Here is a 46,457-nt window from a genome sequence, read left to right on the forward strand (position 1 = left end):
TGGCGGAATGCGAGGTCGGCTCGGAGCCCGATGCGCCGCTGCTGAGCGCCGAGGCTTTCGAAAGCTGGTGCCGCGAGCGGCAGGGCCGCTTTCCGCTGGCGATGACGCTTGGCTCGTCGCACGACAGCAAGCGGGGCGAGGATGCGCGGGCGCGGCTTGTGGCGCTGAGCCATGATCCGCTGGCGCTGCGCGAGCTTTGGCAGGGGGCGGCGCCGCTGGCGACGGCGGGCGCGCCGCGCGCCGATGTGCGCTGGTACATCCTGCAAAGCGCCGTGGCCATGTGGGAACCGGGCCGCGACGATCTGGAAGCCCGGCTGGGTGAGCACATGGAAAAGGCGCTGCGCGAGGCGCGCCAGCTGTCGAGCTGGACCAACCCCGACGAGGCCATCGAGGCGGCGGCGGCGGAATTCGGCGCGGCGCTGCTGAGCGACTGGCGGCGACAGCCCCCCGAGGCGCTGAGCCGCCTTGTGCAGCGCGGCGAGGCGCTGTCGCTGGCGGCGCATGCGCTGCGGCTGGTGATGCCGGGGGTGCCCGACATTTATCAGGGCAGCGAATATGGCAGCTATGCGCTGACCGACCCCGACAATCGCGCGGTGTTCGCCCCGCACGAGCCAGGCAGCCGTTTCGGCCATGACAAGCTGGCGCTGACCCGGCGGCTGCTGGGGTTGCGGGCGCGGGCGCCGGGGCTGTTCCTGCACGGCAGTTTCGAGGCGCGCGAGGATCGCGGCGGCCTGCTGGTGACACGGCGGCAGGGCGAACAGGTGCTGTCGCTTTACGTGACGCTGGATGGCAGCTCGGCGCCGGTACTGGTCGAGGTCAACGGCATCGCGTCTCTCGATCCGGTCTGGGTCTGAGGCCGCCAATGGCGCTTGCGACAAGTGTCTTGGTTCCGGCCTTGCCCGGCTTTGGCTATTCTTCAGGCCTTGGGCAGCCGAGGAAGGGAATGCGCCGTGAAACGCCATCGGTCGGGGGAAGGGCAATGACGGCGGCGCTGGATGTGCCGGGGGCCGCGCCGCGCACGCGGGACCTGCTGGCGCTGCAGGCGCTGGCGGTGCCGATGCCCGCCGTTGCCCGGATGCTGTTTGTCGTCGATTTCCGACCCTCGATGCTGTGCGGGCGCACGCGGGCCTTCCGCTCTGTCGCGGCGGCTGAAGCCGTGGTGCTGCTAGGGGCGGCGGCCTGCGCGGCGGGGGCAGAGGTGGGGCTGTTGACGCTGGGCTGCGGCACGGCGGTGACGCTGAGCGCGCGCCCGCGCCCTATCCGCGAAATCGTCGCCGGGCTGGTACGGGCCCATGAGGCCGCCTCTGCCCATGCGCTGGCCGGGCGGCTCGATGATCCGCCATTGGCGCGGGCATTGTCGGGGCTAGGGCGGCTGGCGGCGCCGGGCAGTGCGGTGATCATCGTGTCGGGGTTCGAAACCCCCGGCGCCGGGCTGGGGGCCTGCCTTGCGCGGCTGGCCGAGGAGCATCGCTTGCAGCTGTTCCAGATCGCCGACGGCGCCGCTGCGGGCGAGGCGCGCAGCGACATCGCCGGTCTGCCTGCCGAGGTGCTCAATGCCTCGCACCCGCCCGAGGCAATCGCCGCCCGGCTGGCCGCGCTGGTGCAGCGCGCGCATTAGGGGCGCGGGGCGATAGGCAGCATTGTCGTGAAAAAGACTGCGGCCAGACGGCGGGAATTTGCAATTTCGGGCGCATTCGGATGGCTCTGATCCGCCTATCCGAATGCGCCCGTGGACAATACCATTGCGCGAGTCGGCGCAACCGGGATAGCTTTCCGTTAGGGAGGACATTGCTATGAAAGACTTGATGGACGTGCCGCGCGCCGGCGCGATCAGTTCTGTTGTCATTGTCGACGACCATCCGCTTTACAGCGACGCCTTGGGGGCTGCGATCTGCCTCGCATTCCCGGGCGCCCGCCTAGACAAGGTGCAGACCCTGCGCGCCGCGCTGGATCTGATGGCGGAAGGCCTTGCGCCGGACCTTGTCATGTTCGATCTCAAGCTGCCCGACGTGACCGGCATCTCGGGGTTTCAGGCGCTGCGCCGGGTGCTGCCCGACACGCCGATCCTGGTGATCTCGTCGCTGACATCGGTGCAGATCGTGCAGGCGCTGATGGAGGACGGCGCCTCGGGGTTTCTGCCCAAGGACGCATCGGCCCCGGTCCTGCGCCATGCGCTGGCCGAGATCGCGGCGGGGCGCAAATACGTGCATCCGTCCTATTGCGGCAATGTGTGTGACGAGATCGCCAACCACCCCAAGCTGTCGGAGCTGACCCCGCAACAGCAGAAGATCATGAAGCTGATCTGCGCCGGTATGCCCAACAAGCAGATCGCCTACGAGCTGTCGCTGGCAGAAGCCACGGTCAAGGCCCATATCACCGCGCTGCTGCGCCGTCTTGGCGTGCGCAACCGCACGCAGGCGGCGGTGCTGGTCGAGAACGCCCAGCCCGCGACCAGTATCGGCGCGGGCGAAGCCGACGCCCGGGTCTTTCTGAGCCGCTGAATGCCGCGCGACATCGTCGCTCCGCGCTATGTCACGGTCGCCGTCTCGCGCAAGGCGGCGGCCGAGGATGCCGTCGCCGAGGCGCTGCGCGGCCTCGATCTGAGCGAAACCTGTTTCCTGTTCGCTTTCGTGCCGGGGCGGCTGGACCTGCCGCGCCTTGCGACGGCGCTTGAAACCGGCGCGGGCGGGCTGCCGGTGTTCGGCTGCACCACCGCCGGCACCATCACCCCCGAAGGCTACGAGACCGAGGCGCTGCTGATCCTTGCCTTTCCGCGCGACCATTTCCGCTGCGCCTCGCTGCTGATCTCGCCGCTCAAGCCGTTGCAGATGAAACCCATCGCCAGCGCGGTGCGCGGCCATGCGCAGGCGTTCCGCCGCACGCCCGGCTGGAACCGGCTGGCGCTGATCTTTGCCGACGGGCTGGCCAAGCAGGAAGACATGCTGGCCGCCACGCTTGAGGCGGCGCTTGGCGAGGTGCCGGTGTTCGGCGGCTCGGCCGGGGACGAGCTGGCGTTTCGCGAGACCTTTGTCTTGCAGGACGGCCAGTTGCACAGCAACGCCGCCTTGCTGCTGTTGCTGGAAACCGATCTGGAATTCGCCGGGCTGGGGTTCGACCATTTCCTGCCCACCGACACGCAGGTCGTGGTCACCCATGCCCTGCCCGAAGACCGACTGGTGCTGGAGCTGAACGGCGCGCCCGCCGCGCTGGAATATGCCCGCATCACCGGCGTCGATCCCGATGCGCTGGGGCCACGGGTGTTTGCCGAGAACCCGATGCTGGTGCGCCAGAACATGAATTACCACGTGCGCGCCATCCACGACGCCCCCGGCGCCCATGCGCTGAGCTTTCTGGGCGCCATCGACGACGGGCTGATCCTGACGCTGGGACGCGGCAAGGAGATCCTTGAAACGCTGGACTCGGGGCTTGGCGTCACCGATGCGCGCGGCAACGTGCCCGATTTCGTGCTGGGCTTCGACTGCGTGCTGCGCAAGCTCGAGATCCAGAAAAAGGGGCTGGTGGCGCAGGTGTCGGAGATCCTGTCGCGCCACCGGGTGCTGGGCTTCAACACCTATGGCGAACAGCATTGCGGCGTGCATGTGAACCAGACCTTCGTCGGCGTCGCGTTCTTTGAACCGGGCCGGAGGGCGCTGGAATGATCGACCCCGACGCGCCGCTCGAAGAGCAGCTCGCCCGGCAGACCCGGATCATCGACGCGCTGATGCGCCGCGCCGAGCGCCAGCACGAGGTCGGCGGATCGGCCTATGGCGCCTTCCAGTCGGCGATCTCGCTTCAGGCGCAGGTCTGGGCCAAGACCCGCGATCTGGAACGCACCACCGACGAGCTGCGCCATGCCCGCGATGACAGCGAACGCATGCGCCGCAATCTGGCCGAGGCGCTGTCGGCGCTTGATGGCGGGGTGGCGGTGTTCACCGGCGGCTTGCTTGAGGTCTGCAACGACATTTTCCTCAAGCTGCTGCCGGACGTGTCGGGCCGGTTTCAGCCGGGCATGGACATCGAGCAATGCCTGACCACCATCGAAAGCTCGCGCCACCTGGTGACGGTCGAGGGCAGCTTTGACGCAGCGCTGGCGCAGGCGCGGCGCGAGGGCGCTTCGGTTGCCAGTCTGGTGATCGAGTTGCAGGGAGATCGCTGGTATCAGGTCAACCTTCAGGGCACCTCGGGGCAGGCGGTGGTGCTGCTGCTGACCGAGATCACCGCCATCGTGCGCCGCAACCGGTCGGAAAAGGAACAGCTCGTCGAAGGGCACGCCGATTACCTTCAGGCGGTGTTCGAAAACATGACTTCGGGGGTGTGCACGTTTTCGGCGACCGGCGTCGTGCGCATGTACAACATGCAGTTCCGCGCGCTGCTGGGCCTGCCCTATACGATGCTGCAAAAGGGCACCGATCTGGCGCAGGTGCTGGATTACGTGGCGCAGCACGGGCTGATTGTCGATGCGAGTGTGTTCGAGATCGCGCAATGGCTTGACCGGCTGGAACGGCAGGGGCGGCTGCGGCGGCGGATGCGGCATCTGTCGGGGCGGATGCTCGATCTGCACGCGTATCAGCTGCCCGATGGCGGCGTGCTGCTGGAGCTCAAGGACGTGACGCTGGAAAGCCGCGCCACCGAGATGCTGGAAAACCGCGTGGCCGAGCGCACCGAAGAGCTGACCCATGCCAACGCCCAGCTGCGCGAGCAGTTCGACGAGATGGCCCGTGTCGAGGAAGAGCTGCGCGTTGCCAAGGAGCGCGCCGAGGCGGCGGTGTCGTCCAAGACGCGGTTCCTTGCGGCCGCCTCGCATGATCTGTTGCAGCCGGTGAATGCCGCCAAGCTGCTGATCGCGATGCTGGTGGACAGCGTATCGGGCACGCGCTTTGCCCCGACGGTGGAGCGGCTGGACGGCTCGTTCAATTCCATCGAACAGCTGCTGCATTCGCTGCTGGATATCTCCCGGCTGGATTCGCTGGATCGCGGGCTGCTGCCCTCCGAGGTCTGTCTTGGCACGCTGATGCGCTCGGTCTGGGAGGATCAGATGCCGTTGGCGCAGCGCAAGGGGGTGACGCTGGACATGGTGCCGAGCATGATCGTGGTGAAATCCGACCCGGTCTATCTGCTGCGCTCGATTCAGAACCTCGTGGTGAACGCGATCCAGTATACGCCGGACGGCGGGCGGGTGCTGGTCGGCTGTCGGCGGCGCGGCGCCGTGGTGGACTTGCAGGTCTGGGACACCGGGGTCGGCATCAGCCGCAAGGACCAGACGCGCATTTTCGAGGAATTTACCCGGGCCGACAACGTGCCGCCCGGCTCGGGCGTGGGGCTGGGGTTGTCGATTGTCGATCGCACCTGCCGCCATCTGGGGCACAAGGTGCGGGTGCGCTCCAAGCCGGGGGCCGGATCGGTGTTTTCCATCGAGATGGAAGCGCTGCAGCGGCGGGCGGCGGCAGAGGATCGCGGGCAGGCCCCCGAGGCCGCATCGCAGGATATGGATCACATCGTTCTGCTGATCGAGAACGATCCGGATGTGCTGTACGCCTTCACCGGCAAGCTGGAGCAATGGGGGGCGAGCGTGTTCGCGGCGCGCAGCATCGACGAGGCGTTGGGGCATGTGCGCGACATGGGGATGGCGCCAGACATCGTGCTGGCGGATTACCAGCTGGATGATGGCGAGACCGGGGACCGGGCGATCGCGGCGGTGCGGGCGCTGAGCGGGGTGCGGGTTCCGGCGATCATGATCACCGCCGATCGTGGCAACGCGCTGCTCAGGAAGGGCGCGGCCGAGGGGTTTTCTGTGCTGACCAAGCCGGTGCAGCTGTCGCGGCTGCGGCCCCTGATCGACTGGAAGCTGCGCTGGCAGGCCCCTGAGGACGCGGCGGAGTAGGCGGGATGGGCAGAGGGGGCGCTGCCCCCCGTCTCCTTGCGGAGCCTCCCCCCGGGATATTTTTTGCCAGAAGAAACACCGGGCGCCGGGCACAGACGAAGGTCTGCGCTGACAGTGCGGATGGGGGCGCTAGGCTGCGCGGCAGGGAGGATTATGACCATGCGCAAGAGTTTGACGGTGCTGGCCGCATTGGCCTGTCTTGCCGGGCCGGCGGCGGCGGCGGTGAGCGAGACCTATGATCTGCTGTTCCGCGAGGGCACGCTGGATGAGATCGGCGCCGACGAGGTGCTGCGCTATGGTCGCGCCGTCAGCAATGCCGCCAATCCCGAGGCGGCGGCGCGCGATACCGGCACTGTCGAGATCTCGTTCGATGCGGCGATGGCGAACCTTCGGTTCGAGCAGGGTGGCAGGCATCGTGGGCTTGGTACGTTTCCGGCCAGCGGTGGCAACCCGATGATCATGTATTTCTATGAAAGCGTGGTGCGGGACATGGCCGTGACGGCGGGCGGCTCGCCGTTCTACATTCGCAACCGGGTGAAGGAGGCGCTGACCCGCCCAGCCGAGGTGGTGAGCGGCGAGGCCGAGGTGAATGGTGAGACGGTGCCGGTGCAGACGGTGACGCTGCGGCCCTTCGAGAGCGATCCCAACCGGGCGCGGATGCGGGGGTTTGGCGATCTTGAGCTGCGGGTGACCATGTCGGACAGGGTGCCGGGCTGGTATCTGAGCCTTGTGGCCGAGGCGCCGGGCGAGGCGGGCTACCTGTCGGAGCTGCGTCTCGAGGGGGTGCAATGATCCGGGCGCTGGTCTTGCTGCTGGCGCTGCCTTGCGCCGCCGGAGCGCAGAGCGTCGCCGAGCGGCTGAACGATTACCCCACCGAGGCGCGGGCGGATTACGTTTTCGGCTGCATGGCCGCGAACGGGCAGAGCCGCGACAGCCTGCGGCGCTGCGCCTGTTCGATCGACGAGATCGCGGCGATCCTGCCTTATGATGCCTATGTCGAGGCCGAGACCGTGCTGTCGATGCGGCTGACCGGCGGTGAGCGCATGGCGATTTTCAACAGCGCGGTCGCTGCCAACACGCTTGTCGCCGAGCTGCGCCGTGCCCAGGCCGAAGCCGAGGTGATCTGTTTCTTCTGAGGCCGGTCAGCCGTCGGCCTTTTGCAGAAGCTGCTCGAAGCGGTTGCCATCGGTGTCGGTGGCGATCACCCTGAGATCCGGCGCGCCGTTGTCGGTATAGGCAAAGCGGAATGCCGGGTTTTCCGAGATCGAGATGCCGCCATCCATGGCGAACAGCTGCTCTGCGCCTTGCCAGACCTCGATGTGATCGAGGAAATGCGCCGGGATGAACAGGTGGGTGAGCGGATCCTGTTGCAGCCCGGAATAATTCGGGTGGCGGATCATCACCTGAGCTTCGCGCCGGGCACCGGAAATCTGCGGCGCATCGGCAAACAGCCGCAGCTTCATCTGGCCGAGCCCGGCAAGCGCCTGCGCCGGGTCTTTGGTGGCCGGGGCCGAGCAGCCGCCCGATGCCTTGACGAAACGTCCATCCATGCGCAGCCCGTCGGCGTAGCCCGCGATGACGCGGACATCGGAGTACTGGTTGACCCGCACGCGCAGTTCGAAATCCAGCGGGGCCATGGCCGGACCAAAGCGGAAGGTTCCGGCGACGGGCGCGGGGTTTTCATCGATCACCAGCGTCAGGCTGTCGATGGCTGGGCCGTCGCTGGCGCGGATGCGGATCGGCACCGTCGCGGCGTCTTCGGCGCGGTAGGGGGCCTCCACGGTGAAGCGCCCGTCGGCGGCGGCGATCGGGGCATCGCCAATGATATCGCCGCGCAGCGAGTCCCATGTGGGGCTGTCTTGCAGCGGGTTGCCGGTGTCTGCGGCCAGCGCAGGAAAGGCCAGACAGGCCGCCAGGGCGGCGGGGATCAGGGTAGGGGCCATGCTCTCCTCCTCGCATGATCCGTCTAGCCTGCCATGAAGCGCGGCCTCGCGATACCGAGCGCATGGTCGGTATCGCGCGCTGCCCGCCAAGGCGCGATAAAGCCGCATGTTCGAAGCCGTCCTGACCATTTGCGCGCTGTCCGGCGCGCCTTGCCGCGAGGCGCTGTTGCCCGGGTTCGAGGCCGAGGCCTGCGGCGCCGCGCTGCCGCAGGGCGCGCGCTGTGTGCCGCTTGGCCCGGCGCTGGAGGTCAGCGAGATCGCCCCCGGTGTTTTTGTGCATCGCGGGCAGGTGGCCGAGGCCGATGCGCAAAACGCCGGGGATATCGCCAACCTTGGCTTTGTGCTGGGGCAGCGCTCGGTGGCGGTGATCGACAGCGGCGGCTCGGCGCAGGTGGGCGAGGCGCTCTGGCGGGCGATCCGGGCGCAAACCGACCTGCCGGTCAGCCATGTCATCCTGACCCATGTGCACCCCGATCACGTGCTGGGGGCCACGGTGTTCGACGGGGCGCAGGTGGTGGGCCGCGCGGGGCTGGCGCGGGCGCTTGCGGATCGCGGCGCGAGCTATCTGCAAAGCGCGGCGCGGCTGATGGGGGCGGCGGGCCTTGGCACGGCGCTGCCCGAGGTCACCGCCGAAGTCGCGGACAGCCGTGTCATCGACCTTGGCGGGCGGCGCCTGTTGCTGCGGGCATGGCCGCTGGCCCATAGCGGCACCGATCTGACGGTGCTTGACGAGGCGAGCGGCACGTTCTTTGCCGGAGACCTCGTGTTCGACGGGCATATCCCGGCGCTGGATGGCAGCCTGACTGGCTGGCAGGCGGTGCAGGCCGAGATGGCGACGCTGGAGGTCTCGCGGCTGGTGCCGGGCCATGGCGGCCCGGTGCTGGACTGGCCCGAAGGCGGCTTTGCGCAGGCAGAGTATCTGCGGGTGCTGGCGGACGAAACTCGCGCCGCCATCGACGCGGGCGAGCGCATCGGCGCGGCGGCGGGCCATGTCGCGGCGGGGCAGGCGCCGCTGTGGCAGCTGTTCGACGCCTTCAACCGGCGCAACGTCACCGCCGCCTTTTCCGAGCTGGAATGGGATTAGCCGCCGTCGGGGCGGGCCGCCTCCTGCAGGATCTGTGACAGGGCATAGAGCCGTTTTTCCAGCAGGGTCGGGGTTTCGCACAAGTAGGTGATGGTCTTTTGCCGGTCGTTGAAGATGCGGCTGTCCCAATCCACCTGCTCTTCGAGCGCATCGACCCGGTCGTAATCGGGCGTGTCGCTGGCCATGATGCTGTCCATTTCGGCGCGGGCTGTCTCGATGCGTTGCGACAGCCTTTCCTGACTTTGCGCGACCTCGCCGATGCCCTTGATAATCCGGGTGCGGCGCTGCGCCAGCGCGTTGAAGGTTTGTGCAAACACCGCGCCCATCAGATCCATGTCATGACCATGTTCGCTGGCGACGCCTTGGCTGGCCGCGCGCGCCGCATCCAGATCGACGCGGCGCAGCGCCAGCGTTGCCGCCAGCTCGTGGATTGCCGCCTTGTCGGCATCGGGCGTGGTTTCGGGCAGGGCCGCAGGCCACATCAGCCCCATCGAGAGCGTTTCCACCTTGCGCTGAATGCAGGGCCATGTCGGGTCGGAGAAATCCGCCGCAAGCGCCGGGGTTGCCCAACCGGTGATCAATAGCGCCAGCATGCGGAATTTATGTGTATACATGCACTTTCCTCCCTTTTGGAACTATGTGACAGGGTGGGCGCGAAGTCCATTTCGGCAAATACACACCTATGGATGTATTGTTCGGTATGCGACCGCGCACCCATACTCCGGCCAAGCGCCGAAATGCGTCAGATATGTTCAGTTGAAGGGAGTCTGCATGAGAACCCGTGCAGCCGTGGCTCTGGAAGCCGGCAAACCGCTCGAAATCATGGAAGTCGAACTCGAAGGCCCGAAGGCCGGAGAGGTTCTTGTGGAGATCAAGGCAACCGGCCTGTGCCACACCGACGAATTCACCCGCTCGGGGGCCGACCCCGAAGGCCTGTTCCCCTGCATCCTCGGCCATGAAGGCGCGGGCATCGTGATGGAAGTGGGCGAGGGCGTCACCACGCTCAAGCCGGGCGATCACGTCATCCCGCTCTACACGCCGGAATGCCGCGAATGCTATTCCTGCCTGTCGGGCAAGACCAACATGTGCACCGCGATCCGCAACACCCAGGGTCAGGGCCTGATGCCCGACGGCACCACCCGGTTCAAGATGCTCGATGGCACGCCGATCTATCATTACATGGGCTGCTCGACCTTCGCGAACCACACGGTGATGCCGGAAATCGCGCTGGCCAAGGTGCGCGAGGACGCGCCCTTCGACAAGATCTGCTACATCGGCTGCGGCGTCACCACCGGCATCGGCGCGGTGATCAACACCGCTGGCGTCGAAATCGGCTCGACGGCGGCGGTCTTTGGTCTTGGCGGCATCGGTCTGAACGTCATTCAGGGCCTGCGCATGGCCGGGGCCGACATGATCATCGGCATCGATCTGAACGACAGCAAGGAAGAGATGGGCCGCAAGTTCGGCATGACCCACTTCATCAACCCGTCCAAGGTCGACAGCACGGTTCAGGCGATCATCGATCTGACCAAGAAGGGCGCGGACCAGATCGGCGGCGTGGATTATTCCTTTGACGCCACTGGCAACGTCAAGGTGATGCGCGATGCGCTGGAATGCTCGCACCGCGGCTGGGGCGTGTCGGTGATCATCGGCGTGGCACCGGCGGGGGCAGAGATTTCCACCCGTCCGTTCCAGCTGGTCACCGGCCGGGTCTGGAAGGGCACCGCGTTCGGCGGCGCCAAGGGCCGCACCGATGTGCCCAAGTTCGTCGACTGGTACATGGACGGCAAGATCGAGATCGATTCCATGATCACCCACAAGCTGACGCTGGACGAGATCAACCACGGGTTCGACCTTATGCATGAGGGCAAATCGATCCGGGCCGTGGTCGAATACTGATGCAGACCGTCGCGGAAAACAGAAGCTTCGGAGGCGTGCAGGGCGTGTACAAGCACGCCTCCGAGACCTGCGGTTGCGACATGACCTTCGCGGTCTACATGCCGCCGCAGGCCGCCAAGGGGCCGGTGCCGGTGCTGTGGTACCTGTCGGGTCTGACCTGCACCCATGAAAACGCGATGACCAAGGGCGGCTTTCAGGAACACGCGGCAAGGCATGGCCTTGCCGTGGTGTTCCCCGATACCTCGCCGCGCGGCGAGGGGGTGGCCAATGACGATGCCTATGATCTGGGGCAGGGCGCGGGGTTTTACGTCAACGCCCGGCGCGACCCGTGGAAGCCGCATTTCCGGATGTATGATTACATCACCCAGGAGCTGCGCGGCATCGTCGAGGGCATGGACGGCATTGGCGCCGCCCATGGCATCACCGGCCATTCCATGGGCGGGCACGGGGCGCTGACCATCGCCATGCGTAACCCCGAGATGTTCGACAGCCTGTCGGCCTTTGCGCCCATCGCCAACCCGACCGCGTCGGATTGGGGGCGCAAGCAGTTCAGCGCCTATCTTGGCGATGACGAGGGCTGCTGGGCCGGTCACGATTCCACGCTGCTGCTGGAGGAGCGCGGCTGGAAGGGGGACCTGCTGATCGATCAGGGCGCATCGGACCAGTTCCTCGATCTGCTCAAGCCGGAAAGCCTTGCAAAGGCGATGGCGGCAAAGCGCCAGCCGGGCACGTTCCGGATGCAGGAAGGCTACGATCACTCGTATTTCTTCGTGAACAGCTTTGCCGGCGATCACGTGGCCTGGCACGCGGCGCGGCTGAAATAAGGAAGACCCTGAAAGGGAGGAGACCCATATGCTCGACAAACTGCTCGCCACGGCCTGCCTGACCCTTCTGAGCGCCGGTGCGGCCATCGCCGAAGGCGATGCCGCCAAGGGCGAGAAGGTGTTCCGAAAATGCATGGCCTGCCACGCTGTTGGAGAGGATGCCAAGACCAAGACCGGGCCGATCCTGAACGGCATCGTGGGGCGCGCGATCGCCTCTCAGGAGGATTTCGCCTATTCCGACGTGCTCATGGATCTGGCCGCCGAGGGCGGCACATGGACGCCCGAGGAACTCGGCCATTTCCTTGAAAAGCCGCGGGATTACGCCAAGGGCACCAAGATGTCCTTTGCCGGCCTGCGCAAGGAACAGGAGCGCGCCGATGTGATCGCGTTTCTCGCGACACATCCGTGAGGGGCCGCAGGGCAGGGCCCTGCACAGCGAAATTCCGGATACGGCGGGAGGAGAAGAGGCGCCGTATCCGGATGTACCGTTCGACCCGATGCGATGGGTGGGCGGCATAAGCGAGGCGACGCTGTCGCCGCTTGACCAAGGGAGAAGGACATGAAGAACCTGACGCTTCTGACGTCGGGGCTGGCGCTGTGCGCCGCCTCGATGGCATTTGCCAACCAAGATCTGCAGACGCAGATCGACAATCCGGCGCAATGGGCGATCCAGACCGGCGATTACGCCAACCAGCGCTATTCCGAACTCAACCAGATCACCGCCGACAACGTGGGCGACCTTCAGGTCGCGTGGACCTTCTCGACCGGTGTGCTGCGTGGTCACGAGGGCTCGCCGCTGGTGATCGGCGACATGATGTATGTGCACACGCCCTTCCCCAACACGGTCTACGCGCTGGACCTGAACGAGGATGGCAAGATCAAGTGGAAATACGCGCCCAAGCAGGACCCGGATGTCATCCCGGTGATGTGCTGCGACACGGTGAACCGCGGCGTCGCCTATGCCGATGGCAAGATCTTCCTGCATCAGGCCGACACCAAGGTCGTGGCGCTGGATGCCGACAGCGGCGAAGTGCTGTGGGACGTGGTCAATGGCGATCCGTCCAAGGGCGAGACCAACACCGCCACCGTGCTGCCGGTCAAGGATAAGATCATCGTCGGCATCTCGGGCGGTGAATTCGGGGTGCGCGGCCATGTGACCGCCTACAATATGGACACCGGCGAACAGGAATGGCGCGCCTATTCCATGGGGCCGGATTCCGACATCCTGATGGATCCCGAAAACACCACGCATCTTGGCAAGCCGGTGGGGGCCGACAGCGGCACCAACACATGGGAAGGCGATCAGTGGATGATCGGCGGCGGCACCACATGGGGCTGGTATTCCTATGACGCCGAGGCCGACCTGATCTATTACGGCACCGGCAACCCGTCGACATGGAACCCCTCGCAGCGCCCGGGCGACAACCGCTGGTCGATGACCATCATGGCCCGCGACCCCGACGATGGCATGGCCAAGTGGGTCTACCAGATGACCCCCCACGACGAATGGGATTATGACGGCGTCAACGAGATGATCCTCACCGATCAGACCATCGACGGCACCGAGCGCAAGCTGCTCACCCATTTCGACCGCAACGGGCTTGGCTATACGCTGGACCGGATCACCGGCGAATTGCTGGTGGCCGAAAAGTTCGATCCGGCGGTAAACTGGACCAGCGGCGTCGACATGGACCCGGAGTCCGAAACCTACGGTCGCCCGACCGTGGTGGCGGAATACTCGACCGCGCAGAACGGCGAAGACGTCAACTCCACCGGCATCTGCCCCGCGGCGCTCGGGTCCAAGGACCAGCAGCCGGCGGCCTATTCGCCCAAGACCGAACTGTTCTACGTGCCGACCAACCACGTCTGCATGGATTATGAACCGTTCCGGGTCAGCTATACGGCGGGCCAGCCCTATGTGGGCGCAACCCTTGCCATGTATCCGGCGCCCGACAGCCATGGCGGCATGGGCAACTTCATCGCCTGGGACAACATCGCGGGCGAGATCAAGTGGTCGCTGCCCGAGCAGTTCTCGGTCTGGTCCGGCCCGCTGGCCACCGCGGGCGACGTGGTGTTCTACGGCACGCTCGAAGGCTATCTCAAGGCGATCTCGGCCGAGACCGGCGAAGAGCTTTACCGCTTCAAGACCCCGTCGGGCATCATCGGCAACGTGATGAGCTACGAACAGGACGGCAAACAATACATCGCCGTGCTGTCGGGGGTTGGCGGCTGGGCGGGCATTGGCCTTGCCGCTGGTCTGACCAATCCGAACGACGGTCTTGGAGCCGTGGGCGGCTATTCGGCCCTGTCGGATTACACCGCGCTTGGCGGCCAGCTGACGGTCTTTACCCTGCCCGACTGATCCGCAGCCATCAGCCGGACCGGCGGGGCACATGGCCCCGCCGGTTCACCTTTCATGATATTCGCAGGACAGCTGACACCATGACCCGACCCCACATCCTGATCGCGGCAGCCGCCCTTGTGGCTGGCTCTGCCCTGTCCGCCGCCGAGGGCGTCTCGATGGACGATCCCAACATCAAGGTGGATTACCAAGAGGATGGCCGCTATTTCACCGAGGATGGCGTGCCCACCTTCAACGTCGCCGAAGACGGCACGGTCGACTGGCCGACCTTTTCCGGCTTCCGCCGTTATCACGCCGAATGCCATGTCTGCCACGGCCCCGACGGCGAGGGGTCGACCTATGCTCCGGCGCTGAAGGAGTCCGCCGTCGAGATGGATTACTACGATTTCCTCGACGTGGTGACCAATGGGCGGCGCAAGGTCGGCGCGGCGGAAAATTCGGTGATGCCCGCCTTCGGGGTCAACCCGAACGTGATGTGCTACCTCGATGACATCTACACCTATCTCAAGGCGCATGGCTCTGGCGCGATCGACCGTGGCCGCCCCGCCAAGAAGGAAGCCAAATCCGACGTCTATGCCGAGACCGAAAATGCCTGCATGGGCTGAGGCGCTGCGTTCGGCCTGCCGACAGCGGCGCTTGGTGCTGGCGCTGACCGCTCTGCTGGCCTGCCATGGTGCGCCGGGCGGGGCGCAGACCTCGGATCTTGTCTCGCGCACGGCGTTGCGGGTTTGCGCCGATCCGGCCAATGATCCGATGTCGATGCAGGATGGATCAGGCTATGAGAACCGTCTTGCCGAGTTGATCGCATCGAAGCTGGATCTGCCGGTCACATATGAATGGTATCCGATGGCCACCGGGTTCATCCGCAACACGCTCAAGGCGGGCAAGTGCGACGTGGTGATGGGCTATGCCCAAGGCCACGAGCTGGTGCTGAATTCGAACCATTACATGACCTCGGCCTTTGTGCTGATCGTGCCCGCGAGCGGCGATCTGGCGGCGGTGCGCAAGCTCGATGATCCGGCGTTGCAGGGGCACCGCATCGGGGTCATCGCCGGGTCTCCGCCTGCGAACCATCTGGCGCGCAACGGGCTGATCGGCAAGGCGAAGCCCTATCAGCTGGTCGTCGACCGGCGCCATGACTCTCCGTCCGGGCAGATGCTCGATGATCTGGCGGCGGGCCGCATCGACGCCGCCGTGATGTGGGGGCCGATTGCCGGGCCGCTGGTCAAGCGGCGCGGTATGGATGTGGCGGTGATCCCGCTGTTGCGCGAGGATCATTTCCCCAAGCTGTTCTACCGCATCACCATGGGCGTGCGGCAGGGCGAAAAGGTCTGGCAGCGCAAGCTCAACTCGCTGATTCGACGCCATCAGGGCGAAATCGACGCCATTCTTGCCGAGGCCGGGGTGCCTCTGGTCTCCGACATGGGCGACAAGATGATCGAGCTGGGCCAATGAGGCTGGCGTTGGCGCTGATGTTGCTGCCGGCGCTGGCCGTGGCGCAAGAGCCGGACGGCTTTCGCATGGCGCAGTATCGCGCCCCGGTGCCCGAAACCCTGTCTGGCGCGACGGTGATCAGCGCACAGGACGCCCACGCGCTCTGGCAACAGGGCGCCGCGTTCATCGACGTGCTGCCGCGCCCGCCAAAGCCCGACGCCCTGCCCGAGGGCACGATCTGGCGTGAAAAGCCGCGCCAGTCGATCCCCGGCGCGATTTGGCTGCCCAACGTCGGTTATGGCGAGATCGCCGAGGTCATCGACGCCTATTTCCGCGCCGGGCTTGACCACGCCACTGGCGGCGATTCCGCCCGCCAGCTGGTGATCTTTTGCCTTGATGACTGCTGGATGAGCTGGAACGCCGCGAAGCGGGCGCTTGGCTATGGCTATTCCGCCGTGGCATGGATGCCGACCGGCAGCGATGGCTGGAGCGCCGAGGATTACCCCACCGAACAGCTGCACCCCTGGCATCCGGGCTGACGCTGGGTCCGCCCATTCGCTGGGCGGCTTTCCGGGCGATGGATTTTTTTGATCAAATTATTCGGATAGGGGCTTTACCGAGCACGTGAAATATTTTGTCATCTGTCCCGGAGCAGTTGAAAGGATCCCGCCGGATGCGCGACTCTAGCGATATGGGCGAAGGCAAGGTATTGAGCGCGGTCACGCTGGCCGGCGTGGCGAAATTCTTCGGCACTTTCAAGGCGATCGAGGGCATAGACCTGACGATCCGGCAGAACGAGTTCTTCACGCTGCTTGGCCCATCGGGCTGCGGCAAGACCACGATCCTGCGGATGCTCGCCGGGTTCGAGACCCCGAGTAGCGGCGAAATCCTGCTTGATGGGCGCGACATTTCACGACTTGGGCCGAACCAGCGCCCGGTCAACACGGTGTTCCAGAATTACGCACTGTTTCCGCATCTGAGCGTGGCGCAGAACATCGGCTTTGCGCTGAAGATGCTGGGCAGGCCGCGCCCCGAGATCCGCGATACCGTCGAAGACATGCTGGCACTGGTGCAGCTGTCGGGCCGGGGCGATCAGCTGGTGACGCAGCTGTCGGGCGGGCAGCAGCAGCGCGTCGCACTGGCGCGGGCGCTGGCACCGCGCCCCAAGGTGCTGCTGCTGGACGAGCCGCTGTCGGCGCTGGATCAGAAGCTGCGCAAGACCATGCAGATCGAACTGAAGCGGATGCAGCGCGAGACCGGCATCACCTTTGTCTTTGTCACCCACGATCAGGAAGAAGCCCTGACCATGTCCGACCGCATCGCCGTGCTGTCGAACGGCGCGCTACGGCAGGTCGGCAGCCCGCACGAGATCTACAACCACCCGGTCGACCGCTTCGTGGCGGATTTCATCGGTGAAACCAACCTGCTGACCGGGAGTGTCATCCGGCAGGACGGCGATTGCGCCCATGTCGTGCTGCCCGGCGGCGTGACCATCGAGGCGCAATGCCCCCATGCCGTCAGCGCGGGCAGCGAGGTGACGCTGGCAGTGCGCCCCGAACATTGCACCCTTGCCGGGCCGGAGGCACCGCTGAGCGGGTTCATCGAACAGGTGGTCTATTTCGGCACCGACACGCATTTCCACCTGCGCCTGCCGGGCGGCGCGGCGCTGGTGCTGCGCCGCCAGAACGCCGCCGATGGCAGGGCGCTGCCGCAGCAGGGCGAGACGGTCGGCGTTGCGCTGGCCCCGTCGGCCACCCGCGTGCTGAGGGACTGAGCGATGCAGAGCCTTACCGATCTGGAAGTCTCGCTGCGCCGCGCCGATGTGCGGCGGCGCTGGTGGCTGAGCCTGCCCGCGATGCTCGTGGTGATCCTTGGCGGGGTCGGGCCGCTGCTGATCGTGGTGGTCTATTCCTTTCTCGAGGCCGGGCCCTATGGCGACGTGGTCTGGAAGTTCTCGGGGGAGGGCTGGTTCAACGTCCTGTTCGAACGGGATATCTTCGACGATACCGTGTCCATCGCCGATGCGCATCTGACGATCCTGTGGCGCAGCGTCAAGCTGTCGGGGATCACCACGCTGCTGTGTCTGATCGTCGGCTTTCCGACGGCCTATTACATGGCCAGCCGGGGGCCAAAGGCGCGCGGGCTGCTGCTGTTGCTGATCACCGTGCCGTTCTGGACCAACCTGTTGATCCGCACCTTTGCCATCCAGCAACTGCTGCGCGCCGAAGGGCTGGTCAACGTGGTGCTGATGAAGCTGCGGCTGACCGACGCGCCGGTGCAGCTGCTCTATTCGGATTTCGCCATCCTGACGGGGATGACCTATGTCTACCTGCCGCTGATGGTGCTGCCGCTGTATTCCACCATGGAGAAATTCGATTTCCGCCTGATGGAGGCGGCCTATGATCTTTATGCCAGCCGCCGCAAGGCGCTGACCGGGGTGCTGATCCCGCTGGTGAAACCGGGGATGATCGCGGGCTGTACGCTGGTCTTTATTCCCTGCCTTGGAAGCTATGTCATCCCGCGCGTGCTCGGCGGTGGCACCAACCTGATGATCGGCAACCTGATCGAGCTGCAATTCGGCGCGGGCCGCAACTGGCCGCTGGGGGCGGCGCTGTCGATCGCGCTGGTGGCGCTGGTGATGATCGGCCTTGTGATCTTTCAGAAGAACGACCGCAGCGGGGGCGACAATGCGTAAGGGTTTCGACACGCGCTCGCTGCCGGGCTTTGGCATCATGGCCTTGCTGTGCTTTGCGGCGCTGTACCTGCCGATTGCGGTGCTGGTGGTGTTCTCGTTCAACGCGGGCGACTCCATTGCGGTGATGCAGGGGCTGAGCCTGCGCTGGTTCGTCGCCGCCGCGCAGAACGAGCAGGTGATCGACGCCTCGATCCGCTCGTTGCAGGTGGCGGTGGCGGCGGCGGGGCTGGCGACATTCGTGGCGACGCTGGCGGCGGTGGCGACCACGCGCACCCACCGCTACCGGGGCCGCGATGCCAAGATCATGCTGTTCACCGTGCCGCTGATGGTGCCCGAGATCGTCACCGCCGTGGCGCTGCTTATCCTTGTGAGCAAGCTCAAGGTCTGGACCGGTTACACCGGGCTGGGCTACCTGATCCTCAGCCACGCGGCGTTTTGCGTGCCCTTCGCCTATATGCCGATCCGGGCGCGGCTGTCGGGGATGGACACCACGCTGGAGGCCGCCGCGGCCGATCTTTACGCCAGCCGCTGGCAGGCCTTTGCCCATGTCACCTTGCCGCTGCTGCTGCCGGGGATCATCGCGGGGTTCATGCTGGGATTTGTCATCTCTCTGGACGATGTGGTGATCACCGAATTCGTCAAATCCGCCGGGCAGGACACGCTGCCCACCTATATGCTCGGCCAGTTGCGCCGCAACATCACCCCCGAGATCAACGCCATCTCGACAGCCTTCCTGATGCTGTCCATCGTGCTGATCGTGCTGTTCTATCTGCTGAGCAACCGCAAGAAGACCTGAAGACGGGCGCACAGACGCCCGCGATCCCAACATGGAGAACCAACATGAAAAAACTGCTGTTCACCACCGCCGCGCTGGCTGTGGCAAGCGCCGCCCATGCCGAGGGCGAGCTCAACATCTTCAACTGGGGCAATTACACCAGCCCCGAGCTGATCGAGAAGTTCGAACAGGAATTCGACGTCAAGGTGACCATCACCGACTATGATTCCAACGACACCGCGCTGGCCAAGGTGCGCCAAGGCGGGCATGGATTCGATATCGTCGTGCCGACCAATTCGTCGATGCCGATCTTCATCAGCGAGGGGCTGCTGATGGAAAGCCGCCCCGACCAGATGGAGAATTTCAAGAACGTCGATCCGAAATGGGTCGATGTGGCATTCGATCCGGGTCGGCATTATTCGGTGCCATGGCAATGGGGAACGACGGGCATCACCGTCAATACCTCGGTCTATGACGGCGATATCAACACCAGCGACATCTTCCTCGATCCGCCCGAGGAACTGGTCGGCAAGATCAACGTCGTGCCGGAAATGTCGGACGTGATGTCTATGACGATCTACAACGTCGGCGGCGAGGCCTGCACCGAGGATCTGACGGTGCTCAAGCAGGTGCGTGACAAGCTGGTCGCGGCCAAGCCCAAATGGCTGTCGATGGATTACGGCAACATCGACAACTTCGCGGCCGGCGACATCGCCGCCGGGGTCAACTGGAACGGCGCCTCCTTCCGCGCGCGGGCCAAGAACCCTGACATCGCCTATGGCTACCCCGCCGAAGGCTACCCGGTGTGGATGGACAACGCCGCCATCCTTGCCGATGCCACCAATGTCGAGAACGCCAAGCTGTTCCTGAACTTCATCATGGAGCCGGAGAACGCCGCGATGCTGTCGTCTTTCGCGCGCTATGCCAACGGTATCATGGGCTCCGAGGCGTTCATGCCCGAGGACATGGGCGAGGCGCCCGAGATCGTCATCCCCGAGGAGCTGAAAGCCGCCGGTCATTTCCTGCCGCCCTGCGCGCCCGAGGTGAACCAGCTTTACACAAGGATCTGGACCGAACTGATGAAGTAAGGCGGCCTTGCTGCACTGATCGCGGGTCGCCTTGTCGGGCGGCCCGTTTGCCTAGACGAAAGAGATCTTGATGAGCGTGCCTTCGATCCTGATTCACAATGCCTCTGTCTTGACCATGGACGACGACTGCCCCCGCGCCAGCGCGGTGGCGTTGGCGGGCAACAGCGTTCTGGCGGTGGGCGGCGAAGACCTGCTGTCACTGGCGAGCACGGGCACCAGGATCATCGACGCACAGGGTCGCACGGTGCTGCCGGGGTTCAACGACAGCCATCTGCATCTTTTCATCGGCGCGGTCGGTCTGGCGCATCTGGACCTTACCCATATCAAGGGCGTCGATGCGCTGCGCGATGCGGTGCGCAGCTATGCCGCCGAGCACCCGGACGAATTCCTGCTCTGCGCCGAGTTTACCGATTATTCGATTCTGGGCGAGGGGGTGGCGATCACCCGCCACGTGCTTGACGAGATCCTGCCGGACCGGCCCTTCGTGATGACCGCCTTTGACAACCATACCTCGTGGTGCAACACGGCGGCGCTGAAGGCGGGGGGTATTCTGCAGGGGCGGGCGCTGCCCGTGGGCAACGAGATCGTCATGGGCGAGGACGGGCAGGCAACCGGCGAGCTGCGCGAGGCCGATGCGATGGCGCCGGTACGCTCGCTCTCTGCAACCGGCTGGCGCGAGGGGCTGGGCATGGCCACGGGGGGCGATCCAGAAAGCGTGACGGAGGCCGAGCGGGCGAGCGATCGCGAGATCCTCAGGCGCGGGCTGGCCTATTGTGCGCAGAACGGCGTGACCTCGATCCAGAACATGGACGGGACCCTTTACACGCTGGAGCTTCTTGAAGAGATCGACCGCGAGATCGGCTTGCCGGTACGGGTCCGCGTGCCGTTCCATTGCAAGAATTTCACCGAGTTGAGCGAATTCACCAGCCGCGCGGCACGCTGGCGTGAACGGTTCACCGGCTCGAAGCTGCGTTCGGATTTCGTCAAGATGTTCATCGACGGTGTGACCGAAAGCGGCACGGCGGTGTTCCTTGGTGGGTATGGTGATGCGCCGGAAGAAAACGGTGATCCGCTGTTCAGCCAGGACGCGCTGAACGCGGCGGTGGCCGAGGCCGACCGGCTGGGTTTTCAGGTGGCGATCCATGCCATCGGCGATGGCGGCATCCGCATGGTTCTGGATGCCTATGAGAACGCGGCTTGCGTGAACGGGCGGCGCGACAGCCGCCACCGCATCGAGCATATCGAGGTGCTGCACCCCGCGGATCTGCCGCGGTTCGCAGCGCTTGGTGTGGTGGCCTCGATGCAGCCCGTCCACGTTCCGGGGGCGGGGCTGTTCGGCTCCGAGCTGTACCTGTCGCGGATTGGGCGCGAACGCTGGCCGGGCGGCTTTCCGGTGCGCTCGCTGAAGGAGAGCGGCGCGCGGGTGGTCTATTCCACCGATTGGCCGGTGGTGCCGCTCGCGCCGATGCTGACGGTGAAATGCGCGGTCTGCCGCAAGCCTTGGGCCGAGGGGCTCAAGGACGAGGCACTGGATCTGCACGAGACGCTGGAGGCCTATACGCGCGCCGGGGCATGGGTTGAATTCTGCGAGGACGAGAAGGGGATGTTGCGGCCGGGAATGCTGGCCGATCTGGTGATGCTGGACGGGGATATCGAAGCGGTTGCGCCCGATGCAATCGAGAGCATCGCGCCGGGTCTGACGATCTGCGACGGGGTGGTGACGTTTTCGCGCGCGCCCTGAGGGCAGAGGGGGGCCAGCCCCCCGCGCTATCGCGCCCCCCCCCGGAGTTTATCTGGCAAGATGAAGGGGGGCGCGGCGCGTTATTCTGTGAGCGCGGCTACTGGATGGTGATTTCGACGCGCTGGCTTTCGCCGGTGGAGCCGGGGATCTTGAGTTCATAACGGCCGGGCTTGATGGCGAGGAATTCGATCTCCATCGTGCCGGCTTCGTCGAATTCTACCGATTCAAGGCCGAAGGGGCGGATTTCAAGCCCGTTGATCACCACCTCGTTGATCCAGATCGCCCGGAAGAAGCCCGAGCCTTCGAGGCCCAGCTCGCCCGAGCCATCGGCGGTGATTTCGACTTCGTAGAGCGTGCCGGATTTCAGTGTGATCGGAGCGTCTGCAAGGGGTTTGCCAACCGACAGGGTGATCTCGGGCATGTCTTCCTTGTTGGAGTTCGACAGCACGCCGGCGAAGCCGAAATCATGGGCGGCGGCGGGCAGGGCAGCGAGTGCCAGAGCGGCGGCGAGAAGGGCTGATTTCATGGCTGGGATCCTTCAGACGAGGTGGGGAACGAGCGTGGCAGGGCTGCCGCGCAGTTCGAGAACCCTGGCGCCGAGGCGGGTGGCCTCGGATCTGGCGTGGGTGACGAAGAGGGTGGCGGGGCGGTGCTCGGCGATCAGCTCTTGCGTCAGTTGCAACATCTGGTCGGCGAGGTCTTGATCGAGCGAGACGAAGGGTTCGTCCATGATCAGCAATTCGGGGGCACCGGCAAAGGCGCGGGCCAGCGCGAGGCGGCGTTGCTGGCCAAGCGACAGCGCGCGGGGGAAAGCATCACCGCGCCCCGCGAGGCCGACACGGGCCAGCATGTCGTTCGCCGCGCGCCCGGTCAGGGCGGGGTGGATCAGCGTCAGGTTTTGGGCCGCGCTGCGCCATGGCAGCAGGGTTGGTTCCTGAAACACCATGGCGATGCGCTTGGGGCGGCGGATGCTGCCATCGAAGTCGCGATCGAGCCCGGCGACGATGCGCAGCACCGTCGACTTGCCGATGCCCGAGGGCCCGACCAGCGCCACGGTCTCGCCGCGGGCGACGGTGAAGACGATGTCGCGCAGCACCTGCACCGGCCCGAAACCTTTGGCGCGGATCTCAGCCTGTAGCGGCGGTCTGTCCATATGCAGGCTGCGGGGGGGCGTCATCGCCTGAGGGTGGTGCGGATCGGGGGTCATTGTACCTCTGCGAACAGGCCAGCGGGGACGTGATATGCCTTGCCGACCAGCTCTGTGCCGCCAAGTTCCCCCATCAGCGCCAGCAGCCTATCTGCGGCCGCCGCGTCGACCGGCCCGCGCGCGGGGACACCGGCCAGCCAGTCGCCGCGCAGCTGGTCGAACTGGGCCTCATTGGCCGCGTTCATCTGTGGGCGGATCGCATCCCATGCGGCGGCATCGGCGAGCATGTCCTTGGCGTCGCGGCTGGCCTCGTAGAAGGCCTGCGCAAGGCCGGAATGGGCGTCGAGGAAGCCTTGCTTGAAGTAGTAGCCCAGCAGCGGCACGTCGGGATCGAGGCCAAGCGCCGTGGCGGCGGTCTCGACCGAGATCAGCTCGCGCATCCCGGCGGCTTTCATCTTGGCGAGGAAATGCCAGAAGTTGATCGCGCCCGCGTAATCGCCGCCAAGCGCCGATTTGAAGATCAGCGGCGGCGCGCCAAAGACCTGTTCCGTGTCGGCCTTGAGATCGAAACCCTCTTCCTGCCGGGCATAGGCGCGCAGGATCAGCCAGGATTTGTCGAGCGGGCCACCTGCGATACCGATCTTGCCGCCCTGAAGGTCCTTGAGGGTCTGGGCGGGCGAGTCCTGCGCCACCACCACGGCGCCGACGGCGCGGGAATAGGGGATCACCACGTAGTCCTTGCCCTCGGCACGCTGGCGGGCGACCCAGATCCAGTCGGCAACGGCCATGTCGGCAGCGTCGCCTTCAACCGCGATGCGGGTGGCGCCATTGTCGGCATAGGGCTGCATCGCCAGCTTGAAGCCGTGCTTTTCATCGAGCCCGTTGTCGATGATCGTCGAGAGTTCCCAGTTCACCGTGCCGATCTGAAGCGTGGCGGCGCGGATCACCGGAAGATCCTGCGCAAGGGCGCTGCCCGCAAGGCACAGCGCGGCTATACTCAAAGCGAGTCGGTTCAGCATTTGTCTGTTTCCTCCCACCGGCTTGCGCCGTCCCGCCTGCATCTTGCCGACAGCGCGGCGGCTGTCCACCCGACCAAAGGCGCAGACGGATGCCCGGTCGAAACGCACTTGGGGGCCCTCAGTCCGGGGTGACCACCACGCCCCAGGGTTGCTGGCCCACCGGGATCGACTTTATGGCCTTTTCTTTCGCCACGTCGATCACCGTGATGTCGTTGGAATTGCCGTTGGTGGTCAGCAGGTAATCTTCGCCCGGGGTAAAGGCCATCTGCCAGACCCGTTGGCCGACCATGATGTAATCTTCAACCTCGAGGCTTTGGCCGTTAATCACCGCGACGCGGTTGGCCGGACCCAGCGCCACGAAGATGCGGCTGCCATCGCGGGTGATGCGCACGCCGACCGGTTGCAGCCATTCCGGCAGCACTCCGGGCACGTCGAAGCTGATCTTTTGCGACAGGGTCGGGGTGCCGTCTTGTGCGATGTCGATCACGCTCACCGTGCCGCCGATTTCCGAGGACACGAACAGCCGCGTGCCGTCGGCGCTGTATTCGGCGTAGCGTGGGCGCTGATCGACCAGCACATTGTGCTTGATCTGGTAATCCGCCGTCCAGATGAAATGCGCCATGTTGGTGGTTTCCGACGTGTTCACCACCCATTGCTGGTCGGGCGAGATCGCCATGCCTTCGGGTTCCACGCCCACCGGGACCTCGGCCAGGATACGATGGGTCTGCGTGTCGGTCACCGTGACGAGGTTATCGTCTTCGTTGGCGATATAGAGCGGCGAGCCGGTCGGGTGGATCACGAACAGCTCGGGGTCTGGCCCCGAGGGCAGGGTATACAGCTCTTCGTAGCTGAGCGTGTCGAACACCCGCACCGTGTCGTCATCCGAGGCGCAGACATACAGCAGCGTGCCATCGGGCGACAGGGTGATGCCGCGCGGGCGGTTGCCGCCGTCGAATTCCTCGATCACGCTCCATGTGTCGGTGTCGATCACCGAGATGGTGTTGCCGCGCTCGTTCGAGACAAAGGCCTTGCCGGCAAGCGCGCCCGAGGCTGCAAGGCAAAGCGCGGCGGTCAGGATCAGTTTCATCTTTGTGTCCTACTTGAATGCGGTGCAGTTGGATTCCGGCTCGTCCAGCCCGAGCGTGTCGAGCGGCGAGACCCGGTGCAGAAAGCCATCCTGCGGCGAGACGCTGACGGTGATGCGCCCGTCATAAAGCAGGATCGGCTGGCGCAGCTGGCCGTTCCATGGCCGGAAGGTCACCTTCTGCCCCTTGAAAGCCGCCAGCTCGAAATCTTCCGAGAGCACGTAATCCTCGATCACCGCCGGGTCATTCGAGGAGGTGCGCGTCACCGCCTCGCCCAGAACGCGCAGGGCAAGCCATGTGTTGAAATCCTCGTCCATCACGTGGCGCCGGGTCAGCGTCTCGAAGCGGTTCTGGAACTGGGTCGCGCCCCAGGCTTCATGCGCGCCGTGAATGGCAACCGGGCGCAAGCCGGCGCTGCCCAGAACCGGGCGCGGGGTCCACAGGTGAAAGGGCAGGTACGCGGCGAAATAATCCGTCGCATCGGCGGCGATCACCACGTCATGCGCCTCGGCCCCTTGCAGAAAGGTCGGCAACTGGCGCTGCACCAGAACATGGCCTGAATCGGTGCGCCGCGCGCCGCCGGTGTCTTCGAAAATGCGCTCTTCGACGATGGTCGCGCCGAATTTCTGCGCCGCGTGGCGGTAGGCGTCGGCCAAGGCGCGGTCGGCGGGGTTCGATCCGGACACGAGGAACCAGCGTTTCCATTGCTTCCAGATTGCGAATTGCGCCACCGCATCGGCCATCATGGCCTCGGACGGGGCGATGTGCAGCAGGTTGGCGCGGCAGGCCTCGCTGCGCAGCGCCGCGTCGGGGGCGCGACTGTTGAAGATCAGCGCACCATCCTGCGCGGCGCGCTCGGCCAGCGCCGCGATCTCGGGCGCCTTGGCATCCACCACCACGTAGCGGATGCCCGTGCCAAGCATCTCTTCGAGCGCCGCCATCGCCATGTCGGGGGCGGCGCTGGCGGTCACGGTTTCATAGCTGTGCCCGAGAAAGCGCCCGGTGGTGGCGTTGTCCTCGTCGGCCAGCATGGCCCCGGCAAAGGCAAGATCATCGGGGCGGTTGTCATAGCGCGAGATCGGCAGCAGGGCGGGGTAATCGACCCGCAGCACACCGGCCCGGATGTCGAGCGCCTGAGCGCCAAAGGCAATGCCAGCAAACGCCGCGGCGAGCAGCGGCAGGGCTTTTGTCTGCAATGTCTCCTCCCATCGCCCCTGTTGCGGGGCGTCCTTGTGCCTGCCCGAAACCGGCGAAGTCGCCCGGCCCGAGGCCCCGAAGCCTGCCCCTCCCCGGGCGACTTCGGAACCGATACTTCCGGATCGGTTGCGAGACTGAGGGTAGCGGGGGCACCTTTGGACGCGAGTCTTAATTTCTGAGAAGGCGCCGATGCTTGCCCGTTTGACCTTGGTACTGATGAGCCTTGCCATGCCCGCCGTGGCGGGTGGCAAGGTGGCGTTCTTCGGGCTGAGCTATCTCGATGACAGCCTTCAGACGCAGGAGCTGGGGCAGGACCCGGCAGAGCTGCAACGCCTTGCGATGCTGACGCAGATGGTGCGCGATCGCTTTAGCGCCGCGGGCTACGATCTGGTCGATCTGGCCCCGGTTCAGGGCAAGCTCGACGGGGTGATGAACCCGGCGAAATGCTATGGCTGCGACACCCGCATGGCGGCCGAACTGGGCGCCGATTTCAGCCTCGTCGGAGAGGTGCAGAAAGTGTCGAACCTGATCCTGTCGATGAACCTGCAGATGCGCGCAGCATCCACGGGCGAGATGGTGAAAGGCCGCGTCGTCGATATCCGTGGCAATACGGATGAAAGCTGGCGGCGGGGCATGGAGTACATCCTGCGCAACACGTTCTTCAGGGAGGAGCACGAATGAACAGACGAAGCTTGCTGGCCACGGGGGCGGTGCTTGCACTGCTGCCGGGCGCCGCGCTGGCGCATGGGCCGACCCGGCAAAAGATCACGCTGACCGCCGAGGTCTCTGCCGATCCGGCCGAGGTCTGGGCGATCATCGGCAATTTTCAGGACATGGGCTGGCACCCGGCGGTGGTCTCGCAGGAGGGGCAGGGGGGCAATGACATCGACGCCACCCGCAGCCTGTATCTGAGCGATGCCGGTCGCGAGGGGCCAAGGATCGAGGAGGTGCTCTACAAATATTCCGCCGAGAATATGTCGTATAGCTACCGCATCACCGATGTGGCGGTCGAGGTGCTGCCGGTGACCAATTACAGCTCGCACCTGACGGTGACGCCGCGCGATGGCGGCGGATCGGTGGTGGAATGGCGCGGCGCGTTCTATCGCGGCTATCCCAACAACGATCCGCCCCCCGAGCTGAACGACGAGGCGGCCATTGCGGCGGTCAGCGCCGTCTATCAGGCGGGGCTGGATGCGCTGGTCGAGACCTTTGGTGCGCCTGCATCCTAGCGCAGGGCTGCTGGTTCTGGCACTGGCGCCCGCCAGCGCCGACCTCGCCTTTGTGACCTGCCAGACCGGTGATGCGCTGAGCGTCGTCGACACCGTGTCGCAGGCTGAAATCGCCCGCTGGGAGGTGCCCGGAAAGCCGGCCGGGGTCGCTGTTGCGCCGGGCGCGATCTATACGGTTTCGCCGGGCGACAAGACCGTGCGGCGCTGGTCGCCCGAGGGCGCGCTGCTGGCATCGCAGGTGCTGGATGGCGGCCCGATCGGGGCGGTCTTCGATGCGGCGCGGGGGCGGTTGTTCGTTTCCGACTGGTACAATGCGCGGGTCTTCCTGATGGAGGATCCGCCATGAAAGCCGTTGTGCTGTTGATGCGACTTGCCGCGCAGGTGCGGTAAACCTGAGGTGCTGTGCGCGCGCACAGCGCTGCGTCAGCGGCATCCCCGCCTGCACCAAGGTGGATATGGCGGGTTCTTGACGGCTGGCGGTGCAGGGGGGCGCTGCCCCCCGCGCGATGCGCTCCCCCCGGGATATTTCAGGCCAGAAGAAGGCCGGGGCCGCGCCCGGTATCGGAACGGATGTGCATGCGGCGCGTTATAGCTTTGCTTTGCCACGAGGACCGCGCCCGATGACTGTTTATCGCCACTCCGCCACGCAGCAGGATCCCGATACCCCTTATGACGAAGCGCCAGCGGGCGGCTGGGGGTCGCTGGAGGGCATTGCACAGATCGCTGGCGAGGCAAAGCCGTCGGCTGTGGCGATGAAGATTCTTGGAACGTTGAACAAGCCGGGAGGGGCGATGTGTTCGTCCTGCGCCTGGGCCAAGCCCGCCAAGCCCGGTCCGGTGGAATTCTGCGAGAATGGTGCCAAAGCGACCTTGTGGGAGCTGGACCGGCGGCGCGCCGACGCGGCGTTCTTTGCCGATCACACGCTCGAGGAGCTGAAAGGTTGGCACGACCACGATCTGGAAAGCGCCGGGAGGCTGACCGAGCCGTTGCGCTATGATGTGGCGCAGGATCGCTATGTTGCCACCAGCTGGGACGACGCCTTTGCGGCCATCGGCGCCGAGCTGCGCGCCATGGATCCGCAGCAGGCGGTGTTCTACGCATCGGGGCATGCCGGGCTGGAGGCGTCGTATCTTTATGCGCTGTTCGCCCGCGCCATGGGGCATCAGAACCTGCCGCAAAGTTCGAACATGTGTCACGAGACGACCTCGGTGAACCTCAAGACCTTCATCGGCACGCCGGTCGGCACCTGCACGCTTGAGGATTTCGACCATTGCGATGCGATCTTCTTTTTCGGTCAGAACACCGGGAGCAATTCGCCGCGCTTTCTGCACACCCTCAAGGCGGCGGTGGACCGGGGCTGCCGGATCGTGACCTTCAACCCGGTGCGCGAGCGGGGATTGATCGAATTCGCCGATCCGCAAAGCCCGGCGCAGATGACGCTGGCCCCGGCGACGAAGATGTCTCGGCATTATTATCAGGTGAAGCCGGGCGGCGACATCGCGGTGATGGCAGGGCTGATCAAATGCGTGCTGGCCGTCGAAGAGGCCATGCCGGGCGCCATTGATCACGAATTCATCGCCCAGCACACGCAAGGGATCGACGCGATGCTCAAGGCGGTGCACGCCGCCACATGGCCCGAGATCGAGCGCGAGTCCGGCCTGAGCCGCGCCATGATCGAACAGGCCGCCGATGTCTATCTGTCAGCCGGGCGCAGCATCGGCATCTATGGCATGGGGCTGACCCAGCATGTGAACGGCTGGCTCAACCTTGGGATGCTGGTCAACCTGCTGCTGCTGCGCGGCAATATCGGCAAGCTCGGGGCAGGGATTTCGCCGGTGCGCGGCCATTCCAACGTGCAGGGGCAGCGCACCGTCGGGGTTGGCGAGAAAGCCGCGCATATGCCGGCGGACACGTTGAAACAGCTCTTTGACATCGACGCGCCCGAGCAGGACGGGCTTAACGCGGTGCATGCCTGCGAAGGCATCCTTGATGGCAAGGTCAAGGCGGTGATCTCGCTGGGCGGCAACCTGTTGCGCGCGCTTCCCGACCGGGAGCGGCTGGAAGCGGCTTGGCCGCGTCTGCGTCTTACCGTTCATGTCGCGACCAAGCTCAACCGTTCGCATCTGATGCCCGGAGAGGTGAGCTATATCCTGCCCTGCCTCGGGCGGGTCGATCGCGACAGGCAGGCAGGCGGCGAACAGGCGGTGTCGATGGAGGACACGTTCAGCCATATCTATGGCTCGCTTGGCGAGGCCGAGCCGCCGTCTGACACGGTGAAATCCGAACTGGCCATCGTCGCGGGCATGGCCGAGGCGACGCTCGATCCGAACCCGGCGCTGAAATGGCGTGAGTGGACGGCGAATTACGATCTCGTGCGGGATCTGATCGAGGCGACCTTCCCGGATGATTTCGCGCAGTTCAACCAGCGCCTGATGCAGCCGGGCGGGTTTTATCGCGGCAACCCGGCGCGCGAGCGCATTTGGAAGACCGACAGCGGCAAGGCGCAATTCACCGCGCCAACCACCCTGTCGGCGCTGGGGCAGGCCCCTGGTGCGGGCATGACCCTGATCACCCTGCGCTCGAACGATCAGTTTAACACAACGATCTACGGCTTTTCCGACCGGCTGCGCGGGCTGAAGGGCAGCCGCATGGTTGTGCTGATCAACCGCGCGGAAATCGACCGGCTCGGCCTTGCCGAGGGGCAGCAGGTGGCGCTTGAAACCCTTGTGGAGGACGGAATCCACCGCCGGATCGATGGGCTGACGGTCACCCCATATGATCTGCCGGATAGCTGCATCGCGGGCTATTACCCGGAACTGAACCCGCTTGTGCCGCTAGGCTATCACGAAAAAAACTCGGCCACGCCCGCCTACAAGGGCACCCCGGTGCGGATCGTTCCATGACGCATGAGGCCTTTCCCGCGCCGCTTGCGGGCGCTACTCTGGCACACCGGGGCGCTTCCCCGCGCGGAGGACTCTTGCGCATTTTCTGGATCATCTGCGGCTCGCTTGCACTGGCGCTCGGGGTGCTGGGCATTGCGCTGCCGCTGCTGCCGACCACGCCCTTGGTGCTGCTCGCCGCCTTCTGCTATGCGCGTGGGTCCGAACGGATGCACCGCTGGCTGCTGCGCAACCGTGTCTTTGGGCCAATGATCCGCGACTGGCATGCCGAGGGCGCAATCTCGGCGCGGGCACGTACGCTCGCGGTGGGCACCATGGGCGGCGTATTCGCCATCAGTCTTGCACTGGGGCTGCCGTGGCAGGCGCTGCTGTTTCAGGGGGTTGCCATGGGCGGCGCGGCGATATTCATCCTCACCCGCCCGCTGCCGAAGCAAGGCAGCTAACGCGCCGCGCCCGATCTTCATCTTGCAAGATAAACTCCGGGGGGGCGCGTAGCGCGGGGGGCTGGCCCCCCTCGACCTTTGCCGATGGCACTATTGCGCAGGCTCTTTGGCGGGCTTACCGGGGGCCGTGCGATAGATCAGCGCAGCCTCCGCCGCCGCATGGGCATCGGCGCGGCTCTGAAGATCGACATGATGCGCAGATTTAACGCAGACCGGGTCGGTCGCCCCTGCATCCCCGGCCAGCGCCATCGCCTGACAGCGGCAGCCCCCGAAATCCACCTCTTTGCGATCGCAGGACGCACAGGGCTCGGGCATCCAGTCGGTGCCGCGATAGGCGTTGAATGCTGCCCCGTTTTCCCAGATGTCAGCAAGGCTGCGGTTTTTCACATTGTCAAAGCGCAGGTGCGGGATGGTTTGCGCCGCATGGCATGGCAGCACCAACCCGTCGGGCGCGACGTTGAGCCCCGTCGAGCCCCAGCCGCCCATGCACCGCTTGGGATAATCCGAATGGTAATCGGCGGGCACATAATCGATGACCAGCTTGCCCTTCAGGGCGCGCCGGGCCTCGGTCACGATACGCGTCGCCTCGGCGGCCTGCGCGCGGGTGGGCATCAGCGCGTCGCGGTTCTTCAACGCCCAGCCGTGGAACTGCACGGTGGCGACCTCAATGCGGCGCGCGCCCATCTCGACGGCCATCTCGATGGCGCGGGGCAGCTGGTGCAGGTTGCGCCGATGCAGCACCGCGTTCAGCGTCAGTGGAAAGCCGATCTGCCCGATCCACTCGGCGACCTGCATCTTGCGGGCGTAGCCGCCCCGATACCCGCCGATTTCGTCGGCCATTTCGGGCGTGGTGCCTTGCAGGCTCAGCTGCACATGATCGAGCCCGGCGGCATCCAGCGCCTGCAGGCGTTTTTGCGACAGCCCGATCCCGGAGGTGATGAGGTTGGTATAAAGCCCCGCCTCCCGTGCCGCCTGTACCAACTCTTCAAGATCGCGGCGGCTGGCGGGTTCGCCACCCGACAGGTGCAGTTGCAACACGCCGATCTGCGCCGCCTCGGTGAACACGCGCACCCAGTCGGCGGTGCCGAGTTCGCTGTCTTGCCGGGCAAGATCGACCGGGTTGGAACAATAGGGACAGGCGAGCGGGCAGCGGTGGGTCAGCTCGGCCAGCATCGCGATGGGCGGGCGTGGCTTGGTCATGGCTTGGCCTTCTTGCAACGCGCCGGTCACAGGACCGGCGCGGATCTGAAAATCGAGTGTGCGGCCTCAGGCAAGATCGACAAAGCGGCGATCGTGCAAGGCCCCGAGGAACCCGGCGGCATCCTTGGCGATCTGCTCTTCGGGCGCTTGATAGCGGGCGGCGAGGCTGGCGGTGATGTCTTGCAGGCTCTTGCGGCCGTCGACCTCGGACAGGATGGCATGGGCGATCTCGTCCAGCGTGACTGTGCGTTCGGGGGCCAGCAGCACCCATGTGTCGCGCACGGTATCGCGGTGAATGCGCACGCCGCGCGGCAGAAACGGAATCGCCTCGGGCTGCATCATGCGGCCCTGCCGCGCGCCAGCCCTTCGTGCGGCTGCCACGCGCCGGGGGGGATGCGCTGTTCGACATAGGCCCCCCAAAGCGCATCGAGCTGCGCCCAGAGCACATCGGTCTTGAAGGTCAGAGCGGCGGCGGCCATGTCCTGCTTTTCCTGCGTATCGGCATGGTCAAGCACCCAGCCAAGGCCAAAGGCCACGTCCTTGGGCGCTTCGTTCAGGCGGTTGCGGAAATAGCTCAGCGCGCTGTCATCGGCAAAATCGTAATGGGCCAGCAAGCCTTCGATGCGGTTGGCGTGGATCTTTGGCGCGAACAGCTCGGTCAGCGAGGCGGCCACCGCTTCAAGCAGCGTCTTGTCGCGCACATAGCGCACATAGGCATCGACGGCGAAACGGGTGGCCGGCAGCACGCCCCGGCGCGAGGCGACGTAATCGCGATCCAGCCCCACCGCATCGGCAAGGCGCAGCCAGCGGCGGATGCCACCCTCGTTCTGCTCGGTGCCATCGTGATCCTCGATGCGGCTCCGCCAGATGCGGCGCAGGTCCGGGTCTTCGACGCGGGACATGAAGGCGGCGTCCTTGATCGGGATCGAATGCTGGTAATAATAGCGGTTGATCACCCATGCGCGCACCTCGTCCGGGGTGCACTGCCCGCCGTGCAGGCGGTGATGGAACGGGTGCTTGTCATGATAGCGCTCCGCGCCGATCTGGCGCAGCCGGGCTTCGAAATCCTGCCGCGATTGGCTCATGAGGTTACCTCCATGCCGTCGCATCCGATGGTCCAGCCCGCAGCTTCGGCCTGCGCTCGTTCGGGCGCGCCGGGGCGCAGCACCGGATTGGTGTTGTTCATATGCACATAGACCTTCTGGCCGATGCTCAGCCCGTCAAAGGCGGCAAGCGAGCCGTCTTCGCCGCTCATCGACATATGGCCCATCCGCTTGCCGGTTTTCTGGCCAAGCCCGGCGCGGATCATCTCGTCGTCGCGCCACAGCGTGCCGTCAAAGAACACAAGGCTGGCGCCATTCAGCCGCGCGCGCAGATCCTGCGGCAGCAGGGCGCAGCCGGGGATATAATAGGCGGTGTCCCCGCCCGCTTGCAGCGCCACGCCAACGGTCTGCTCGCCGATCACGTCGGTCTGCACCGTCTCGCCTTCGAGATAAAGCGGCACCTTGCCGGGCACGGCAAACAGCGTCGCGCTCAGGCCGGGGGCCAGTTCGAACGGCGTGTCCAGCGCGATGGGCTTGCGCGGCACCACCGCCGCGTTGACGGCGTTGAAGATCGGGTTTTCCGCCAGCACCCGGTGGATGCCGGGCGTCGCAAACAGGGCAAAGGGCTGCATTTCGCGCAGCGTCAGCAGGCCCGCCACATGGTCGATGTCGCCATTGGTCACCAGCACCGAGGTCAGCGGCATGTCGCGCAGCCCGGTCGGGTGCAATTCCGGCGTGGCCGCCAACTGGGCGCGAATGTCCGGCGAGGCGTTCAGGATCGCCCAATCCGTGCCATTGGCCGAAACCGCCAGCGAACTTTGCGTCTGGGGCGGTATCTCGCCCGCCCGGGCGGCATTGCAATTGGGGCAGCCGCAATTCCATTGCGGCAGGCCGCCGCCGGCCGCTGCCCCAAGGATACGCGCGCGGATGGTCATGCTACGTCTCCCGCGCGCGCCGTTTGATCAGAACAGGACGCCGTCGTCGTGCTCGGGGCCGTACATGTTGATTTCCATGCCGCACTCGATCTCGCGGATAACGGGTTTTGTCCAGGCCATCGTCTTTCCTCCTCAGGTTCAGACAGGGGTTTCGTATCTGGCAGACTGCCAAATTCAAGGCAGGGTGCGCGAGTCTTATATTGTAAGAGGGGCTAAGACCTTGGTCGGCACCTCGTTCAGGGATGTGGGCCTTCGGCGGCCTTTTTCAACTCTTCCGAAAACTCGCGGCGCAGCTTGCGCCGGATCGCTGCGGCGCGATTGCGCTTGGCTTCGGCCTCGGTAAGGATCTTCAGCTCGGGCACTGCCTTCGGCTTGCCGGACTCGTCGACCGCGACCATGGTGAAATAGCACGAGTTGGTGTGGCGGCGGGTGCCCTTGCGGATGTCTTCGGCCTCGACCCGGATGCCGATTTCCATCGAGGTGCGCCCGGCGTGGTTCACCGCGGCGCGGAACGTCACCAGTTCGCCAACGTTGATTGGCTGCTTGAAGGTCACCTGATCCACCGACAGCGTCACGGCATAGCAGCCGGAAAACCGCGAGGCGCAGGAAAAGGCCACCCGGTCGAGCAGGTTCAGCAGCGCGCCGCCGTGCACCTTGCCCGAGAAATTGGCCATGTCCGGGGTCATGAGCACGGTCATGTCTAGCTGGCGGGGGTCCATTGGCGGGGCTCCTGTTGTGAGGTCACGGAATTTCGATAGGATGTGAATGGCTTGCAGGGCAAGCGCTTTCGGTGCGGCCTAGCGCCGGGGGGCGGTGCCTTTCAAGCAAAAGCCGCGATGACGCTCGGTGACGATCTCGAAGCCGAAATCGCAGGCAGGTCGGAGTTTGCGGCGCAGGTAACCGATATAGACATCCACCACATTGTCCGAGGCCGGCTCCAGGCCCCAAAGCGTTTCAAGGATCTGTTGCCGGGGCAGCACGGTGCCCGCGTGTTCGGAGAGCAGCGCCAGCAGCGCGAATTCCCGGTCGGTCAGCTGAACGCTGCGGGTCTGCGTCGTCAGCGTCTGGTCTGTGGATGACAGCTGCGCCGGAGCGGGGCGCAGGGCGGCGGCGCGGCGTTGCTGTACCTTCAGCCGTGCGACCAGCTCGTCGAAGGCAAAGGGTTTGATCACGTAATCGTCGGCCCCCGCCTCCAGCCCTTCGGCGCGGTGATCGACATCCGACAGCGCCGAGAGCATCACCACCGGCAGGCTGGCGCCGTGCTGGCGGGCGCGGCGCACAAGCTCGATGCCGCTGTCCTCGCCCAGCATCACGTCGATCACCGCTGCGTCGTATTTGCCCGACAGCAGGCGGGGCAGGGCGGTGTCGGCGCGGGCCTCGGCCTCGACCGCGTAGCCATGCAGGCCCAGCCCGCGGGCAAGGGCGGAACGGATTTCCGGGTCGTCGTCGATCACGAGAAGGCGGGGCGCGCGGGTCATGGGCACAGCTTATCGCGGCGTCAGCGGAAGGCGAGTCGTTATCCGCGTGCCCCGGCCATCGGCAACCGGAGAGGTCACGGAAATCGTGCCGCCCTGTGCCTCGATCACCCAGGCCGCCAGCGCAAGGCCAAGGCCAAAGCCCTGCGCATTGCCGCTGCCGCCCTGCGCGAAGTGGTCCCAGATCCGGGCCTGATCCTGTGGCGCGATGCCGGGGCCAAGGTCGCTCACCTCGATTTGCGCCATGCCGCCGGAAGCCGTCGCCGACAGCGTCACCGCGCCGCCGCTGCGGGCGTGGCGGATGGCATTGCGCAGCAGCCCGACCAGCACCTGCCGCAGCCAGTTGCGATCCACCGTCACGCTCAGCGGCGCCGGGCTCAGCGTCAGTGTCATGCCCGCCGAGGCCAGCTCGGCCTTGGTTTCGGCGGCCACCTCGGCCAGCAGCGCGGCAAGATCCACCGGCGCCGGGTCCAGCGCCAGCTGCCCGGTTTCCGAGCGCGCCACCCGCAGCAGATCGTCGATGCGCCGGTTCAGCCGCTGCGCGCGCGCTTCGATGGTGGCGAACGAGGGCAGCGGCTCGGCCCCCTGCCTGCCAAGCTGCGCTTCCATCAGGATCACCGTCAGCGGTGTGCGCAGCTCGTGCGAGATGTCGGCGAAGAACCGGCGGCGGTCTTCGTCGGCGCGCTCCAGCCGGGTGTTGGCGGCGCTCAGCGCGGCGGTGCGCGCGGCGATGGTGTCGTTCAGATCGGCGCGATCCTGCGCCACCGCCTCGGCCCGCGCAGCAAGCGCACGGGCCATGCGGTTGGTCTCGGCGGCAAGGCGACCGATCTCGTCGGCGCGCCCCTCGGGCAGGGCGACGGCGAAATCCTCGGTCTTGATACGCCGGGCTGCGCCCAACAGCGCATCAAGCCGGGCGAATTGCGGGCGCACCAGCCCGAAATACACGCCAAGCGCCAGCAGCAGTGCCGCCGCGCCGATCGCCAGCGCCAGCAGCGTCAGCCAGTGGCGCAGCCGGTCGATGCCGCCAAGAATGTCGGCCCGAAGGCGGGTTTCCTCTTTCACCGCTTCTCCCAGCAGCGGCTCGAATCCTGCTGCAAAGGTATCGAGATGCGCCCGCAGCCGCGCCTTGTCGCCCGCGCCCAAAAGTCCAGAGAGCGAGCTGCGGAACAGCGCCTCCATCCGCGCGATGGCCAGCGACTGGGTGGCCCGGCGCGATTGCGCATCAAGCCCCTGAGCTTGCGTGACCTCGCTGTCGAGCCCGGCGCGCAGGTGGGCAAAGCTCTGGCGCACCGTCTCGGCCAGATCGTCGGTGCGGGCGGCGCGGGTCTCGGCGAGGGTGTCGGTCTGCACCATCTCGGTTGCGACCACCAGAAAGGTCGACACCTGCGTCGACAGCGCGGCATAGCCCTGAAGCCGCCGTTCCGCGCCAAGCGCTTCGTCAAGCCGTGTCGACACCTGCGCCATGCCCGCCACCAGCAGACCCGCCGCCAGCAGCGCAGCCAGCCCCAGCGCGGCAGAGGCCAGCCCCAGACGGGCCTTCAGGCTGAACGCGCGCACGTCGGTTTCCAAGCCATGCCTTGCAGGAGGGTCAATGCCACGCCTGTTCCTGATCTGCCCAGTTTTCAATCAATTGCTGCATGCTTCAGCAAATTCAACGTATCTTGCTGCGATGCAGCAGGCCCCGCAGGCATCGTACATCCTTTTTTGAAATTTTCGGGTGACGCTTAACGTCTCTACGTCAACCAGACCCCTGAGGCTAGCATGATCGAACTTCTCTTTGTCACCTGCCTGTCGATGGCCCCCGACCAATGTCAGGAACGCAGCCTGCTGTTCACCGATATCAGCCCGATGGCCTGCATGATGGGCGCGCAGCCCGAACTGGCGAAATGGTCCGAGTCGCATCCGCGCCATATCGTGTCCGGCTGGAAATGCCGCAGCCTGCGCCCCGGCGAGCACGACGCCTGACCCCGATCACGCGGCCCTTGGGAGGGCCGGCCGCGTGATACTGCCCCGAAACGCCGCTTCCCGACCCTGATGGCTGCCCCGGCGATATGCCCCTTTGGCAGCGGTTGACCTATCCCCCAGCTTGGCATCAGCATCCTCCTTCGGAGGAAGGGAGGATCTTTGCTTGTCGACAGCGAAGATGGCATCACGCGGCCTTGGCACGGCGGTTTCGCTGGGTGGCCTTGCCGCGCTTTGGATCATTGCCGCAACGCTGAGCGATGACGCCAGCGTGCTGCCGCAACCGTGGCAATTGCTGCCCGCCTTTCTGCGCGCGCTTGGCAGCGGCGAGTTGGGGTTTCACCTTGGCATGACGCTGATGCGGGTGGTCTGTTCGTTCGGATTGGCGATGTCGGTGGGCATCGCGCTGGGGCTGGCGATGGGGCGGCTGCCGCGGCTCGATCGCTGGCTCGACCCATGGCTGGTGGTGTTTCTCAACCTGCCGGCGCTGGTGCTGATCGTGCTGTGCTACCTGTGGATCGGCCTGACCGAGACCGCCGCCATCGTGGCGGTGACGCTCAACAAGATCCCCAACGTGGCGACGGTGATCCGCGAGGGCGCGCGGGCGCTTGATCCCGGTCTGGATGCCATGGCGGGGATCTACCGGATGCCGTTCCTGCGCCGGATGCGCCACGTGGTGCTGCCGCAGCTGGCGCCGTTCATCACCGCCTCGGCGCGCTCAGGCGTGGCGGTGATCTGGAAGATCGTGCTGGTGGTGGAATTCCTTGGCCGGTCCAACGGCGTCGGCTTTCAGATCCACCTGTATTTTCAGCTCTTCGACGTGGCGATGGTGCTGGTCTACGCCTTCAGCTTCATCGCGGTGATGCTGGCGGTGGAATGGCTGGCGCTGCAACCCCTTGAACGGCGCGCAAGCCGGTGGAGACAGACATGACCCTGACGGTCAGCGATCTTGGCTATGCCTACGGCGCCAAGCGGGCGCTCGATGGGGTCAGCTTTGCCCTGATGCCGGGGTTCACCGCGCTGCTCGGGCCGAACGGCGCCGGAAAATCCACGCTGTTCGCCCTGCTGACCCGGCTGTTCGTCACCCGTGAAGGGCGGATCAGCATCGCCGGTCAGGACATGGCCCGCGCCCCGCGCGCCGCGCTGTCGCAGATCGGCGTGGTGTTCCAGCAACCGACGCTGGATCTGGACATGTCGGTTGCCGCCAACATGCGCTATTTCGCGGCGCTGCATGGCATTGCCGGGCGCGAGGCGTCGATCCGCTCCGCGCGCGCGCTCGAGCAGCTTGGCATGGCCGAGCGGGCGAACGAGCGGGCGCGCGATCTCAATGGCGGGCATCGCCGCCGCATGGAAATCGCCCGCGCGCTGATTCACGACCCCAAGGTGCTGCTGCTCGACGAGCCGACGGTGGGGCTTGATTTCAAGTCGCGGCAAGGGATCGTCGATCATGTGCACGGGCTGGCAGGGCAGGGGCTGACCGTGCTGTGGGCGACGCATCTGGTCGACGAGATCCACGACAGCGACGGCGTCGTGGTGCTGCACCGGGGCCGCGTTCTGGCGCATCAGCGCGCGGAAACCCTGCGCGCGGGCCGCCCGCTGGCGGATGTGTTCATCGAGATGACCGCCTCGGAGGCGCTGACATGATCTATCTTGTCGCCATGCTGGCGATCATCCGCCGCGAGGCCATGCGCTTTGTGCGCCAGCGCTCGCGCTTTCTGGCGGCGTTGGTGCGCCCGTTGGTCTGGCTGGTGGTGTTCGCGGCGGGGTTTCGCGCCGCGCTTGGCCTGTCGATCATCCCGCCCTACCAGACCTACATCACCTACGAGGTCTATATCGTGCCCGGCCTGTGCGGCATGATCCAGCTGTTCAACGGCATGCAATCGTCGCTGAGCCTCGTCTACGATCAGGAAATGGGCTCGATGCGGCTGCTGCTGACCTCGCCGCTGCCGCGCTGGTGGCTGCTGCTGTCAAAGCTGCTGGCCGGGGCGCTGGTGTCGATCCTTCAGGTCTATGTCTTTCTTGCGGTGGCGGCGGGCTTTGGCATCACGCTGGAACCGTGGGGCTATGTGGCGGTGCTGCCGGCGCTGGTGCTGTCGGGGCTGATGCTGGGGGCGCTGGGGCTGCTGATCTCGTCGACCATCCGTCAGCTTGAAAATTTCGCGGGGGTGATGAACTTTGTCATCTTTCCGATGTTCTTTCTGTCGACGGCGCTTTACCCGCTGTGGAAGATGGCGGAAAGCTCGCAGCTCCTGCGCGATATCTGCGCGTGGAATCCGTTCACCCACGCGGTCGAGCTGATCCGTTTTGCGCTGTATCTGCACCCCAACCTCTGGGCGCTGCTCTGGGTCTGCCTGAGCTTTGCGCTGTTCTTTGGCGCTGCGGTGCTGGGATATGATCCGGCCCATGGCATGACGCGGCGACGCAAGGGATAGACCATCCTGCGGCGCTAACAGCGCAAACAGGGCTTTCTGCCCCTGAAAGGGAGTGTTAAGCCCATGCCCAGCAAAACCTGCCGCCTATCGGCATCCCCCCAAAAACCTCCGGAGGATCGAAAGTACCATGGCCGACCAGAACACCCCTGACATTGTGTATACCAAGGTAGACGAAGCGCCCGAGCTGGCCTCGGCCTCGCTTCTCCCGATCATTCAGGCCTTCGCTTCGGCGGCGGGCGTGTCGGTCGGCACCAAGGACATTTCGCTTGCGGGCCGCATCCTTTCGACCTTCCCCGAGGCGCTGACCCCCGAGCAGCAGCAATCCGACGATCTGGCATGGCTGGGCGAATGGGTGAAGCAGCCCGAGGCGAACGTGATCAAGCTGCCGAACATCTCGGCCTCGGTGCCGCAGCTGGTCGCCGCGGTGAAAGAGCTGCAGGCGCAGGGCTATGCGCTGCCCGACTATCCCGAAACCCCCGCCAGCGATGCGGAAAAGGCGGTGCGCGCCAAGTATGACACGCTCAAGGGCTCTGCGGTGAACCCGGTGCTGCGCGAAGGCAACTCGGATCGTCGCGCCGCCGCCGCGGTCAAGAGCTTTGCCCAGTCCAACCCGCACCGCATGGGCGAGTGGACCGCCGACAGCAAGACCCGCGTTGCGGCCATGGACGGCGGCGACTTCTTCTCGAACGAGGTTTCGGCGACGCTGGGCAAGGCCGGCACCGCCAAGATCGTGCTGGAAACGGCATCGGGCGAAACCGTGCTGAAGGATGCCGTCAGCTACCCCGAGGGCACCGTTGTCGACGCCACCTTCATGAGCGCCGCCAAGCTGTCGGCCTTCCTTGACGCCGAGATCGAAAAGACCAAGGCCGAAGGCGTTCTGTTCTCGCTGCACATGAAGGCCACGATGATGAAGGTCTCGGACCCGATCATCTTTGGCCACGCGGTCAAGGCATGGCTGAAGCCGGTGTTCGAGGCGCATGGCGACAAGCTGGCGGCGCTGGGTGTGAACCCGAATTCCGGCCTTGGCGATCTGCTGGCCCGGGTCAAGGATGACGCCGAGCTGATGGCTGCCATCGACGCCGTCACCGCTGCGCGCCCGCCGATGTACATGGTCAATTCCGACAAGGGCATCACCAACCTGCACGTGCCGTCGGATGTGATCATCGACGCCTCGATGCCGGCGCTGATCCGCGCGGGCGGCAAGGGCTGGGGCCCGGACAACAAGGAACATGATTGCGTCTGCGTCATTCCCGACAACAGCTATGCGCCGGTCTATGATGCGGCCATCGAATTCTTCAAGGCCAATGGCAAGCTGAACCCGGCCACCGCCGGAACCGTGCAGAACATCGGCCTGATGGCGCAGAAGGCCGAGGAATACGGCAGCCACCCCACCACCTTCGAGATCCCGCAGGCGGGCACCGTCAAGATGATCCTCGACGATGGCACCGTGCTGCACCAGCACAGCGTCGAAGCGGGCGACATCTGGCGCTCTGCCTCGGCGCGCAAGGCCCCGATCGAAGACTGGATTGCGCTGGCGATCGACCGGCAAAAGGCCACCGGCTACCGCGCCATCTTCTGGCTGGACGCGAACCGCGCCCATGACGCCGAGCTGATCGCCTACGTCAAGGCGATCCTCGAAGCGCGCGGCGTTGCCGACAAGTTCGAGATCATGGCCCCGCGCGAAGCGACCATCGCCAGCCTCGAGACCATCACCAAGGGCGACAACACCATTGCCATCACCGGCAACGTGCTGCGCGATTACCTGACCGACCTGTTCCCGATCCTCGAACTGGCGACCAGCGCCAAGATGTTGTCGATCGTCAAGCTGATGAACGGCGGCGGGCTGTTCGAAACCGGCGCGGGCGGCTCTGCTCCCAAGCACGTGCAGCAGCTGATGGAAGAAAACCACCTGCGCTGGGATTCGCTGGGCGAGTTCTGCGCGCTGGGGGAATCCTTCCGTTTCCTCGCCGATCAGGCGGGCAACGAAAAGGCGCGGGTTCTGGGCGATGCGGTGGATACCGCGACGCAGGGCATTCTCGACAACGGCCATTCGCCCTCGCGCAAGGTCGGCGAGCCCGACAACCGTGCCAGCCACTACTGGTTCGCCCGCTACTGGGCCGAAGCGCTGGCCGGACAGTCGGTCGACACCGAGCTGGCGGCGCATTTTGCCCCCATCGCCAAGGCGCTGACCACCGGCGAGGCCGAGATCCTGGGTGAGCTGGCGGCGGTACAGGGCGCCCCGGCCGATCTGGGTGGGTACTATCACGGCGACGCGGCCAAGACCGCTGAGGTGATGCGCCCCTCGGCCACGCTGAACGCGATCTTCGCCTGAGACTGACCGATCAAGGCCCCCGCCCGGTGACGGGCGGGGGCTTTTTCATGCCTGCCGCCTCATGCCTGCCGCGTCGCGATGAACACGACCGAGACATAGATCTGCACCGGCGCGTCATGCTGGTTGAAGGTGGTGCAGCGGATCCGCACGATGCCGCGCTCTGGCCGCGTGGCCGAGGCGCGGGCGGACAGAATCTCGATCTCGGCTCTCAACGTGTCGCCGGGAAAGACCGGTCGCGGCCAGCGCAGCTCTTCCATGCCCGCCCCGACAGAGCCACCGGCAGGCTGGAACGCCCCGGTCACATATAGCCGCATGGTCATCGCCGCGGTGTGCCAGCCGCTGGCCGCCAGCCCGCCGAACAGGCTGTTGCGCCCGGCCTCGTCATCAAGGTGAAACGGCTGCGGATCGAATTCGGCGGCAAAGCGCAGCACATCGGCCCGCTCGACCAGCAGCGTGCCGGTGTGAAACACCTGCCCCGGTGTCAGATCTTCTAGATAATGTCTGGTCATGCCAAGCTCCCCTCTGTTTGCCGCTCGCTAGCAGGCAACCGGCCAGAACGCCATGAGACTGCGCAAGGCAGCAGCATGGTGCAGCTGACAAAAGCGATAATCTGATAGAGAGGGTGCCACGCCATAGGGCTTCAAGCTGCCAAGCGATTGAAAATAAATGAGAGAACCGAGCGTAGCCGCCTGATTTCTGCCGCGGATCAGTCCGGCGGCGTCCAGCTCCACGCCATCAGTTCGTCGAGCCGGTTCATCTTGTGATCACGGATGCGCTCGAGGATTTCGGCGAGCCACGCTTGCGGCTCGCGACCATTTTTCTCGGCCGTCTCAATGAGCACCATCGCCCGGGCCAGCGTTTCGCTGCCGCTGTCGGAGCCCGGGAAGAGCCAGTCCTTCCGAGCGATGCCGACCGCAGATGTGCGAGCGCGCCCGTTGGGCAACCTGAGTGACTGACGCCCCACCGACACCCACCTCCAGATAAGACAGGTGCCTTTATGCACGTGTCTTCGCGGGCCCTGCTTTCGTCAGGCAGGTGGGCTCAATCGGGCCGTTACCCTTCATCGAGGCGTTCAACGAGCGCTTCCGCGCGGAATGCCTGCCCCGCCATTGGTTCATGAGCCTTGCCGACGCCCGTGAAAAGTTGGAAGCTTGGTGTAGACACTACAACGAAGACAGACCCCACAGCGCGATCGAGTACAACGTCCCGATTGCCATGCACTATCCCGATGGCGTCACCAGCCCGTCATCGTGATAGAGCCGGAAAACTCCAGCTTCCGACGGTCCAAGGTTGGGGAGCAGTGCAGCAGCCGGAAAACTCCAGCTTCCGGCGGTCCAAGGTTGGGGAGCAGTGCAGCAGCCGGAAAACTCCAGCTTCCGGCGGTCCAGGGTTGGGGAGCAGTGCAAGTTGGCGCAGACTCTACATCACGGTGAGGGATTTCGCGGTGAGCAGGTCACAAGCGACCGTTGCCCAGCTGGGGTGCTTGTTCGGCCCATCGGGAAACTTTACAAGGGTTGGGCTGCGGATGCCCTGACTGCCAGCGCCGTAGATGGTACAAGCTCTGCGCATCTCGCACGGGCTGCTGGCGATTGCCCGATTACAGTACGCTGTGCCGTCGCCAGAAGTCTCTGAACGAAGGCTAGCGCCCCAACACTGGTCATTCGTCCATGGCGCGGCATTTTCGGAGGATGAAGGTCGGCAAAGCGGGACCGAGCAGACTTTCGAACCGAAATCGTCAATCACTGTAATCGAGAAATTTGCCTCGAGCACCGTCTCGTCTAGTAGGACAGACGGCGAAGACCCAGGCGCAGTCAAGCGCCTGGGTCTTGCTCACATCAACCGACCAGAGCGTTATCCCGACGCTTCACCGCCACGATGGCAGAGCGAGGAAGCGCGCCTTCTCCATCGGGAAACGGTGCGCCGGGATGCTGGATGCCGACAAACATGGTGCGCCGATCCGCAGACCATGTCAGGCCCGTTACTTCGCACCCTTTCGGCCCCGTCAGGAAGCGCCGGATTTCGCCGGTCGCGGGATCACCAGCCAACATCTGGTTGTTGCCCATGCCAAGGAAGTCGCCTTCGTTGTCGTCGTCACCATCCGTCTGGATCCAGATCAAACCAGTGCTATCGATTACCATCCCGTCAGGAGAGTTGAACAGGTTGCCCTCATTGATGTTGGCCGTACCGGCATACAGCCCCTCGGAATGAACCGTTGGGTTGCCTGCCATCACGTACAGATCCCACTCAAAAGTAGACGCTGCGTGGTCGCTGTTCGTCGGGCGCCAGCGCACGATTTGGCCGTAATTGTTGACCGCGCGCGGGTTGGGCGCATTTACAACCATAGGCTCACCAGCCGCATTCGTGCGTACAGAGCCGTCGTCATTGGTGGCGCCACGGCGCGAATTGTTGGTCAGGCAGCAATAGGCTTCGATGGCAATCGGGTTGACGGCGATCCATTCGGGGCGGTCCATGGTCGTCGCGCTGACTTGCGTGGCTGCCATCCGTGTGAAGACGGCGATTTCGGCCTCGGACATTCCGGTGTCTTCGGGTGTCAGGGCGATCCAGCTGCCGGTCATATCGTCGTTGAACTTTGCAACGAAAAGCTGGCCTTCGGTCAACAAAGTTGAGGTGTCTCCGCCCGGCGTGTAGACGTCGCGGCTGACCCATTTGTACATGTATTCGCCGCGTTCATCATCGCCCATGTAAACCACGACGCGACCATCGGGTGCGACGACCGAGGCGGCATTCTCATGTTTGAAGCGGCCAAGTGCCGTGCGCTTGATCGGTGTGGATGTCGGGTCGGTGGGGTCGATTTCGACGATATAACCTGCGCGGTGCGGCTCGTTTGGCTCTTTGGAAAGATCAAAACGCGCATCGAACCCGTGGTAGTTATAGCGCCCGGGATCGACGTCGGTGCTAATCCCGTAGCGTGCAAAGCCTGCGGCTGTCGCGTCATCAAGGGACAACTCTGCAGTCGTTCCGAAATAGCCGTTGAAGTTCTCTTCGCAGGTCAGATACGTGCCCCAAGGGGTGCGCCCGGACCCACAGTTGTTGAATGTGCCCAAAGACATCGTGCCCGTCGGGTCGGCATTGGTCTTCAGCAGGTCATGGCCCGCGGCAGGCCCATCAAGCAACATTTCGGTACGGTGGTGAATGCGGCGGTTGTAGGGGCTGTCAACAACGACTTCCCAGCCAGCGTCGCCCTCGGCGATTTCCATCACGGTCACGCCCTGAAAGTTTTGCAGGCGCACAACGTCGTCTGCAGAAATGGGCTGGCCCTCCTGTTCGGCGGGCAGATTGATCCCGCCGTTAACGTATTCGGAATTCACGACCAACAACTCGGTGTCACCGACCAGGAACAGCTCCATCCCGTCGGTGTTCTCTCCGAACACGCGATCAGAGCCTTCGGTCGGAATGCCTGTCACAGGATCAAACGCAGGCGCATCGGAAAACAAGGGATCACCCCAGCGCACGAGCACGTCCCAATCATAGCCAGTCGGCACATGCACCGTACCGTCGGTCTGCGGGGCAAGCTGCTCAAAGGCAAAGCGTGATGCCTGTTGCGCCTGTGCAGATGTGCTGGACAGCAGGCCCGTGCCCATCACGGCAGCGCCGGACCCGAACGCCAGAACGCCGCCCAAGAAACCGCGGCGCGAAACCGCGCGCTCTACGACTTCGTCAAATCCCTGCCTCATCGGACGCGGAAATTTCAGTTCGTCTTCATCGTCAAAAGACAATTCATCGTAGTTGATTTGAGACATATTTCACCATCAGCTTGGACCCGCAGCAGGTCTTGACAGGTGCAACAGATAGCGAGGGGTCACGGCAGTTTTATAACAGCTTTCCAAATTTGAAATGACAGGGCCGCGTAACGCAGGCTGAAGAAAGCGGTGTTTCCTACGCACTGCAGCATTAAGAATTCTGGACTCACAGCCGCCCGCCGGCGGTGCGGCAGGCATCCCGGGTGCCCCCGCCCATCTGATCGACATGGTCGGCCCAGATGTAGGTGCCGGCTGCTGTTCGCAATCGAGAAATGGCACGATTTCGGACATCGCTCATATCTATCCGGCCTGTTGATCGGCTCGCGGGCCGTGGCCTCGATGGGGCGCACGCGCCGTGGTCTCGTTAGTTGCAAGGGCGATGATGACCATCTGGGCCGTCAGATGCTGGGGGCGTATCTTCTCCGTTCCGTACTGTTTTCTCTGTCGCGAACGGTCCGAACACATCGGAGGGCCATGCCCGGGTGGCGTCTCTCGGTAGTGCCCCGAGAGGTGGTGTAAGAGCGCCGACCTTCGGAGAGGTCCAAGGCTGATCAGGTCGCCACGGCGGACA

Annotated in this window: 47 protein-coding genes and 2 pseudogenes (1 of these 49 cut by a window edge); 31 read left to right on the top strand and 18 right to left on the bottom strand. The window is 65.2% G+C overall.

The window, feature by feature from the left end:
• The 7 genes from treY to Q4543_RS07190 all read left to right on the top strand — a co-directional run.
• Positions 1-854: the end of a malto-oligosyltrehalose synthase gene (gene treY, locus Q4543_RS07160; protein WP_303437120.1), read on the top strand. The gene continues 1,366 nt to the left of window position 1, outside the view; only the last 854 of its 2,220 coding nucleotides appear in the window; its start codon lies beyond the left edge, outside the window; the stop codon is at positions 852-854.
• A gap of 125 nt (positions 855-979) precedes the next feature.
• Positions 980-1,618 (top strand): hypothetical protein, encoded by a 639-nt coding sequence (locus Q4543_RS07165; protein WP_303437121.1) that lies wholly within the window; start codon positions 980-982, stop codon positions 1,616-1,618.
• A gap of 175 nt (positions 1,619-1,793) precedes the next feature.
• A complete protein-coding gene (locus tag Q4543_RS07170) occupies positions 1,794-2,501 on the top strand; it encodes a response regulator transcription factor (RefSeq protein WP_216003566.1) in 708 nt (235 codons plus the stop codon).
• The gene (locus Q4543_RS07175) at positions 2,502-3,659 is read left to right on the top strand and encodes an FIST N-terminal domain-containing protein (RefSeq protein ID WP_303437122.1); all 1,158 of its coding nucleotides are present in this window, start codon (positions 2,502-2,504) and stop codon (positions 3,657-3,659) included. It begins immediately after the preceding gene.
• The gene (locus tag Q4543_RS07180) at positions 3,656-5,881 is read left to right on the top strand and encodes a PAS-domain containing protein (protein ID WP_303437123.1); all 2,226 of its coding nucleotides are present in this window, start codon (positions 3,656-3,658) and stop codon (positions 5,879-5,881) included. Before Q4543_RS07175 ends, Q4543_RS07180 begins: the two co-directional genes overlap by 4 nt.
• A 159-nt stretch (positions 5,882-6,040) precedes the next feature.
• A complete protein-coding gene (locus Q4543_RS07185) occupies positions 6,041-6,673 on the top strand; it encodes a hypothetical protein (RefSeq protein ID WP_303437124.1) in 633 nt (210 codons plus the stop codon).
• Positions 6,670-7,017 (top strand): hypothetical protein, encoded by a 348-nt coding sequence (locus Q4543_RS07190; protein ID WP_216003570.1) that lies wholly within the window; start codon positions 6,670-6,672, stop codon positions 7,015-7,017. Before Q4543_RS07185 ends, Q4543_RS07190 begins: the two co-directional genes overlap by 4 nt.
• Positions 7,018-7,023: 6 nt before the next feature.
• Here Q4543_RS07190 and Q4543_RS07195 read toward each other — a convergent pair whose 3' ends face one another.
• Positions 7,024-7,824, bottom strand: a complete 801-nt coding sequence (locus Q4543_RS07195) for a quinoprotein dehydrogenase-associated SoxYZ-like carrier (protein ID WP_303437127.1) — start codon at positions 7,822-7,824, stop codon at positions 7,024-7,026.
• Positions 7,825-7,930: 106 nt separating this feature from the next.
• Between Q4543_RS07195 and Q4543_RS07200 the strand changes: the two genes are divergently transcribed.
• Positions 7,931-8,908, top strand: coding sequence for a quinoprotein relay system zinc metallohydrolase 2 (locus tag Q4543_RS07200; RefSeq protein WP_303437128.1), 978 nt, complete (start codon positions 7,931-7,933; stop codon positions 8,906-8,908).
• Here Q4543_RS07200 and Q4543_RS07205 read toward each other — a convergent pair.
• Positions 8,905-9,522, bottom strand: a complete 618-nt coding sequence (locus tag Q4543_RS07205) for a hypothetical protein (protein WP_303437129.1) — start codon at positions 9,520-9,522, stop codon at positions 8,905-8,907. The two genes, Q4543_RS07200 and Q4543_RS07205, sit on opposite strands and share 4 nt — an antisense overlap.
• A gap of 157 nt (positions 9,523-9,679) precedes the next feature.
• Between Q4543_RS07205 and Q4543_RS07210 the strand changes: the two genes are divergently transcribed.
• From Q4543_RS07210 to Q4543_RS07265, 12 genes are all read left to right on the top strand, one after another.
• Positions 9,680-10,807 (top strand): S-(hydroxymethyl)glutathione dehydrogenase/class III alcohol dehydrogenase, encoded by a 1,128-nt coding sequence (locus Q4543_RS07210; protein ID WP_303437130.1) that lies wholly within the window; start codon positions 9,680-9,682, stop codon positions 10,805-10,807.
• The gene (gene fghA / locus Q4543_RS07215; RefSeq protein WP_216003575.1) at positions 10,807-11,631 is read left to right on the top strand and encodes an S-formylglutathione hydrolase; all 825 of its coding nucleotides are present in this window, start codon (positions 10,807-10,809) and stop codon (positions 11,629-11,631) included. The genes Q4543_RS07210 and fghA overlap by 1 nt, the downstream gene beginning before the upstream one ends.
• A gap of 28 nt (positions 11,632-11,659) precedes the next feature.
• Complete coding sequence (locus tag Q4543_RS07220; RefSeq protein WP_303437132.1) at positions 11,660-12,040, top strand: cytochrome c family protein; 381 nt, start codon at positions 11,660-11,662, stop codon at positions 12,038-12,040.
• A gap of 150 nt (positions 12,041-12,190) precedes the next feature.
• On the top strand, positions 12,191-13,993 hold the full coding sequence (locus Q4543_RS07225; RefSeq protein ID WP_303437134.1) for a methanol/ethanol family PQQ-dependent dehydrogenase: 1,803 nt from the start codon (positions 12,191-12,193) through the stop codon (positions 13,991-13,993).
• An 80-nt stretch (positions 13,994-14,073) separates the two neighbouring features.
• On the top strand, positions 14,074-14,598 hold the full coding sequence (locus Q4543_RS07230; RefSeq protein ID WP_216003578.1) for a c-type cytochrome, methanol metabolism-related: 525 nt from the start codon (positions 14,074-14,076) through the stop codon (positions 14,596-14,598).
• Complete coding sequence (locus tag Q4543_RS07235; protein ID WP_303437136.1) at positions 14,582-15,448, top strand: substrate-binding domain-containing protein; 867 nt, start codon at positions 14,582-14,584, stop codon at positions 15,446-15,448. The genes Q4543_RS07230 and Q4543_RS07235 overlap by 17 nt, the downstream gene beginning before the upstream one ends.
• Complete coding sequence (locus tag Q4543_RS07240) at positions 15,445-15,966, top strand: PQQ-dependent catabolism-associated CXXCW motif protein (RefSeq protein WP_303437137.1); 522 nt, start codon at positions 15,445-15,447, stop codon at positions 15,964-15,966. Before Q4543_RS07235 ends, Q4543_RS07240 begins: the two co-directional genes overlap by 4 nt.
• Positions 15,967-16,100: 134 nt before the next feature.
• On the top strand, positions 16,101-17,201 hold the full coding sequence (locus Q4543_RS07245; protein ID WP_303437138.1) for an ABC transporter ATP-binding protein: 1,101 nt from the start codon (positions 16,101-16,103) through the stop codon (positions 17,199-17,201).
• Between the two features lie 3 nt (positions 17,202-17,204).
• Entirely contained in the window at positions 17,205-18,122 is a 918-nt protein-coding gene (locus tag Q4543_RS07250; RefSeq protein ID WP_303437140.1) for an ABC transporter permease, read from the top strand.
• On the top strand, positions 18,115-18,918 hold the full coding sequence (locus tag Q4543_RS07255) for an ABC transporter permease (RefSeq protein WP_303437141.1): 804 nt from the start codon (positions 18,115-18,117) through the stop codon (positions 18,916-18,918). The genes Q4543_RS07250 and Q4543_RS07255 overlap by 8 nt, the downstream gene beginning before the upstream one ends.
• 44 nt (positions 18,919-18,962) lie before the next feature.
• Positions 18,963-19,985, top strand: coding sequence for an extracellular solute-binding protein (locus tag Q4543_RS07260; RefSeq protein ID WP_303437142.1), 1,023 nt, complete (start codon positions 18,963-18,965; stop codon positions 19,983-19,985).
• 70 nt (positions 19,986-20,055) lie between these two features.
• Complete coding sequence (locus tag Q4543_RS07265; RefSeq protein ID WP_303437143.1) at positions 20,056-21,726, top strand: amidohydrolase; 1,671 nt, start codon at positions 20,056-20,058, stop codon at positions 21,724-21,726.
• 97 nt (positions 21,727-21,823) lie between these two features.
• Here the strand turns inward: Q4543_RS07265 and Q4543_RS07270 are convergent, their stop codons facing one another.
• The 5 genes from Q4543_RS07270 to Q4543_RS07290 form a co-directional block, all read right to left on the bottom strand.
• Entirely contained in the window at positions 21,824-22,252 is a 429-nt protein-coding gene (locus Q4543_RS07270) for a hypothetical protein (RefSeq protein ID WP_303437144.1), read from the bottom strand.
• Positions 22,253-22,264: 12 nt separating this feature from the next.
• Positions 22,265-22,879, bottom strand: coding sequence for an ABC transporter ATP-binding protein (locus Q4543_RS07275; RefSeq protein ID WP_303437175.1), 615 nt, complete (start codon positions 22,877-22,879; stop codon positions 22,265-22,267).
• A 50-nt stretch (positions 22,880-22,929) separates the two neighbouring features.
• Positions 22,930-23,892, bottom strand: a complete 963-nt coding sequence (locus Q4543_RS07280) for an ABC transporter substrate-binding protein (RefSeq protein ID WP_303437145.1) — start codon at positions 23,890-23,892, stop codon at positions 22,930-22,932.
• A gap of 118 nt (positions 23,893-24,010) precedes the next feature.
• Positions 24,011-24,979, bottom strand: coding sequence for a YVTN family beta-propeller repeat protein (locus tag Q4543_RS07285; protein ID WP_303437146.1), 969 nt, complete (start codon positions 24,977-24,979; stop codon positions 24,011-24,013).
• A gap of 9 nt (positions 24,980-24,988) precedes the next feature.
• Complete coding sequence (locus Q4543_RS07290; protein ID WP_303437147.1) at positions 24,989-26,173, bottom strand: ABC transporter substrate-binding protein; 1,185 nt, start codon at positions 26,171-26,173, stop codon at positions 24,989-24,991.
• A 190-nt stretch (positions 26,174-26,363) separates the two neighbouring features.
• Here Q4543_RS07290 and Q4543_RS07295 point away from each other — a divergent pair, with 190 nt between their 5' ends.
• The 5 genes from Q4543_RS07295 (at position 26,364) to Q4543_RS07315 (ending at position 30,746) form a co-directional block, all read left to right on the top strand.
• Complete coding sequence (locus tag Q4543_RS07295) at positions 26,364-26,855, top strand: DUF3280 domain-containing protein (RefSeq protein ID WP_303437148.1); 492 nt, start codon at positions 26,364-26,366, stop codon at positions 26,853-26,855.
• Positions 26,852-27,403, top strand: a complete 552-nt coding sequence (locus Q4543_RS07300) for an SRPBCC family protein (protein WP_303437150.1) — start codon at positions 26,852-26,854, stop codon at positions 27,401-27,403. Before Q4543_RS07295 ends, Q4543_RS07300 begins: the two co-directional genes overlap by 4 nt.
• Positions 27,387-27,749, top strand: a complete 363-nt coding sequence (locus tag Q4543_RS07305; RefSeq protein WP_303437151.1) for a YncE family protein — start codon at positions 27,387-27,389, stop codon at positions 27,747-27,749. Before Q4543_RS07300 ends, Q4543_RS07305 begins: the two co-directional genes overlap by 17 nt.
• Positions 27,750-28,023: 274 nt before the next feature.
• Complete coding sequence (locus tag Q4543_RS07310) at positions 28,024-30,306, top strand: FdhF/YdeP family oxidoreductase (RefSeq protein ID WP_303437154.1); 2,283 nt, start codon at positions 28,024-28,026, stop codon at positions 30,304-30,306.
• Between the two features lie 74 nt (positions 30,307-30,380).
• Positions 30,381-30,746 carry a YbaN family protein gene (locus Q4543_RS07315; RefSeq protein ID WP_303437155.1) on the top strand — a complete coding sequence of 122 codons (366 nt, stop codon included), beginning with the start codon at positions 30,381-30,383 and terminating at the stop codon, positions 30,744-30,746.
• A 90-nt stretch (positions 30,747-30,836) separates the two neighbouring features.
• Here the strand turns inward: Q4543_RS07315 and pqqE are convergent, their stop codons facing one another.
• The 8 genes from pqqE to Q4543_RS07355 all read right to left on the bottom strand — a co-directional run bounded on the left by pqqE (position 30,837) and on the right by Q4543_RS07355 (position 36,956).
• Positions 30,837-31,946 (bottom strand): pyrroloquinoline quinone biosynthesis protein PqqE, encoded by a 1,110-nt coding sequence (gene pqqE, locus Q4543_RS07320; protein ID WP_303437157.1) that lies wholly within the window; start codon positions 31,944-31,946, stop codon positions 30,837-30,839.
• A 66-nt stretch (positions 31,947-32,012) separates the two neighbouring features.
• Positions 32,013-32,288: a pyrroloquinoline quinone biosynthesis peptide chaperone PqqD gene (gene pqqD, locus Q4543_RS07325; RefSeq protein ID WP_303437159.1), complete on the bottom strand. Its 276-nt coding sequence runs from the start codon at positions 32,286-32,288 to the stop codon at positions 32,013-32,015.
• On the bottom strand, positions 32,285-33,031 hold the full coding sequence (gene pqqC / locus Q4543_RS07330; RefSeq protein WP_303437160.1) for a pyrroloquinoline-quinone synthase PqqC: 747 nt from the start codon (positions 33,029-33,031) through the stop codon (positions 32,285-32,287). Before pqqC ends, pqqD begins: the two co-directional genes overlap by 4 nt.
• Positions 33,028-33,924 (bottom strand): pyrroloquinoline quinone biosynthesis protein PqqB, encoded by an 897-nt coding sequence (gene pqqB, locus Q4543_RS07335; protein ID WP_303437162.1) that lies wholly within the window; start codon positions 33,922-33,924, stop codon positions 33,028-33,030. Before pqqB ends, pqqC begins: the two co-directional genes overlap by 4 nt.
• Positions 33,925-33,951: 27 nt before the next feature.
• Positions 33,952-34,044 (bottom strand): pyrroloquinoline quinone precursor peptide PqqA, encoded by a 93-nt coding sequence (gene pqqA, locus Q4543_RS07340; RefSeq protein ID WP_040384855.1) that lies wholly within the window; start codon positions 34,042-34,044, stop codon positions 33,952-33,954.
• 116 nt (positions 34,045-34,160) lie between these two features.
• Positions 34,161-34,643 (bottom strand): acyl-CoA thioesterase, encoded by a 483-nt coding sequence (locus tag Q4543_RS07345; protein WP_216003598.1) that lies wholly within the window; start codon positions 34,641-34,643, stop codon positions 34,161-34,163.
• Between the two features lie 78 nt (positions 34,644-34,721).
• Positions 34,722-35,402 (bottom strand): response regulator transcription factor, encoded by a 681-nt coding sequence (locus Q4543_RS07350; RefSeq protein ID WP_303437164.1) that lies wholly within the window; start codon positions 35,400-35,402, stop codon positions 34,722-34,724.
• 9 nt (positions 35,403-35,411) lie between these two features.
• Positions 35,412-36,956, bottom strand: a complete 1,545-nt coding sequence (locus Q4543_RS07355) for a HAMP domain-containing sensor histidine kinase (protein ID WP_303437166.1) — start codon at positions 36,954-36,956, stop codon at positions 35,412-35,414.
• A 204-nt stretch (positions 36,957-37,160) separates the two neighbouring features.
• Here Q4543_RS07355 and Q4543_RS07360 point away from each other — a divergent pair, with 204 nt between their 5' ends.
• From Q4543_RS07360 to Q4543_RS07380, 5 genes are all read left to right on the top strand, one after another.
• Entirely contained in the window at positions 37,161-37,364 is a 204-nt protein-coding gene (locus tag Q4543_RS07360) for a hypothetical protein (protein WP_303437167.1), read from the top strand.
• A gap of 178 nt (positions 37,365-37,542) precedes the next feature.
• Positions 37,543-38,292, top strand: coding sequence for an ABC transporter permease (locus tag Q4543_RS07365; RefSeq protein ID WP_303437176.1), 750 nt, complete (start codon positions 37,543-37,545; stop codon positions 38,290-38,292).
• A complete protein-coding gene (locus tag Q4543_RS07370) occupies positions 38,289-39,005 on the top strand; it encodes an ABC transporter ATP-binding protein (RefSeq protein ID WP_303437169.1) in 717 nt (238 codons plus the stop codon). Before Q4543_RS07365 ends, Q4543_RS07370 begins: the two co-directional genes overlap by 4 nt.
• Entirely contained in the window at positions 39,002-39,793 is a 792-nt protein-coding gene (locus tag Q4543_RS07375; protein WP_303437171.1) for an ABC transporter permease, read from the top strand. The genes Q4543_RS07370 and Q4543_RS07375 overlap by 4 nt, the downstream gene beginning before the upstream one ends.
• A 127-nt stretch (positions 39,794-39,920) precedes the next feature.
• Entirely contained in the window at positions 39,921-42,125 is a 2,205-nt protein-coding gene (locus tag Q4543_RS07380) for an NADP-dependent isocitrate dehydrogenase (protein WP_303437172.1), read from the top strand.
• 59 nt (positions 42,126-42,184) lie between these two features.
• On the opposite strand, the gene Q4543_RS07385 is transcribed toward Q4543_RS07380, so the two are convergent.
• Positions 42,185-42,634 (bottom strand): MaoC family dehydratase, encoded by a 450-nt coding sequence (locus Q4543_RS07385; RefSeq protein WP_303437173.1) that lies wholly within the window; start codon positions 42,632-42,634, stop codon positions 42,185-42,187.
• Between the two features lie 197 nt (positions 42,635-42,831).
• Positions 42,832-43,038: pseudogene (locus tag Q4543_RS07390) on the bottom strand (transposase domain-containing protein); the annotation flags it as partial.
• Between the two features lie 146 nt (positions 43,039-43,184).
• Between Q4543_RS07390 and Q4543_RS07395 the strand changes: the two are divergent.
• Positions 43,185-43,379, top strand: a pseudogene (locus Q4543_RS07395) (transposase); the annotation flags it as partial.
• A gap of 581 nt (positions 43,380-43,960) precedes the next feature.
• Here the strand turns inward: Q4543_RS07395 and Q4543_RS07400 are convergent.
• Complete coding sequence (locus Q4543_RS07400) at positions 43,961-45,886, bottom strand: PhoX family phosphatase (protein WP_303437174.1); 1,926 nt, start codon at positions 45,884-45,886, stop codon at positions 43,961-43,963.
• Between the last annotated feature and the right edge of the window lie 571 nt (positions 45,887-46,457).

Source organism: Salipiger sp. 1_MG-2023 (genome assembly GCF_030547555.1).
Lineage (GTDB): Bacteria > Pseudomonadota > Alphaproteobacteria > Rhodobacterales > Rhodobacteraceae > Salipiger.

Coding starts and splice junctions, on each gene's coding strand:
- Q4543_RS07165 (WP_303437121.1), top strand. CDS start 980: ATGACGGCGGCGCTGGATGTGCCGGGGGCCGCGCCGCGCACGCGGGAC.
- Q4543_RS07170 (WP_216003566.1), top strand. CDS start 1,794: ATGAAAGACTTGATGGACGTGCCGCGCGCCGGCGCGATCAGTTCTGTT.
- Q4543_RS07175 (WP_303437122.1), top strand. CDS start 2,502: ATGCCGCGCGACATCGTCGCTCCGCGCTATGTCACGGTCGCCGTCTCG.
- Q4543_RS07180 (WP_303437123.1), top strand. CDS start 3,656: ATGATCGACCCCGACGCGCCGCTCGAAGAGCAGCTCGCCCGGCAGACC.
- Q4543_RS07185 (WP_303437124.1), top strand. CDS start 6,041: ATGCGCAAGAGTTTGACGGTGCTGGCCGCATTGGCCTGTCTTGCCGGG.
- Q4543_RS07190 (WP_216003570.1), top strand. CDS start 6,670: ATGATCCGGGCGCTGGTCTTGCTGCTGGCGCTGCCTTGCGCCGCCGGA.
- Q4543_RS07195 (WP_303437127.1), bottom strand. CDS start 7,824: ATGGCCCCTACCCTGATCCCCGCCGCCCTGGCGGCCTGTCTGGCCTTT.
- Q4543_RS07200 (WP_303437128.1), top strand. CDS start 7,931: ATGTTCGAAGCCGTCCTGACCATTTGCGCGCTGTCCGGCGCGCCTTGC.
- Q4543_RS07205 (WP_303437129.1), bottom strand. CDS start 9,522: ATGTATACACATAAATTCCGCATGCTGGCGCTATTGATCACCGGTTGG.
- Q4543_RS07210 (WP_303437130.1), top strand. CDS start 9,680: ATGAGAACCCGTGCAGCCGTGGCTCTGGAAGCCGGCAAACCGCTCGAA.
- fghA (WP_216003575.1), top strand. CDS start 10,807: ATGCAGACCGTCGCGGAAAACAGAAGCTTCGGAGGCGTGCAGGGCGTG.
- Q4543_RS07220 (WP_303437132.1), top strand. CDS start 11,660: ATGCTCGACAAACTGCTCGCCACGGCCTGCCTGACCCTTCTGAGCGCC.
- Q4543_RS07225 (WP_303437134.1), top strand. CDS start 12,191: ATGAAGAACCTGACGCTTCTGACGTCGGGGCTGGCGCTGTGCGCCGCC.
- Q4543_RS07230 (WP_216003578.1), top strand. CDS start 14,074: ATGACCCGACCCCACATCCTGATCGCGGCAGCCGCCCTTGTGGCTGGC.
- Q4543_RS07235 (WP_303437136.1), top strand. CDS start 14,582: ATGCCTGCATGGGCTGAGGCGCTGCGTTCGGCCTGCCGACAGCGGCGC.
- Q4543_RS07240 (WP_303437137.1), top strand. CDS start 15,445: ATGAGGCTGGCGTTGGCGCTGATGTTGCTGCCGGCGCTGGCCGTGGCG.
- Q4543_RS07245 (WP_303437138.1), top strand. CDS start 16,101: ATGCGCGACTCTAGCGATATGGGCGAAGGCAAGGTATTGAGCGCGGTC.
- Q4543_RS07250 (WP_303437140.1), top strand. CDS start 17,205: ATGCAGAGCCTTACCGATCTGGAAGTCTCGCTGCGCCGCGCCGATGTG.
- Q4543_RS07255 (WP_303437141.1), top strand. CDS start 18,115: ATGCGTAAGGGTTTCGACACGCGCTCGCTGCCGGGCTTTGGCATCATG.
- Q4543_RS07260 (WP_303437142.1), top strand. CDS start 18,963: ATGAAAAAACTGCTGTTCACCACCGCCGCGCTGGCTGTGGCAAGCGCC.
- Q4543_RS07265 (WP_303437143.1), top strand. CDS start 20,056: ATGAGCGTGCCTTCGATCCTGATTCACAATGCCTCTGTCTTGACCATG.
- Q4543_RS07270 (WP_303437144.1), bottom strand. CDS start 22,252: ATGAAATCAGCCCTTCTCGCCGCCGCTCTGGCACTCGCTGCCCTGCCC.
- Q4543_RS07275 (WP_303437175.1), bottom strand. CDS start 22,879: ATGGACAGACCGCCGCTACAGGCTGAGATCCGCGCCAAAGGTTTCGGG.
- Q4543_RS07280 (WP_303437145.1), bottom strand. CDS start 23,892: ATGCTGAACCGACTCGCTTTGAGTATAGCCGCGCTGTGCCTTGCGGGC.
- Q4543_RS07285 (WP_303437146.1), bottom strand. CDS start 24,979: ATGAAACTGATCCTGACCGCCGCGCTTTGCCTTGCAGCCTCGGGCGCG.
- Q4543_RS07295 (WP_303437148.1), top strand. CDS start 26,364: ATGCTTGCCCGTTTGACCTTGGTACTGATGAGCCTTGCCATGCCCGCC.
- Q4543_RS07300 (WP_303437150.1), top strand. CDS start 26,852: ATGAACAGACGAAGCTTGCTGGCCACGGGGGCGGTGCTTGCACTGCTG.
- Q4543_RS07310 (WP_303437154.1), top strand. CDS start 28,024: ATGACTGTTTATCGCCACTCCGCCACGCAGCAGGATCCCGATACCCCT.
- pqqE (WP_303437157.1), bottom strand. CDS start 31,946: ATGACCAAGCCACGCCCGCCCATCGCGATGCTGGCCGAGCTGACCCAC.
- pqqD (WP_303437159.1), bottom strand. CDS start 32,288: ATGATGCAGCCCGAGGCGATTCCGTTTCTGCCGCGCGGCGTGCGCATT.
- pqqC (WP_303437160.1), bottom strand. CDS start 33,031: ATGAGCCAATCGCGGCAGGATTTCGAAGCCCGGCTGCGCCAGATCGGC.
- pqqB (WP_303437162.1), bottom strand. CDS start 33,924: ATGACCATCCGCGCGCGTATCCTTGGGGCAGCGGCCGGCGGCGGCCTG.
- pqqA (WP_040384855.1), bottom strand. CDS start 34,044: ATGGCCTGGACAAAACCCGTTATCCGCGAGATCGAGTGCGGCATGGAA.
- Q4543_RS07345 (WP_216003598.1), bottom strand. CDS start 34,643: ATGGACCCCCGCCAGCTAGACATGACCGTGCTCATGACCCCGGACATG.
- Q4543_RS07350 (WP_303437164.1), bottom strand. CDS start 35,402: ATGACCCGCGCGCCCCGCCTTCTCGTGATCGACGACGACCCGGAAATC.
- Q4543_RS07360 (WP_303437167.1), top strand. CDS start 37,161: ATGATCGAACTTCTCTTTGTCACCTGCCTGTCGATGGCCCCCGACCAA.
- Q4543_RS07365 (WP_303437176.1), top strand. CDS start 37,543: ATGGCATCACGCGGCCTTGGCACGGCGGTTTCGCTGGGTGGCCTTGCC.
- Q4543_RS07370 (WP_303437169.1), top strand. CDS start 38,289: ATGACCCTGACGGTCAGCGATCTTGGCTATGCCTACGGCGCCAAGCGG.
- Q4543_RS07375 (WP_303437171.1), top strand. CDS start 39,002: ATGATCTATCTTGTCGCCATGCTGGCGATCATCCGCCGCGAGGCCATG.
- Q4543_RS07380 (WP_303437172.1), top strand. CDS start 39,921: ATGGCCGACCAGAACACCCCTGACATTGTGTATACCAAGGTAGACGAA.
- Q4543_RS07385 (WP_303437173.1), bottom strand. CDS start 42,634: ATGACCAGACATTATCTAGAAGATCTGACACCGGGGCAGGTGTTTCAC.
- Q4543_RS07400 (WP_303437174.1), bottom strand. CDS start 45,886: ATGTCTCAAATCAACTACGATGAATTGTCTTTTGACGATGAAGACGAA.